The organism is Aeromonas sp. Y311-2, from assembly GCF_027706025.1.
Taxonomy (GTDB): domain Bacteria; phylum Pseudomonadota; class Gammaproteobacteria; order Enterobacterales; family Aeromonadaceae; genus Aeromonas; species Aeromonas veronii.
The window spans coordinates 1-53,825 of the sequence record NZ_JAPDCL010000029.1 but is presented as its reverse complement, the minus strand read 5'-3'; the positions used below and the strand labels follow the sequence as shown (position 1 = coordinate 53,825).

Here is a 53,825-nt window from a genome sequence, read left to right as displayed (position 1 = left end):
AGAAGTGAAACGCGGTAGCGCCGATGGTAGTGTGGCATTCGCCATGCGAGAGTAGGACACTGCCAGGCACCCAATTTAAAAACCCCGCTCATCGAGCGGGGTTTTTTATTGCCTGCAATTCAGCACGTCGCCGGATTATTAGACTTTCCCCTTCTTGTCATTCATTGATTACCCTTCTAAAGCCCCATAAAGACCTCTTTTTCTGTTCGATATTTGCTCACCAGTTCAATGTGTTGGATACAAAAAGTACAGAATGTGATGCCTCTACCTTTCTTGTGATGCCCGCTCTGGTTTAATTCTTCAGTCCACATGGATGGACCAAGGAATCACAATAATTTAAGGAATAGACCCATGTTCAAAAGAACAGTAACGATGATGCTGGCGGCGGGAACCCTGGTATTAGGCGGTTGCGCATCCAATGGTGGTGCAGAGCAGACAGCGGCAGACAACAGCGACTTCGGTGGCAAGTCCATCTACCTGCGCGGGGAGATGAACGACTGGATGGCGACTGATGAAAGCAAGGTTGTCAAGGTGGCCGACAAGCTCTATATGGCCAAAGGCACCCTCAAGAAAGAGTGGGCTCCCTACAAGTTCAAGTTTGCTGATTCAGGCTGGAGCTGCGGTACCAACTTTGGCTACAAGAGCCCGAGTGATGGTGTTGCCGTGTTGGGTGGTGAGGCGGTGCCGGTCAACCCCTGCTCCAAGTATGAGGACATGAAGTTCTCACCGGATGCTGATGGCGTCTACGAGTTCTATCTGAATATGGCGGGTGAAACACCGACCGTTTACGTCAAGAAGCCCTGATCTATCTCTGAGTGTTAAATCTCTTAGCAAATTAATCAGTTAAGTGCCCTGGCCCAGAAATCTGCTGGCCGGGGCATTTTTTTAGGTTAGAATCGGCGCCCTCATGGCATCAGGTGTACTATATGTTGTGCCATTAATTTTAGATGGCACCATTAGTTGTGTTTTCTGCTGTTGTCATGATGTTGATGCATTCACATAAGGTTGATTGAAAATGGCTAAATCGAACCCGGTGCTGGAGAGTGAGCTTGGCTCCCGCCTTATCCCCATGCAGGAAACGTCCCTCGAGATCTGGGATAGCAAGTATCGCCTCAAGAGCAAGAATGGCACTCCCATCGACAGCTATATCGATGAGACCTACCAGCGGGTAGCCCGTGCGTTGGCAGAGCAGGAGCTGGAACCGGAGGCCTGGTATGAGCCGTTCCTGTGGGCGCTGCGCAATGGGGCTATTCCGGCGGGCCGCATCACCTCCAACGCCGGGGCTTTTGAGCACAAGCCTGCCACTTCAACCATCAACTGCACTGTCTCCGGTACCATCGAAGATTCGATGGACGATATCCTCGGCAAGGTGCACGAGGCCGGTCTGACCCTGAAAGCCGGTTGCGGCATCGGATATGACTTCTCGACTCTGCGCCCGCGCGGTGCCTTTGTCTCCGGTGCCGGTGCCTACACTTCCGGCCCGCTCTCCTTCATGGATATCTATGACAAGATGTGTTTCACGGTCTCGTCAGCCGGTGGCCGTCGCGGTGCCCAGATGGGCACCATGGATATCCGCCATCCCGATGTGATCGAGTTTATTCAGGCCAAGCGTGAAGATGGCCGCCTGCGTCAGTTCAACCTCTCCCTGCTCATCACCGAAGATTTCGTCAAGGCGGTGAAAGAGGATGCCCCTTGGTCGCTGATCTTCCCCTACACCGCCAAAGAGGTGGAGCAGGATGGCATTGCGCTGGACGATCCCGCTCAGGTGCTATGGGCCGACTGGCCCAACAAGGAAGGGGTTGTATTCAACGAGCTGGGGCAGGTCGCCTGTAAGGTCTACAAGACCCTGCCGGCACGCAAGCTCTGGAACGTCATCATGACCTCCACCTATGACTATGCAGAGCCCGGCTTCATCCTGATCGACAAGGTCAACCAGATGAACAACAACTGGTTCAGTGAAGAGATCCGCGCGACCAACCCCTGTGGTGAGCAGCCGTTGCCGCCCTACGGTGCCTGTCTGCTCGGCTCGGTCAATCTGACCAAGTTTGTGCGCGACCCTTTTACTGAAAACGCGGCATTCGATTGGCAGGCGTTTCGCAAGGTGGTGGCCATCTTTACTCGCATGCTCGACAACGTGGTGGAGATCAACCAACTGCCACTGGCCAAACAGCGCGAGGAGATCACAGCCAAGCGCCGGCATGGCATGGGTTTCCTGGGTCTTGGTTCGACCCTCACCATGCTGCAGATCAAGTACGGCTCTGCGGCATCCGTAGCCTTTACCGAGCAGGTATCCCAGGAGCTGGCGATGACCGGCTGGCAGGAGTCCCTGCGTCTTGCCAAGGAGAAGGGCTCAGCCCCCATCATGGAGCAGGAGTTCGAAGTGACCGGCAAGATGCTGCGTCTGCGCCCGGAAATGGCGGCTGAGGGCATCAAGGTGGGCGACAAGGTGAAGGGCAAGGTGCTGCATGCGCGCTACAGCCGCTACATGCAGCAGGTTGCCGAAGTGGATCCTGCGCTGGTCGCTGAGCTGGCCGAAGTGGGTGGGCGTTTCACCCATCACAGTAGTATCGCGCCGACCGGCACCATCTCGCTGTCTCTGGCCAACAACGCCAGCAACGGCATCGAGCCGAGCTTTGCGCACCACTACAGCCGCAACGTCATCAAGCCGGGCAAGAAGAGCAAGGAGAGCGTGGATGTCTACTCCTTCGAGCTGCTGGCCTATCGCGAGCTGGTGAATCCATCCGCCATGCCCTATGCCGATGATGAGGCGAGTCGTCTGCCGGACTACTTCATTACTGCTGATGACATCACCCCGGCGCAACATGTGGACATTCAGGCGGCGGCCCAGCGCTGGATCGACTCCTCCATCTCCAAGACTGCCAACGTGCCGACTGATTTCCCGTTCGAGCAGTTCAAGGACATCTACATGTATGCCTCGGACTCCGGCCTCAAGGGCTGCACCACCTTCCGCTTCAATCCGGAGGCCTTCCAGGGCGTGCTGGTGAAGGAGAAGGATCTGGAGAACACCCTGTACGATTTCACCCTGGAGGATGGCTCCGTCATCTCCGTCAAGGGGAACGAAGAGATTGAATACGATGGTGAGCTGCACACTGCCGCCAACCTCTACGACGCCTTGAAAGAAGGCTATTACGGTAAATTCTGAGAACGACATTATGGTCAAAAAGATCGACAAGAAAATCGTCGCCTACAAGGTGCGTACCAAGGATGAGCCGCAAGAAGAGCTGGCCCCGCAGGATGACGTGGTGCACATGCACGAAACCGTGTTGCGTCCGGAGCGACTGATGGGCACCACCTACAAGCTGAAGACGCCGGAACATGTCTCCGAGCACTCGCTGTTCATCACCATTAACGACATCATTCTCAACGAGGGCACGGTGCACGAAACCCGCCGTCCGTTCGAGATCTTCATCAACTCAAAGAGCCTGGAACACTACCAGTGGATCGTGGCGCTGACCCGCATTATCTCCGCCGTATTCCGCAAGGGTGGGGATGTCACTTTCCTGGTGGAGGAGCTGCGCTCGGTGTTTGATCCCAAGGGCGGATACTGGAACAAGGGCAAGTACGTTCCATCGCTGATCGCCGAAATTGGCAACGTGATCGAGAGCCATCTCACCGAGATAGGCATGCTCAAGGCGCCGGGGTTGGACGAGCATCAGCAGGCGTTTCTGGCCGAGAAGCAGGCCGAGTTGAAGGCGGCTCAGGAGGCCGAGGAGCAACAGGCTGGCAGCGGTTTCCCGGCCAATGCCGCGCTCTGCTACAAGTGCCACACCAAGGCGCTGGTGCTGAAGGATGGCTGCATGACCTGCCTCAACTGTGGCGACTCCAAGTGCGGCTGACAAACATGCTCAAGTAGTTGAACGATAGAAAAAAGACCGGCCACAGTGCCGGTCTTTATATTGCTGTTTTTATGCGCAATCAAATCAGGCGGCCAAGTGATTTGTTGCGCGATAGTAAAATCGGGCGTAGCGTTGAGGGTAATAAAACTGTCACGGCCGTGTGGTTTCAATGACATCTGAGATTCACACACGTGGCCCTTCAGTGCCAAGGAGGATGCTTATGGACAATACGGACCGAAAGCTGTTTATCCTGGATACCAACGTTCTGCTTCACGAACCCCTCGCTATCTACTCCTTCAAAGAGCACGACGTGCTCATCCCCATGACGGTGCTGGAAGAGCTCGATAACATCAAGGATCGCAACAAGGATGTCAGCCGCGACGCGCGGGTGGCCATTCGTGCGCTGGAAGATGTGTTCCGCGATGCAACCCCGGATCAGATCACCCAAGGCGTTCCGCTGGCTGGCGAAGCGAGCGGCAATATCTGCATCTTCAGCGATCACCATCTGCCGCAGGATGCCGAGGTCTTTACCGACAAGGAGGCCGACAACCGTATCATCAACGCGGCCCTCTATCTGCAAAAGCACGAGTTGAAGCGTCAGGTGGTGCTGGTCACCAAAGACATCAACATGCGCCTCAAGGCCAAGGGGGCCGGGCTTGCTCACGTTGAAGATTACCGTAGCGACCAGCTGATCGACGATATCCGCCTGCTGGCTAAAGGCTTTCAGGTTGTGCCCGGCAGCTTTTGGGAGCGGGTTGGCGAGTGCGAGAGCGAGACCCATGGCCGCGACACCATCCATGTGATCGATGCCAATCTGCTGGAAGGGGTTCACGTAAACCAGTATCTGGTGGATGAGGAGAATTTCTTCGCCGCCCGGGTACTCAGCCACGATGGCAACAAGATCCGCATCAAGGATCTGGGCCGCGAGCGGCTGATGTCCCGCAAGGCGTGGGGTGTCCATCCCAAGAATGTCTATCAGGGGATGGCTTTGGATGCACTGCTCGATCCGCACATCGATCTGGTTATCCTGACCGGCCCGGCGGGTTGCGGCAAAACCTTGCTGGCCATGGCTGCTGCGCTGGAGTTGGTGATTGAGAAGGGCATTTACGAGAAAGTGATCGTCACCCGGAATACCCCGGAAATTGCCGAGAGCATCGGCTTCCTGCCCGGCACCGAGGAGGAGAAGATGATGCCCTGGCTGGCGGCGGTGACCGACACCCTGGAGGTACTGCACAAGCAGGACGAGAACATGAGCGGCTCGCTCAGCTACATCATGGAGAAGGCCAATATCCAGTTCAAATCGGTCAACTTCATGCGCGGGCGCAGCATCCAGAACACTTTCGTGCTGCTGGATGAGTGCCAGAACCTGACCGCCTCCCAGATCAAGACCATCATCACCCGCTGCGGCGAGGGCACCAAGATAGTCTGCTCCGGTAACCTGGCCCAGATCGACTCAAACTACCTGAGCCCGGTGACTTCGGGTCTTACCTACATCGTCGAGCGTTTCAAGGATTTCGACGGCAGTGCCAACATCTTCCTCAATGGCGTGGTGCGCAGCCGGTTGGCTTCGTTCGCCGAGGAAAACCTCTGATTAAACTGAATATTTCCAGATGCAAAGGGAGGCCAATCGGCCTCCCTTTTTGATTCCGGCGCAGTCTTGGGTCAAGGGCTATTGACCCAGATAGCGCAGCAGCCCCGGGTGGTTGCTGCGTTGCAGCATATCCGGCTTTCCCTGCAGGGCGATGCGGCCCTCGTCTACAAAGAGCACCTGATCGGCAATCAGCTGGGCATCTTCCGGATTGTGGGAGACCATCAGTACGGTAATGCCCTGCTCGCAGGCGAGGCGGGCCACTTCGGCCAGCATCTCCCGACGCAGGGCCGGATCGAGGGCAGAGAAGGGTTCATCCAGCAGCAGCAGCGGTTTGCCTCGCACCAGCGCACGGGCCAGCCCGACCCGCTGCTGCTGGCCGCCGGAGAGCTGCTCCGGCAGGCGGCTTAGCATCTCGCCGAGGCCAACCCGCGCGGCTGCATCGATCACTTGTGCTCGCTGGGTTGCACTCAGGCGCAGACCCGGGTGCAAGCCGATGGCGATATTGTCGAACACCGACAGATGCAGGAACAGGTTGTGATCCTGAAACAGGGTGGTGACTGGTCGCTCGGCCGGGCCCAGCGGTAACAGATCTTCGCCATCGAAGCTGAGGCTGCCTGACTCCACCGGCACGAAACCGGCGATCATCCCGAGCAGGGTCGACTTGCCTGCGCCGCTTGGGCCAATCAGTGCGGTGATCTCCCCCTTGGGCAGGGTCGCGCTGAAGTTGACGCGCCAGTCGGGGTAGCTGGTTACCAGCGTATCAATGTTCAGCATGTTTTCCTCCTCAAAGGGTCCGTTCCACCAGCCGGAACAGCCGCAGAAACGCTGGCACAGGGGCGCAAGGCGTTTAGTATCTCAATGTTGCTCGCCATTTTTTCCTCCAAGTCCCCGTTCCACCAGCCAGAACAGGGAGAAACAGAGTGTCAGCAGCAGCAGGGCGGTGGCGGCCGCTTCGGTCAGCCGGTAACTGCCGAGCTGCTGGTAGAGCAGCCAGGGCAGGGTGGTGAGCTCCTGACTGCCAAACATGGCGATGGCGCCAAGATCCCCCAGCGAGAGGATCATCGACAGTGCCATCGCCAGCGCCAACGGACGGCGCAGCAGCGGCCACTCCACCAGTCGCAGGCGATGCAGGCCGCGTACCCCCAGACTGTCCGCCAGCCGGTCGTATTGGCGCACCACCAGCTGCATGGGAGCAGAGAGGGTGCGCAGCACATAGGGTAGCGCCATCAGGGCGTTGACCAGCACCACCAGCCAGGGGCCGAGGGCGAACACGTCGGCAAAGGGCATAAACAGGATAAACAGGCCGGTAGAGAGCACCACGGCCGGGATCATCAGGATCACCGAGCCGCTGGCCTCCCACAGGGCGGCAGCCCGTCGCTGGCGGGTGCGCACCTTGAGGTGACGGCTGGTGAGTAGCAGGCCGCTGCCGAGCAGGGTCGCCAGGGTGCCTGCCGCCAGCGCAATCAGCAGCGACTGGCCGCTCGCCTGCCACAGTTTGCTGGAGGTGAGCGCCGTCAGCAGGCCGGGGTGAAGGCCAGCCACCACAATGGCCAGCAGTGGCGGCAGAAAGATGGCGAGCCCGATACCGAGCGAGAGCAGATCCACCACAGCCGTGCCCGGCTGATGGCGATCCGGTCGCAGGCAGGGGCGACGGGGTGTCACCCTGCTGGCCGGGGTACTCTGCAGCTTGTGCTGCAGGGCGAGCAGGGCGGCGGTCAGGATCAGCTGCACCAGCGCCAATCCGCCCGCGGTGGCGAGATCGAAGTCAAAGCGTAGCGCCTGATAGACGGCCACCTCCAGGGTGGTCGATTTCGGCCCACCCCCCAGCGCCAGCACGGTAGTGAAGCTGGTGAAGCAGAGCATAAAGATGAGGCTGGCCAGCCCCGGCAATATGCCGCGAATAAGCGGCCACTCCAGCAGCCGGAAGATGTGGGATGAGCGCATGTCGAGCTGGCTGGCAAGGCGCCAGCTCGATTCGGGGATGCTCTCTATGCTCTGCAGCATGAGGCGTGCCGCCAGCGGCATGTTGAAGAAGACGTGGGCCAGCAGGATACCGAACAGGCCGTAGAGATAATTTCCGGGATCCAGCCCCAGTGAGCGCAACAGTTGCGGTAGCCACCCTTGCTTACCGTGTACCGCTACTATGCCGAAGATGGCGATGATGACCGGCAGTACCAGCGAGAGACCAAACAGCTTGATCAGCAGGGTTCGGCCAATGAAACGGCGCCGCGCCAGCGCGCGGGCCACCGGAATGGCCAGCCCGAGACTGAGCAGGGTGGAGAGCAGTGCCTGCCCCAGACTGAACCCCAGCACATGACGCAGATAAGGATCTGCGAGCAGGGTGCGGGGGGCCAGTGAACCGGCCTGCCACAATAGGGCCGCAAGCGGCCCGAGGGATAACAGCAGGATCAACAGGGTGGCTGCACTGCCCGGCAACCACCAGAGGGGACGAGCCTGTGGTTTCAGATAACGGCTCACTGGGTGACGGCTTGCAGCCACTCGCGGATCCACCCTTTGCGATTGGCGGCCACCTCATCGCTGCTGAAGGCGAGCGGCTTGGCTACGGTGATCATCTGCTCGAAGCCCTTGGGCAGCGGCGTGTCGATAACCGGATACATCCAGTTGCCGGTCGGGATTTCCTGCTGGAAGGCGGGGCTCACCATAAATTGCAGGAACTGGTCAGCCAGTTTCCCCTGTTTGGCGCTCTTCAGCTTGGCGGCCACTTCTACCTGGCGGTAGTGACCCTCCTCGAAGGCGGCAGCCTGATACTGGGGCTTGCTCTCGGCAATCAGGTGATAGGCCGGAGAGGTGGTGTAGGAGAGCACCATGTCCGCTTCGCCATCGAGGAACATGCCATAGGCCTCTGACCACCCCTTGGTGACGGTGACCGTCTTTTTGGCAAGCTCGGCCCAGGCGGCAGGCGCCTTGTCGCCGTAGACAGACTTCATCCACAGCATCAGCCCCTGCCCCGGGGTGGAGGTGCGGGGATCCTGATAGATCACCTTGAGGTCGGGACGCTCCACCAGCTCTTTCAGGCTCTTGGGCGGCTGCTTGAGTTTGTCTTTGTCATAGACGAAGGCGAAGTAGCCGTAGTCGTAGGGGACGAAGGTGTCATCCTGCCAGCCACCCGGCACCTTGATGCTGTCGAGCTTGGCGGGATGGGGGGCGAACAGACCGCTTTGCTTGGCTTCGCTGATGAGGGCATCGTCGAGCCCCAGCACCAGATCGGCCTTGCTGTGGTTGCCCTCCAGCCGCAGCCGGTTGAGGATGGCGACCCCATCTTCGAGGGGAACCAGATTGAGGGTGCAGTCGCACTCTTTCTCGAAGGCCTGTTTGATCTTGGGCCCCGGACCCCATTCTGCAGTGAAGGAGCTGTAGGTGTAGACGGTGAGGGTGTCGGCGGCGAACACATTGGCCGACAGCAGGCCGGTGGTGACCAGCAGCAGGGTCTTCATGGGTGGCACTCCCTATTACTTGTTAATAACGAGGTGCCAGCGGGTGAGGGCGCAAAAAATGAGCGCCATGCCTCAAATTCCTCCGCCAGCATTATCTGGATCAGGTACACGGGTATAATCTCAGCGGTAAACCGCACCCCGTTTGAGAAACGAACCGCATTGTATTAACGTTCTTTTGGGTAGACCAGCACAATTGTGCAATACCCATGAGATGACGCCCACCCAACAGAGGATGTTCGCGTGCTTACCAATACCAAGGAAAGGCGTGCCTTTGCGCGCATGGTCATCAATGCTCCGGTCACCGTCTATCAGCAGCAGCTGGTGCTGGAGGGGATCTGCCGGGATCTCAGTGCCAACGGCATGGGGATTGCGGTCTCTGAACACCAGCTCGACATCAATCAGCCCATCCGGATCAGTCTTGCCACCAACAACAATCTGTTGCCTCCCTTTGAAGCCCATGCCCGTATTATCCGGGTGCTGGAGGAGGAGAGCGGGTTGCTGCTGGCGGTGGAGTTTTTGCCTCAGGGTTAATCCTTGTTCTCCCTATCGGCAGAGGGAGTTAGCCTTTCTCCTGAACCGGCTGCACACTCAACTGCTTGCTATCGACCAGCGTTTTGCTGGTCGATGCTATTTGGCCTGCAGGCAAGGTGGCGGGACCGGTAGGTTCGAGCAACAGGTAGTTCTGCCCCTGCCAGTTGAGGGTCACATCCCCCGGCTTGGCGGGCAGGTCAACGGCCAGCAGGGCATGGCCGGGGACGAACACCATGGCCTGTTTCAGCTCCGGAAAGAGCTGGGCCAGCATGGCAGCCATCAGGGTTACCTTGCTGTCGCAATCACCCCGGTTCTGCTCCAGCACCTGACGGGGCGGGAGAAAGCCCTTGCCCTGCCTGCCGTTCAGGCTGTCGAGCTGCTGATAGGGGATGCTCTGGATAAAGGTGAGCATATGGGCCACGGTCTTCTGGCGCGCTTCCGTTTCGGTGCTGCCTTGCTGCTTGAGTTGATCCGCCAGCGGAGCCAGCCCGCTGCGACTCTCCAGCGCGATGCGCACATGGTCCTGCTTCACCGCCAGCTGCCCGTCCGGGGTGTTGAAGTACTGGAAGTAGTGTTTGGTCAGCCACGCCTGCTCCTCTTTGCTCCGCTTGGACTGCAGAAAGGCCATCGCCTCGCGCGCCTTGTCCTGATTGCGGCTTTTCAGATGCAGCTCCAGCGAGGGACGGGCGAGGGTGAACTGCACCTCGGGGTAGTTCTGGCGCACTTCCCGCAGCAACACCTGCAGGACCTCCTCCTGCATTCTGGCCGGGCGATAGGCGATAAGGGGCGGCAACTTGCCCTGTTCGAGCCGGTAGGTGAGCTGTTGGGGTTTACCTTCGCTATCCTGCCAGCCGACGCTGATATGGCCGAGGCTGTTGTTGAAGCTGGTTTGGCTGGCCCCCGCAGGCAGGGCAAGCAGCAGGGCACAGAGCAGAGGAATTGCCGTCGGTCTCTTCATCATCCTTTCCTGTGGCACGGGCCAGTTCCGGTGGTCCAAAGTGGGAAGTGTCGCGGACAGTAAAACAGGGAGCCGAAGCTCCCTGTTGATTCTACTCGTTTTTTTGCAACTGGCGCGTTAAATCCAGCTCGGCTGCTTCGCCTCAAAAGCGCTGATGGCGGCCTCGTGCTGCAGGGTCAGACCGATGGCATCCAAGCCGTTGAGCAGGCAGTAACGGCGGAACTCGTCGATCTCGAAACCGAAGCTGAGCTCACCTGCGCGTACCTGATTCGCTTCCAGATCTACCTCGATCTGGATGCCCGGTTTGGCGGCCACCAGCTGGAACAGGGCATCGACCTCCTCCTCCTTCAGGCGCACCGGCACCATGCCATTGTTGATGGCGTTGCCGTAGAAAATGTCGGCAAAGCTCGGGGCTATGATGGTCTTGAAGCCGTAGTCCGCCAGCGCCCAGGGGGCGTGCTCGCGGCTCGAGCCACAGCCGAAGTTCTCGCGGGCCAGCAGGATGCTGGCTCCGGCGAATTGCGGCTGGTTGAGCACGAACTCGGGGTTTGGCTGCTGGCCGGCATCGTCCAGAAAGCGCCAGTCGTGGAACAGGTGCTTGCCAAAACCGATGCGGTTTACTTTTTGCAAAAACTGTTTGGGAATGATGGCGTCGGTGTCGATGTTGGCGCTGTCGAGGGGGACGACGATCCCTTTATGCTGTTTGAATCCTGTCATCGAAATGTCCTCTTACAGTGCGCGAATGTCGGCGAAGCGGCCGGTGACGGCGGCCGCGGCGGCCATGGCCGGGCTCACCAGATGGGTGCGGCCTGCGCGGCCCTGACGTCCTTCGAAGTTGCGGTTGCTGGTGGAGGCGCAGCGCTCCCCCGGTTGCAGCCGGTCGTTGTTCATCGCCAGACACATGGAGCAGCCCGGCAGGCGCCACTCAAAACCGGCCTCGATGAAGATCTTGTCCAGCCCCTCGGCTTCGGCCTGCGCCTTCACCTGCTCGGAACCCGGCACCACCAGCGCCTGCACGCCAGCGGCTACCTTGCGACCGCGAGCGATGGCGGCGGCGGCGCGCAGATCCTCGATGCGGCTGTTGGTGCACGACCCGATAAATACTTTGTCGATGGCAACGTCGGAGAGCTTCTGACCCGGTTGCAAGTCCATGTAGGCGAGCGCCTTGCGGGCTGACTGCTGCTCCATCAGATCGCTGAAGGATTCCGGCGCCGGAATGGGTTCATTAACGGCAATCACCTGCCCCGGGTTGGTACCCCAGGTGACCTGTGGGGCGATATCGGCGGCATCGAGCATCACTTCGGCATCGAAACGGGCACCTTCATCGCTCTTGAGGCTCTGCCAGTAGGCGATGGCCTGCTCCAGCACCTCGCCCTTGGGGGCGAATTCCTTGCCGCGAATGTAGTCGATGGTGGTCTGGTCGGGGGCGATCATGCCCGCCTTGGCGCCCAGCTCGATGGCCATGTTGCACACCGTCATCCGCCCTTCCATGGAGAGGCTCGCAATGGCATCGCCAGCGAATTCCACCACGTAGCCGGTACCACCGGCGTGGCCGACCTTGCCGATAATGGCCAGCACAACGTCCTTGGCGCTGATGCCCTCGGCCAGCTTGCCGTTGACCGAAATGCGCATGGTCTTGGCGCGGCCCTGTTTCAGGGTCTGGGTGGCCATCACATGCTCCACTTCGGAAGTGCCGATGCCGAACGCCAGCGAGCCGAAGGCACCATGGGTGGCGGTGTGAGAGTCACCGCAGACGATGGTGGTGCCGGGCAGGGTGATGCCGAGCTCGGGGCCCATCACATGGACGATCCCCTGATATTTGTGGTTGAGATCGTAGAGGCGAACCCCGAACTCCTTGCAGTTGTCCGCCAGCGTCTCCATCTGGATGCGGGCCATCTCGCCGGAGGCGGCGATGTCCTTGGTGGTGGTGGAGACGTTGTGATCCATGGTGGCCCAGGTCAGGTCCGGGCGGCGCAGCTGGCGATTCATGGCGCGCAGGCCGTCGAATGCCTGCGGGCTGGTCACTTCATGCACCAGATGGCGGTCGATGTAGATGAGGGGCGTTTCCCCTTCCACTTCCCGTACCACGTGGGCGTCGAATACTTTCTGATAGAGGGTCTTGGCCATTGCTTCTCTCTTCCTTGTTCTCTGTTATGCGGCTCAGATCCGGGCGGCGATCTGGCTACCCATCTCGGACGTGCTCTGCACCGGATGACGGGCGCTGGCCTGATGCAGGTCGGCGGTGAAGTAACCCTCGGCCAGGGTCTGGGCCACGGCCTGCTCGATGGCTTGAGCTGCGGCTTCCTGGCCCAGGCTGTAGCGCAGCATCAGGGCGGCGGAGAGGATCTGGGCAATGGGATTCGCAATACCCTTGCCGGCGATATCCGGGGCCGAACCACCGGCCGGTTCGAACAGGCCGAAACCTGATTCGTTGAGGCTGGCAGAGGGGAGCAGCCCCATGGAGCCGGTGATCATGGCGCACTCGTCGGAGAGGATGTCACCGAACAGGTTGGAGCAGAGCAGCACGTCGAACTGGGACGGGTCCTTGATGAGCTGCATGGTGGCGTTATCGATATACATATGGTTCAGTTCGACGTCGGGATAATCCTTGGCCACTTGCGTCACCACCTCGCGCCACAGAATGGAGGAGGCGAGCACGTTGGCCTTGTCGATGGAGGTGACCTTGCCACGGCGCACACGAGCCGACTCAAAGGCAATCTTGGCGATGCGCTCAATCTCGAAGCGATGGTATACCTCGGTATCGAACGCCTTCTCGTTCGCCCCTTCTCCCTCGCGCCCCTTGGGTTGGCCGAAGTAGATGCCACCGGTCAGCTCGCGCACGCAGGCGATGTCAAAACCGCGATCCGAGATGTCGGCACGCAGGGGCGAGAACTGCTCGAGGCCGGTGTAGATACGGGCCGGACGCAGGTTGCAGAACAGCTTGAAGTGGGCGCGCAGGGGCAGCAGGGCGCCACGTTCCGGTTGATCGTTGGGGGGCAGATGTTCCCATTTCGGGCCGCCCACCGAGCCAAACAGCACGGCATCGGCTGCTTCACAACCTTTGATGGTGCTTTGCGGCAGCGGGGTGCCGTGGTTGTCGATGGCGATGCCGCCCACGTCATGGCGATCATACTCGAAGGCGAGGCCGAACCTGGCCTGCACCTTCTCCAGCACCTTGACGGCTTCGGCCATCACTTCCGGGCCAATGCCGTCACCCGGCAATACTGCGATCCGATAACTGCTCATACACTATCCATCCTGATATTGTCTTTGAGATCCCTCTGCCGGTTTCCCCGACGCTGCGCGCGGTTACCGGTTCAGACGTTCCCCGTCCTGATGTTGTCATTCCATTCCGTCTGTTTGGTACCGAGTTCGGTTCAGACGGTTTCTGATTTGATGCTGTTATTGCGTTCCATCTGCTCGGCCACCTGATCGGCGCGCCAGATGCTGTTGATCACATGGAGCAGGGCGTGGGCCGAGGATTCGATGATGTCGGTGGCCAGCCCCATGCCGTGGAATTTGCGCCCCTTGTACTCGGCGACGATATCGACCTGACCGAGGGCATCTTCCCCTTCACCCTTGCTCTTGAGAGCATATTTATCGATGCGGATCTCATAGCCGGTGATGCGGTTGATGCACTGGTAGACCGCATCCACCGGGCCATTGCCGGTGGCTGCTTCGCAGATCAGATCCTGACCCACCTTCAATTTGACCGAGGCGGTGGCCAGTACCGAGCTGCCGCTCTGCACCCCGAGGTACTCCAGTTTGAAGTGCTCCGGCTCCTCGTGGATCTGGCTGAAGAAGGCCAGCGCTTCGAGGTCGTAGTCGAATACCTGCCCCTTCTTGTCGGCCAGGGTCAGGAACTTGCCGTAGAGGTGGTCGAGGTCGTAGCTGCTCTCGGCGTAGCCCATGGACTCCATCCGGTGCTTGATGACGTGGCGGCCGGAGCGGGAGGTCATGTTGAGGTTGTTCTGGGTCAGACCAATGCTCTCGGGAGTGATGATTTCGTAGGTATTTTTCGCCTTGAGCACTCCATCCTGATGGATGCCGGAGCTGTGGGAGAAGGCGTTGGCCCCGACGATCGCCTTGTTGGGCTGCACCGGCATGTTGCAGAGCTGGCTGACCAGCGTGCTGGTGCGATGAATTTCGTTGTGGCGGATATTGGTTTGCACCCCGAGCAGGTCGGCGCGGGTTTTGAGGATCATCGCCACCTCTTCCAGCGAGCAGTTGCCCGCCCGTTCGCCGATGCCGTTGATGGTGCACTCGATCTGGCGGGCCCCCATCTGCACCGCGCCGATGGAGTTGGCCACCGAGAGCCCCAGATCGTCGTGGCAGTGGACCGAGATGATCGCCTTGTCGATATTGGGGACCCGGTTGAACAGGGTGTGGATGATGCCGGAGAACTCGGTCGGCACCGTGTAGCCCACGGTATCCGGGATATTGATGGTGCGGGCGCCAGCCTTGATGGCGGCCTCCACCATGCGGCAGAGATTATCGATCGGCGTGCGGCCCGCATCCTCGCAGGAGAACTCCACATCATCGGTGTAGCGCAGGGCGTGCTTGATGGCGCCGACCCCCATCTCCAGCACATCCTCGAAGCTCTTTTTCAGCTTGCTCTCCACATGGATGGAGGAGGTGGAGATAAAGGTGTGGATGCGAAACGCCTCGGCGACCCGCAAGGCTTCACCGGCGGCATCGATATCTTTTGGCAGGGCGCGGGCGAGGGCGCAGACTCGGCTGTTCTTGATGTGGCGGGCGATGGTTTGCACCGATTGAAAATCGCCGGGAGAAGAGACCGGGAAGCCCACCTCCATGACGTCGACACCGAGCCGCTCCAGCGCCTGGGCTATCTGTAGCTTCTCCTTGACTGTCAAACTGGCCGCCAGGGCCTGCTCACCATCACGCAAGGTGGTGTCGAATATGATGACCCGATCTGACATGTGACTTCCCTCTTCCTAAGTTCGGTAACGTGCATCCTGCGGCGGCATAAAAAAACCCGTGCAGGGTGCACGGGTTTTTGTAAATTCCGGCTATGCCTTAGCCCGGCTACAAGGATCCCGCGCGAGTTAACGCGATTAGGGAGATTAGTAGTAGCGGGGTGGCGATACGCATGACGTTGTTATTCCTTCCAGTCGATAACGCTTTTACCAATATCGAGATTTTTATGCTGTGTCAACACGGAAGGTCAGGGGCAATCTGCTGACGTATTTAATCGGATTGTAAAGGATTGCAAATTTCCTTGTCCCATATTCGGCCCATGACCGATTATCTGGTCATTCCTGCTGTGCTCTATTCTCTGCACAACCAGATCGACTTATCAGCATTGGCTGAATTATCTGAGGTGTTAAATGGAAAAACGTAGACCTGGTCGTCCGGTCGGACGTTCTGACATTCGTGACAAGTTGCTTGCTGCCGCCCGTGAGCGTTTTCTCAATACTCCCTATAGCAAGGTAACTACACGCGAAATCGCGGAGCTTGCTGGTTCCAATCTGGCAATGATCCACTACTACTTCGGCAGTAAAGAGGGTCTTTACAAAGCGGTGTTGGGCGATGTCGCCGAGCCCCTCGACCATGCCTGGCAAGATGAACACAGCAATCACAGCCTCAACGAGCTGCTCAACACCTACTATCAGGTGATGGCGCCCAACAGCGAGCTGACCTCTGCCATCTCCAGCGCATTGTCGACCGAGAAGAGCCCGGGCCGGGATTTTGTGCTGAACCGCCTGCTGGAACGCCAGCTGCCGCAGTTCGATGCCCTGCTGGAAACCATGAAGTCCAACGGTGAGCTGAGTGACAATCTGGATCCCGACATGCTGAAGATCTCCTTCCTCAGCATGATGTGGCAGCCGTTCGTGATGAAAGATCTCTACGAGCAGGTGTTTGGCCTGAAAGTGGATGAGCACTTCATGGCCCGTCTGGCGGACCACAACTGCCGTCTGATGGAGACCGGCCTGCGCGGCAGCCACTGATTTTGCCGCCACATCGAGATTAAAAAGGGCCATTCGGCCCTTTTTTCATAAATCTGTTATCCCTTGTTCAACGTAACGTCATCCCGCTTTCTTACTCTGCAAGCAGAATTCAGGGAAGGAGGGGATATGAACAAGATCCAGCAATGGGACCTGCAGGTGTGCCGGGTCTGCCTGCTTCACGGCTACAACCGGCAGCAGGCGAGGGTGAGTCGTCTCATTTCCCGCACCGGCGATGGCCCGCTTTACGCTGTGCTGGCCGCCCTGCTCTGGTGGCAGGGGGAGGCAGAGCGGGAGCTGGTGCGACTGGCGCTGTTAGCCTTCGCCATCGAACTGCCCCTCTATCTGCTGCTGAAAAACAGCCTGAAACGGCAACGGCCGGTCGGCTTGCCGGTCTTCATCACTCCTTCCGATCGTTACAGCCTCCCCTCCGGCCACACCGCCGCCGCTTTTCTGATGGCCACCATACTGGCCACCGGCTTTCCGCTCTGGGCGCCCCTGCTGTTTGGCTGGGCGGCGCTGGTGGGGGCATCCCGGTTGCTGCTCGGGGTACACTACCTGAGCGATCTGGTTGCCGGTGCCCTGCTGGGTGGCGGTTGCGCCGTGCTGGCGCTCGGCTGGAGCCACTCATGAGGATACTGTTTGGGGTGCAAGGCACCGGCAACGGTCATATCAGTCGCAGTCGCACTCTGGCCCGGGCGCTGCGCACGGCAGGGGTCGAGGTGGATTATCTCTTTAGCGGCCGCCCCGCCGACCGCTACTTCGACATGGAGGAGTTCGGCGCCTACCGCGCCTTTCCCGGCCTCACTTTTGTCAGTCACGAGGGGCGAGTTTCTCCGTGGCGCACCCTGCAAGCCGCCTCGCCGCTCACCTTCTGGCGGGATCTGCGGGCTCTCGATTGTAGCGAATACGATCTGGTGGTGAGCGATTTTGAGCCGCTGACCGCCCACGCCGCCCGCCGCTATGGCAAGCCGAGCCTCACCGTCAGCCATCAGGCCAGTTTCAACTGGCCCATCCCGCGCTGGGGGGAGGATGGGGTCAGCCGCCAGCTGATGCGCCACTTTGCCCCTGTGGATCAGCCGCTCGGGCTGCACTGGTTTCATTTCGGTCACCCCCTGCTGCCACCGGTGATCGACCCCATCGCCGCCGCGCCGGATAATGGCGAGATCCTGGTCTATCTGCCATTCGAGCAGACCGAGGCGATCGCCGCCCTGTTGTCGCGCTTTGGCCAGCAGCGCTTCGTCTGCTTTCACCCCGCCATTCGCACCCCCAGCCAATGGCGCAACCTGCGCTTCGAACCACCATCGCGGCACGGGTTTATCGCCGTGTTGGCCGGTTGTCGCGGCGTGATATCCAACGCGGGTTTCGAGCTGGCTTCCGAGGCGCTCACCCTTGGCAAGAAGCTACTGGTCAAGCCCCTCGGCGGCCAGTTTGAGCAGCTGACCAATGGCAAGACGCTCGAGATGATGGGACTGGCGACCCTGATGGATGTGCTCGATGCCAATCTGGTGCGCAGCTGGCTCGACAGCGCCTCGCCGGGGGCGGTTTGCTACCCCGATGTAGCGGGGGAGCTGGCCCGCTGGCTGGCGGTGGGCGCTGACGAGAGCGTGGCCTCTCTGTCACGGCGGCTCTGGGCGCGCACTCTGTTTCCGGAGGAGGTGAGTGATCGCCTGAGCGAGCTGGATGGGGGAGACTGTTTATCCAGTTGCTGGTTATCGCAAGTGAGCGTTGTTGACTAGACTGAAAGGCGATCCCACCAAGGAGAGGATGGAGCAAATGCGCTTTACCAATGAAAACGGCGAAGTCATGAACCTGGCTGACAATCTCACCCTGCACGAGTTGCTCGATATGGGTGTCAGCATCTCGGTCAGTGAAGAGACCGATCCGGATCAGCAGATCTGGTTGGCGGAGCCGGATCAGGAGAACTGAGTCATCATTCGGCATCAAGCCCACCGCGGAGCGGTGGGCTTTTTTGTGGCTGTTTTTCCCCTCTGCGGAATGATCCGCTGGCCATTCCCCGACTTCCTTCCCTTTTGTCTCATGGTCGCTGCGGCAAGTCATTGAATGTTAATAGCCGGTTGAAATGTATGACTGTTCTGGTCAGATAAAGCCGTGGACAAGCGTTATGAAGCGGGTTAAGTTGGTTTTTCACCCTATTTTCGGGTGAATGACGGAAAAATCCTTTTTTTCTACTGTCGACGGGGCTGAATTGGACCGATCTGCATTCAGATAACAACAAGAAACGGATCGGGCCGTGCCGGGAAGCACGGCATCGTCGGCGGGATTCGCTAAACGGAGCAAAGCCTGGAGGGCTTTATCATGGAGATGTTATCAGGCGCCCAGATGGTGGTTAGAGCGCTGGAAGATCAGGGAGTTGAGCACGTCTTCGGCTACCCTGGTGGCTCAGTGCTCGACATCTATGACGCTCTCTTCGAAAACGGCAAGATGGAGCATGTCTTGGTGCGGCACGAGCAAGCCGCGGTTCACATGGCTGACGGTTACGCCCGTTCCACCGGCAAGGTGGGGACTGTGCTGGTAACGTCAGGCCCGGGAGCGACCAACTGCATTACCGGTATTGCCACCGCCTATATGGATTCCATTCCGCTGGTGATCCTCTCCGGCCAGGTGCCGACCAGCATGATCGGTGAGGATGCGTTCCAGGAGACCGACATGATCGGTATCTCCCGCCCGGTGGTGAAGCACAGCTTCCTGTGCAAGAAGGCGAGCGATATTCCCGAGGCCATCAAGAAGGCCTACTACATTGCCGCCAGCGGCCGCCCGGGGCCGGTGGTGGTGGATCTGCCCAAAGATGTGCAGAACCCGAAAGAGAAATTCCCCTACCAGTATCCCGAGACGGTCTCCCTGCGCTCCTACAACCCGACCAAGTCTGGCCATAAAGGGCAGATCAAGCGGGCAGCCAAGCTGCTGGTGGATGCCCAGCGCCCGGTGATGTACGTGGGCGGCGGCGCCATCAACGCCAATGCGGACCATCTGGTGACCAAGCTGGCGGAGCTGCTGAATCTGCCGGTGACCACCACCCTGATGGGGCTGGGGGCCTTCTCCGGTGTCCATCCGCAATTTATCGGCATGCTGGGGATGCACGGCACCTTCGAAGCCAACAAGACCATGCACAACGCGGATCTCATATTCGCCGTCGGTGCCCGCTTCGATGACCGCGTCACCAACAACGTGGCCAAGTTCTGCCCCAATGCGACCGTGGTTCATATCGATATCGACCCCACCTCCATCTCCAAGACGGTGCAGGCCCATGTGCCCATCGTCGGCTCGGTGGAAACCGTGCTGGAGCAGATGCTGGAAGTGATCCGCGAGTGTGGCTTCGATAACGACAAGGAGGCGCTGGCGGACTGGTGGAGCCAGATCAACCAGTGGCGCTCCCGTCACTGTCTGGCCTACGAAAAGTCGGCTACCCAGATCAAGCCGCAACAGGTGATCGAGACCCTCTACAAGGTGACCCAGGGTCAGGCGTTCGTTGCCTCCGACGTGGGGCAGCACCAGATGTTTGCAGCCCTCTACTACCCGTTTGCCAAACCGCGCCAGTGGATCAACTCCGGTGGCCTCGGCACCATGGGCTTCGGTATTCCGGCCGCCATGGGGGCCCAGTTTGCCAACCCGGATGCGGTGGTCTGCTGCGTCACCGGCGACGGCTCGGTGCAGATGAACATTCAGGAGCTCTCGACCTGCATGCAGTACGGGGTGCCCATCAAGATCATCTCCATCAACAACCGTGCGCTGGGCATGGTCAAGCAGTGGCAGAAGATGTTCTACGGCGGTCGTCACAGCCACTCCTACATGGAGTCCCTGCCAGACTTCGTCAAACTGGCGGAAGCCTACGGCCACGTCGGTATCGCGGTGAGCGATCCGGCCGAGCTGGAGAGCGCCATGGAGAAAGCCTTCGCTATGAAGGATCGGCTGGTGTTCATGGATATCTCGGTCGACCCGGATGAGCACGTCTATCCGATGCAGATCAAGTTTGGTGCCATGGATGAGATGTGGCTGAGCAAGACGGAGAGGACCTGACGATGGAGCATATTATTTCGGTCGTGCTCAAGGAGCTCAAGTTTGGTTCCATCAAAGACGAGATGTGGCTGAGCAAGACGGAGAGAACCTGATGAGACATATAATTTCCGTTCTGCTGGAGAACGAATCCGGCGCCCTGAGCCGGGTGGTGGGCCTCTTCTCCCAGCGCGGCTACAACATCGAGACCCTGACGGTGGCACCGACCGAGGATCCCACCCTGTCACGCATGACCATAGTCACCATGGGTGACGAGCGGGTGCTGGAGCAGATCCAGAAGCAGCTGCACAAGCTGGTGGATGTGCTCAAGGTGTGCGACCTGAGTGAAGGGGAGCACATCGAGCGGGAGATCGCGCTGGTCAAGGCGCGCGCCGCCGGTGGGGCCCGTGACGAGCTGAAACGGCTGGCAGATATCTTCCGCGGCCAGATCGTCGACGTTACCCCCGAGCAGTACACGGTACAGCTGGTGGGCACCAGCGAGAAGCTGGATGCTTTCATCAAGACCGCAGCCCAGACCAACGAGATCATCGAAGTGGTGCGCTCCGGCGTCTGCGGTATCTCGCGGGCGGACAAGGCGTTGCGGCCCTGATGGCTGGCGGGACAGTGGATGACTCGTCAGCTGCCGCAGAGTGAAAGTAAAGAGGGCTCTGCGGAGCCCTCTTTGTTTGGTTTTGCTTTACGAGGGTAGGTGTGATGTTCGGTATTCATGATCTTGCACTGTTTATGGTCTCGGGGCTGCTGCTCAATATCATGCCGGGGCCCGACTCCCTGCTGGTCATGCTGCGCAGCGGCTCGCAAGGGTGGCGTGCCGGTTCGGTCGCGGCCCTTGGCATCGGTACAGGTGTCATGGTGCATGTGTTGGCGGCGGCCCTCGGTCTGTCGGCCCTGCTCAGCGCGTCGGCCGAGCTGTTTGCCCTCATCAAGCTGGCTGGCGCCATCTACCTCATCTATCTGGGGTTTTCCTTGCTGCGCCAGCAGGCAACGGGTGCAATGGAGAGAGGGATCACCTTGCCTGCCCTATCCTATGGCCAGATTTACCGGCAGGGAGTGCTGACCAATGTGCTCAACCCCAAGGTGGCGCTCTTTTTTCTCGCCTTCGTGCCCCAGTTCATCGCGCCGGATGCCCCCGACAAGGCGCTCGCTTTTATCCTGCTCGGCTGCATCTTCAATCTGGGCGGCATCATCTGGTGTCACCTGCTGGTCTTTACCACCGTCTATGCCAGCCACAAGGTACGGTTGTCGCAGCGCCTCGGTCGCTGGCTCAACCGGGGCATTGGCACCCTATTTGTCGGACTCGGGATCAAGCTCGCCAGCGACTAGCTCGCCGCTTTCTGACCTGGGGCAGATTATCGTGTGCCGCGCTGTGGTATGGTCGGCGGTTAGCTGCGGGTCTCTCCCGCGCTCTCTTATAAACGCCAGCATTGCTGGCCGCAGCAGCGAGATCCCTTGCCCAGATGAACATCGCCCGGCTCAAGAACTTTACCGAGATAGTGAAGAATAACTTCAACATCTCGGCGACGGCGGAGAAGCTCTACACCTCCCAGCCAACCCTCAGCAAGCAGATGAAGATGCTGGAAGATGAGCTGGGGCTCGCCCTCTTTACCCGCAAGGGGAAGAATCTGGTCGGCTTGACCAGCGCAGGCGAGCAGGTGATGGAGCTGGCCAAGGGGGTAGTGGCGCAGGTGGAGCAGATCAACCAGCTGTCGCTCGGGGAGCAACTGGCTACCAGCGGGGTGCTGCGTATCGCCACCACCCACACCCAGGCCCGCTACAAGCTGCCAGCGGTGATCACCGAGTTCAGTCGTCGCTACCCTGACGTGGCGATCCAGCTTCATCAGGGGGCGCCTGCCCAACTGGCCCAGATGGTGCAAAGCGGCGATGTGGATATGGCGATCGCCACCGAGTCCATGTACCTATTCGACGAGCTGGCCGCCGTCCCCTGTTATCGTTGGGGGCGCAGTGTGGTGGTGCCGCACGGTCATCCGCTGCTTGACTGCCAGCCGCTGTCAATGGCGGATCTGGCTCGCTATCCCCTCATCACCTATGTGTTCGGTTTTACCGGCCGCTCGAAGATGGACAAGGCTTTCAGCCGCCACGGCCTCTCGCCGAAAACTGTGCTGACCGCCACCGATACCGACGTGATCAAGCACTACGTCCGGCTCGGGATGGGGGTCGGGGTGATTGCCAGCGTGGCCTTCGACGAGGGAGATAGGGAGGGTCTGGTGAGTCTCAACATCGACCACCTGATCGCCTCGAGCGCGACCCACATCTGCCTGCGCAAGCATGCCCATCTACGTGACTACATGTACGACTTTATCCACCTCTACGCCCCCCATATCAGCCGGGAGACGGTGCAACTTCATCTGATCAATCAGCCGCCGACTGCCAATATGGCGGAGTTGCCGTGGCTCTAGCCGCAGGTTGTTTGTCGTACACAGAGCAAAAATACAGAAACAAAAAAAGAGAGGCCTTGGCCTCTCTTCTGGTTTTATCGGTATGCGGGATTAAGCGCTGCGGGTCGCCAGATTGATAAAGATCTGGGCTCCGACCAGCAGGCAGTCGTCATCGAGGTAGTAGGGGTTGGCATGCAGATAGTTGCAGATCCCCTTGGCCTGACAGCCGCTGCCGAGGAAGAACATGGCACCCTTGCGGCCACGGCAGGCGTTGACCATGTAGCTGAAGTCTTCGCTGCCGGTCATCGGCTGACCCTGAGCGTTGATCCCCTCAGAGGGCAATACGTCGGCGGCCGCTTGCAGCAGGCGGGCGCAGGCATCGGCGTGGTTCTCGGCCGCCGGATACCCTGCATAGACCATCTTGGTCTTGAAGCCGCGCAGTTCGCTCTGGGCCACGATCTCCTTGAAGCTGTTCTTCAGGATCTGGTCGGTTTCGGCATCCATGGCACGGATGGTGCCGCGCGCCTGCACATGGTCGGCGATGGCGTTGGGGATGGTGCCGCCGTTGATCATGCCGCAGCCAAATACCGCCGGGCTGAACGGGCTGGTGCGCTTGGCGACGATGTAGTCCATATCCTCGATGATCCGCACCGCTTCGCGGATGGCATCCAGCCCCTTGTGGGGGGTCGAGCCGTGGGCGGAGATGCCATGCACATCCAGCGTCCAGGCGGAGCCCCAGGAGGACATGACCCCGTTGTTGAACTTGATGGTGCCGGTCTCCATGGCGCCGTCGTTATGGAGGGCATAGACCTCGTCCACCCCCTTCATGCAGCCCAGCTCCACCATCTTCTCGGCGCCCGGTACCCGCATGTCCTCTTCCGCCATCTGGAAGATAAAGCGGACGTTGTACTGCAGGCGATCGCGGTTGGCGGCCAGAAACTTGGCTGCGGTCAGAGCGATCGCCATATGGGAGTCGTGACCGCAGTTGTGAGCCATTCCCTCATGGGTTGACTTGAACGCAACGTCGCTCATGTCGTGCATCTCGAGGCCATCCATGTCGGCCCGGAAGGCGATGGTCGGCAGCACAGGATCAACCACCAGATCGCCGTGAAAACCGGTGAAGCCCGGGTAGTCGGTGAGGCGGTAGCCAAAGCTTGCCATCAGCTCGCGGCAGTAGGCCGAGGTCTTGAACTCGACGCCGGAGGCTTCCGGAATGGTGTGCAGATGGTGGCGTACTTCCTGACTGAAGTTGCGCAGGGCTAGCAGGGCCGGTTCAATGTGGATGTTGTTCATCAGATGATCCCTTGAATGGAGAAGCCGAGTTGGGCCACCAGCGAGGCGCCGAAGAAGCAGCAGGTGGAGACGATCATGAAGATCAGGATCACTTTCCAGGACATCTTCTTCAGCTCTTCCAGCTGACCGCCCACCGAGAGACCGGCGAAGGCCAGCAGCGGTACGCAGCAGGAGAGGAAGGAGATCTTGGCGACGGCGTCGATAAAGAGGCCGCGCACCGGGGTTTCCGGCAGGCAGATGAGAATGCCGATGATGGTGGCATAGGCAAACGCCGGCAGGGAGGAGGGCAGGTAGCGCTTGGCAATCAGCGAAGCGAACACCACCAGTGACATGGCGATGAAGCTGTCACCCATCAGCCAGAGTGGGGTGCCGGTGGTCAGGGTCTGGGTAAACATGGCCAGCAGGATCGCCAGAAAGACGAACCGCATATCCATTACGATGCTTTTCATGCTTTCTCTCCTTTAGCGGTCAGGGCATAGATTTTTTCAGCGAGCGGCAGACCCAGATAGGTGAGGGAGAGCGCGCCAAGAGCGGAGGAGAGCAGATTCGATGCGGCGGCGATACTCAGCACCTGCTGAGCCAGCGCTTCGTCGAGACCGTTGATCAGGGCGCCGGAGGCAGCGCTCAGCATGGAGCCTGAGCCCACACCGGAACCGGCAGCCAGTGCCAGCGGGTGCAGACCGGTGAGCGGGGCGATACTACCCAGCACGCTGAACCAGAGGGTGCCGATGACGGAGCCGCACAGGTAGATGGCCAGCACGCCGATGTACTCCTGGGAGCCGGTGCCGAACTTGCCCTGAATTACCGCGACGGAGGGCTCACGGCTGATGGAGGAGCAGGCTCCGATGGCGCGACGGCCAAAGCCGAACTTCACCGCCAGCGGAATGGCGATCAGGATCGGCAGCAGATTGCCAATCTCCTGCAGGAACAGCGGCACGCCAACGCTCAGGATCATCTTCAGGTTGGGGATGATCATCCCCGCATACTGGGTGCCCAGGATCAGCAGGCTGAAGCCCACCATCTTGCCGCAGAAGCCCTCTTCTTTTTCGGTGAAGAGCTGTTTCCAGCCGGGGATGCGATCCTTGATCGGCTTGGCGGAAATGCACATGCCGATGATGACGGCAAAGAGCATCGGCAGGATCGGAATGATGGCGATGCCGATCTTGATCTCCTGTTTACCTATCAGGTACTGGGCCACAAAGATCAGCATGGCGGTTGCCAATATGCTGACCGTGACCGTCTTGAGGGGGCTGGTTTGCTGCATAGTCTTTTCTCTTGTTATTCCCATGTGTGACCATCGTCAGGGTTGTCCAGACCGATGATGGGGGCATCATAGGGGGCTAAGAGGGGCAGGTATGTGACCTTCATCAAGCTGGCCATATGGCATTTTTTCATGGGGTATGCCCTTTAACCCTCTGGATACCAAGGGTTAAAGGCCGTTAACAGAACGTCAGCATTGGCAGGACAAGATAAGCAAACAGGAGGGAAATGGTGACACCGCCCCGCAGGGCGGTGACGCGGATCAGACGGGCGTTTTGAGCCGTGCACTGCGCAGCAGCAGGGGCAGTTGGTAGAGCACCAGGGCGCCGAGCACCAGTCCGGCTCCGGCCAGTTTGGCGCCGCCGAGGGGTTCGTTGTAGAAGAGGGTGCTCAGCAGCAGAGTCCAGACCGGTTCCAGCAGCATCATCAGGGCTGCGTGGGCGGTGGTCATCTTGCTCAATGCATGGGTGAGCAGCCAGTAGCGCAATGTGGTGGCGATCAAGACGCTCGCCGCAAACCAGCCCCAGATGCTGTGGCTGACTCCAGCCTCGGGCCACTGTTCGGTCAGCAGGGAGAGCAGAGTGCCGAGCAGGCCAGTCATCGCCAGCTGGATGCAGGTGAGCCAGGTGGGGGCAATGGATTGAGCGAAGTGGCGATGGACGGCAAGCTGGATGCCGAGAGTGGTGGCCGCCGCCAGAAACCAGAACAGCGAGAGAGACACGCCCCAGTGGGTACTGCTGGAGAGCAGCAGCAAACCGGCGATGGCGATGGGCAGGGTGAGCCAGTAGTGGCGGCCGGGCTTGGCCCGAAAGGCTCCCCAGGCGGCCAGCGGGGCCATCAGGGTGGCGACGCTCATGATAAAGGCGCCGCTGCCCAGTGCATCGCTCTGGCTGATGGCGGTGACCCACAGCAGCAGGCTGGCACCGAGCAATGTGCCGCAACTGGCAGCGCGCACCAGTTGGGCGCGAGTCGGCGGCGGTTCACGCAACCAAGCCAAGGGGAGCAACAGCAGCGCCGCCAGCAGGAAGCGGCTGCCGATAAAGGCGGCAGGGGGCAGTTCGCGGATCGCCTCTTTCGAGAAGAGCCAGCCAGCAGCGGCCAGTAGGGTGACCAGTACCATCAGCAGCAGGGGAGTGCGGTTCATCGGGGTCGTCATGGTGAAATGGAGGGGAGAGCATAAAGGAAAGGCGCCAGGTATTGCTACCTGGCGCCTTTCGCATCTGCCTTGAACCGCCGTCGCGGCTCGCGGCCAGCAATCAGTTCATGCCGTATTATCACACTATCTGTCTAATGCTGTTTGATGTCGCCCCCAAGTGTAGTCTATCTATCTGATTTTTATCTTTAAAATTACCTTTCTTGTCTAAAGCCATCTTAGGATATATAAGACAAGTGTGGGTTCAAATGTGGGTTCAAAATGGCAATCTCAGATTCAAAACTCAAAGCAATGCTGCGTGGTCACGATGATGATACACCCAGAAAGGTTGCAGACAGAGATGGGCTATCTGTTCTGTGGAGGAATAGCGGAAAAGTCAGCTTTGTGTACCGCTATCGAATTTTAGGCAAGGCAAAAAATCTGACTCTGGGATCCTATACCGGCCAAGAGGGGGGGCTGTCGCTTTCCGAGGCAAGGAAAAAGGCGGCGCAATGTCGAGCTTGGTTGGAAGAGGGCAATGATCCCGCCTTGATGACTAGGATCGGGAAAGATGAAAGGCTTAAGCCTGTCACGGTTAAAGATGCACTCGAGTATTGGCTCTGCCATCACGCCGATAAGAAAAGGTCGAACAGTGAGAAGCATCGCCAGCAATTTGCTAAGTGGGTCTATCCCCGTATCGGAGATCTTCCTTTGTCAGATTGTGATACTCGTCACTGGTTGAGCGTCTTTGACGAATACTCGAAGGTAGCACCTGTGGCTAGTGGGTATTGTTTCCAAAACTGTAAGCATGCTCTGAAGTTTTGCCGTGTCAGACAGTTTGCAGTGAGTAATGCATTGGATGACTTGACCGTCGCTGATGTTGGGCAAAAAGCAAGTAAGCGAGATAGGGTTCTGACGCTAGAAGAACTGCGAACACTATGGGATTGGGCTGAGAAGCTAGGTCCATATTGCTACTACGGAAATTTGGCCAAGATTCTATTGTCGTTCGGTGCAAGAACTCAAGAAGCTCGGCTATCAGCACCCGAAGAATGGAATCTAGCCGAAGGTACATGGACAGTACCTGCGTCTAACTCAAAAACAGGTAATAAAATCGTGAGACCAATACCTGATTTTATTCGGCCGACGATAGACGCCTTGCTGAAAGCCGCCGCCGCACAGTCATCCCCATACTTGCTAGGGGAACTCAAGCGACCAGAAGCGGTAAGTCAGTGGGGAAGGGGGATTTGGAAGCGGCTCGGGCATAGCGCCCCTTGGACATGGCACGATCTGCGAAGGAGCTTGGCGACCCGCCTAAACGAGGCTGGGATTGCCCCTCATGTCGTGGAACAAATTTTAGGCCATGCTCTACCTGGTGTAATGGCTCACTATGTTCATACGGTTCGGTTACCGGAACAAAAAATGGCGCTGGAGTTGTGGGGAGGGATTTTAAACCCATCAGAACAACCGCCAGACAATATTGTGCATCTACAAGTGGGGTAGGGGAGCACAGCACTTTCTTCAGTGATTTGTAGACTGTGCCTATGGAGGGTACACCGGGTTTACCCTCCATGTATTTTTACCCAGCCTGTACAGCTAGTGCCATCTTGTTGTCTGCTCCGTTATGCTACGCAGCCACCTGATGAGCACAAAGCTGATGCGGCGCCTTCCCTGGCCATTAGCCTTGCCTGTCAGGTGGTCTGCTGCCGGTGATCCTGATAGACCCTTTGCCACTTGGCATACTCGCCCTTATCGCCTCTGGCATGTCAGAAAGCACAGATTCGAGCAATACTTCGCTCAAGCCATGAAAGTATAACGCAAAAAGTTGCGAATTTTGTTTTTTTAGCTGGCGTGAGTAATCCACGGCTCAATTTTGTGGATTTATCTTAATCCTTAGGCTGTTGCGAAAATTTATATTTAGATCTATTCCTTACTGGCTTGCGTTGCGATCCCTTGCCAAAAGAACGTGCTTTTTTACCATTTGAACGGGTTGTGTCTACATGGGCTAAAATATCCTGCCTAAATAGAGCCTCTAACTCTTCATATAAAGCATGGCAACTATTGTCACCATCCATTAAATTAAACTCATACCTATCTCCAGGATAAGCAAAAACATCCCCTTTACCGTCCTTTATGATAGTGCTTTTCCAGAGTTGCCCCATCGTCTCTCTTATGTCAAGTTTATGCTCCCAGCCTCGACCTAAAAACAAAAAAACATGCATGTAGTATCCTCTGATAGAGCAATAGTCCAACTTCCAAATATATCCATCCACATGCCTAAATAATGGGTTTCTCGAGCAGTTTATAAAGAGCTTGCGCCGCCCATCGACTAACTCTTCTAGCTTGTATTTGAAGCCTTCGGTTTGGGAAGACATTTTCAATGGATCTTTATCCAAGTCTTTTTTTTCAGACGGTGTAGCTACATTACTAGACTCGATATGGATGTCATCATCTTCAGCATACATATTCTCTATCTCTGGTTTGAAACCCAAACTAAATCTGACCACATAATGAGCTTTTCCTTCCTCTTTTTCTTTTACGTAGCCAAAGATGGATTTAATATTTTGCTCAACATTAAACACTCTCACCCTTACACTTTCTTTATAGCTGTTCGAGTCAAAGACAACGTTAAGAAAGCTTACCAACCCACCAATAACATCATCTGAGTAATATTCATTGAAATCAATATCACCATCAATTGACAGTCTATGAAACTTTATAGCTTTAATAAAGTATGGCACTGCAGGATGCACATTGAAACGCCTCCCAAAGTCTTCATCTGAAATAAATGCATTAATATTTGACAAAATTAGCTTTCTAAGTATCTTTCTAATCTCTTTCTTCTGTGCCGCACTATACACAGGCAATAAATCCTTTTGACTTACCATTCTATCTTTTATTAATTCGAATGCCTTGCTAACACTCTGCTCATCTTCCAAATTACTTATTTCAAAAATCCGCCGACCAATCATAGGTAAATGGTAGTAACTGTATTTTCGAATAGTCCCAATATATCTAAGCAACATAAAAATTCGTTCAAAGAAATCAGCGTCACCCGAAACAATCCGACTTCTTTTCAGGTAATGGCGCCGATTCACCCCAAAAGATTTTATAAAATGAAGTCTATAGTCATCAATTTCAGATGTTTTGAGCATAAGACCTCTACTTATCGTAGCTGCAATATGGGCATAAGTTCTATTTCTTTGAGCTGCTTTCAGTAGGGAATCGCTATACTCATAAATTGAAAACTTTTTAATTATTTCTTCTGTTTCTCCCTTATCTACCTTCCTCCTTTCTTCTTTTGCTATCACATCAATTTCGTCAGTCATGAGTATTCTCCTTTTACGTCACTAGCTATGATGATGAATTACTTGTCTATCAAATAACCATAACTCCGGCTGAATATCACGATAAAAATGCAAAGAAGTAAAATGGCGGACTTCTAGATGTCCGATTCGCACACTTAGCTAAAAATCACGGTACATAACCATGATCACACTTAACATGGGAAGTGACTTTGCATGGCAAAGCGAAGCTCATCTGAATTTTCACTCATTCTCCATGGGCTATGTGCATGCTCCTACCTATGGCTACTACTCCGGCTATCGCTACCTATGTGCACCGAGAGGGTGACCATTCCAAACCATAGAAAGCTACCAATATGAAGGCACATACTTGTATTTGGCATCATGACCACTCAGCTCGCTGAACTACCATCTTTTTTTTCACTGGCCCGCTCTTCTGATGAAACAACCCACTACATCATCAGGAGTACACCATGAACAACACCATCAAAGTCCTGCGCATCAAAGACCTCATCAACAAGATTGGCATGTCTAGGTCTACTATCTATGACTGGCTTAATCCCAAGTCCCCTCGTTATGACGAGACATTCCCCAAACCCTTCAAGATAGGTCAGTCCTCTATTGGTTGGTTTGAACACGATGTTGATAGCTGGCTTATTCATCGCAGCCAGTCTTGAATACATTTTTTCCATCCCTAGTGAGCTCCATAACTTCCAGTGTTATAAATCATGCCTTGATAGGCTCATGGGTTAGGGAAATAGCCATGCCTTCTTATATATGTTTTTGGCGTTTTCGTAGGTAAGGCATGCGTATCACGTTTAGGTATATTTATTATTTGATATCACTACCATTCATTAAACATTACTTCTATTCAATACTATTCCTACGCTATGTACAGCCACCCATATACAACCAATAACCACTATCGAGTACCATTACACCACTCCCATGTGGTGGTCATGCTACCACCAGCATAGTTAGCCAATACCACTCCACCAATCGCCCCTATATACGCGTGTGTCTATCACACAGCGTAGGGTTACTCCTGCCTAAGCGAGGCCTTCATGTTTAATTCAGTCAGGCTATTAGATATCCTAACCTTAACAGACCGACTCCAAAATACAGCGCTTCCTATTGTCAGGGCTGTTTATTCAGCCCCAGGTAAGTCACGCATTACTTGCATTGGTCGTAGGCTATCAACCAAACTCTTTAATGCGTTGGATACCGTATGTGATTATTTTTATTGTCATGAGGAGGTATCGTCAGCGCATCCAACGGTAGCGCTATTCCTAACGCATATGCGAGAGGTTTATGGATTGCATCTCATCCATGAGCGATATCTCGATAGTGATGTCGGTGACGAATTAGCCAGGGATATTAATAACGCGCTGTATGCGTTTCTAAGAGAGTTCAAGAGTAAGGCGCACCGTAAGCGCCTCAATAACCTCAAACGCGCTAAGAACCGCAATCAGCTCAGTATAGCGACGTATGTTAATAGCCTATTCGACCAGCATGCCAAGCTATTAGTCATCCGATTGGATATCGGCTATCACGAAGACTACTACGACCAGCTCACGTTAGACCTCGTGACGGAAGATCGGAATTGTTACCTTCGTCGAGTACAGAACAAATATCCCGCTCTGTTAGGCTATATCTGGAAACTGGAGTTCGGTGTTGATAGACGTTTCCATACCCACATTACGTTCATTTTTAATGGGGCAGTTCACCAACGAGATATCTCGCTGGGTATAGCGCTGGGAGAGGTATGGGAAGATATGTCCGACAATAACGGGAGCTATTTCAATTGTCAGGTCAGGCGGGAGGAATATCGGGAATGGGGAACTGATGGTATTGGGATGGTCCACTACAGCGATACAACCAAGCGCATAAACCTGATTAATGCGCTGAGTTATCTGACCAAGCTGGATACGCAAATATTGGCGGTATTGCCAGCTGGTCGTCGGACCTTCGGGCGTATGGAGAGACCATCACGCCAACCTCGCCTTGGCAGACCTAGGTTATTGTTCTGTCGGTCTGATTGAAAAGGAACTCAGATAGATATTATCAAGGGAGAGTAAACAGATATCGCTGTGAAGCTGCTTGGGAGCGCCATTACGGCCTCCCAAGTTATTGACCCTGGCATCGGGTGTCAGTCAGTCATAGATGCGCACTGCGAGCTGTTAAGGGGCCAATCGTGCCACCAGCTTATCTACCACCTCCAGCACCAGCGCTCTGTCCTCTGTATCGAGCTTAGCCAACTGTTGGCTGAGCACAATGCCTTGTTCGGTGGGGCGGTTGCTGGTCTCACGCAGGAAGTCTGCAAGCTCACACTCAAACAGCTGGGCGAGCTCTGCCAACCGCACCACGGTAGGCACCACTTTTCCCCGCTCCATCCGAGAGACCGCTTCCATCCCGATATCCAGGTGCTCTGCGACTTGATCCTGGGTCAGTCCCGCTTGTTGGCGTTGCCGTCCAATCGCTTTACCGACGCTTTTGGCTAGATCGTCAAAGTTGATGTCTGTCATAAGTCCTCCAGTCAACCTGTATGGTTGGCCATGGACTTATTGACATTAAGGACCCTTTGGGATGAGGATCACCTCATTAGATCTAATTTAGTGAAGTAGTCACCCCAACATCGAAAGGAGTTCGACACGATCTCACCTCTGGCCACTTTGTTGACTGAGTCTGGTTATCGATCCAGCACTCCCACTGACATTACTCGAATGTCTCGCCTACCCGATAGATTCGCCTTATCGGCCCGGCTTTCTTTTGCCATTTACACATTACAGGAGACTCCTCATGCCATTAGTCCTGATCTGGGTTGGACTTGCTTTATTACTGGGATTTGTTGCGGCTGGTAACGGACGCTCATTCTGGGGCTGGTTCATTCTCGGACTTATAATTGACCCGATTTTAGCCGGATTACTTTACTGGTTGATTTGCAGAGATAGTTGATTATCGGATGCACATGTTAATGGTCAAAATTGAATCATGAAGGTTGGTAATATGGGACTTTGGAAAACGCTTACAACTATAAATGGCAATAGCTTGGGTGGCCTTATCATCAAGCTCATTTATAACGTACCTAAGATGAGCGACAGGACGATTATTGATATTGTTACGGGAAGGAAGTGGGCCCCTGAATTCATCAAAATGTTAGCCGCCAAAGAAGGGGCGCTGCGCTCTCTCAAAATGTGACGAGCCTCGCTTTCACCAAGGAAATTGTATAGCCCCCTCTGACTGCCGGGTGATGCTGCGCAATGACATCGGTGGTCAGCTTGGGGGGACCCATTTCCCACTCAAGCTCAATTACACCGAAAGCTGGCGGCTGGTCATGACCGAGCCGTGCCGATTGAGGGAGGTCATCCTCTTCACCAATCTGGGCAATGCCTCTTACACCATTGAATAACTCGTTTGGAGAGTGACATGACAGAAAAAATCAGACTGGCACTGTGGTGCACATGGTTATCGCTGTTTGCTTTACCGACCTGGGCGGCGCCCCAGTTCACTGTGCCAACGGTCACTAAACGGGTACCGGCCAACGTTGAGGGCACCCTCAATTTCGCCAGCATGCAGTTTTGGATAGAGACCTCGAAAGGGGAACGCATCATGTTGATGCCGCTGGATGAAGATGAGCCAAGGCTCATCCCCAGTGTCAGCCAGCCGGTTTCACTGAACGGCATGATGCTGACCTACTCGGATGGTAGCCGTTACTTCGAACCCTCCTTTGCACCCTCGTCAGCCGCATCAAGTACCGCGTCATTTACCATCGTGAAAAATGACGATTACAACATCGAGATCCGGTATGGGGGTGAGGTACTGCTGCGCACCGATGAATATGACGCCATCACGCTCACGCACCGATTGCCGCTGGCCAATGGGCAGGCGGTCTTGTTTGAGCTGCACAGTGGCGGTGTGGCATGCCCGGTACTCTATCAGTTCGCGGTCGCTCAGACGGGGGCGCTGACCATGCTTTCACAGCCCTTTGGTACCTGCAGCGACGAAGGCAAGCTGACCCCCGCCCCCAACGGTTTCACCCTCGACCTGCCCGGCAATCCTCGTCAGCGCTGGGTATGGGATGCCAACAGCTTAACGCTGCGCAAGCAGTCCTGACCACCAGCCTCCACACATTCACCACCATCAGGGCACCTTCGGGTGCCCTCTGTTTTATGCCGCATTTTATTTAAGGAACGGTTCATGCCATTACCACAACCGGGGGACCACCTCGTTTCACCCCGCACCGGTTACCAGCACCACGGTATCTATCTGGGAGACCATCAGGTTATCCACTACCAGGGGGTCAGTGCCGGAATACATTCCGGTCAGATAGCTATCACCACGCTTGCCGAGTTTAGCCAAGGGCGGGGTTATCGCATCCAGCACCATAGCGCACGAGCGTTCAACCGGGAGGAGAGTATCGACCGCGCTTACTCCCGTCTTGGAGAGGCGCACTACAGCACGCTCTTTAACAACTGCGAGCACTTCGTGCTCTGGTGTATCGAGGGCTTTCACTACAGCAAGCAGATTAACCAGCTGATTGCCACGGGGTGTATCGCACATCAGGCGCTTCACTCTGTGGCTCGGCAGCCTACCCTTGCGGCCCTGCCTTGCATGGCCACCAGCACGGCACTGAATCCATCAGCAACGACTGTGGTGACCGCTGCAGTCGGTGCGTTGCTGGGGAGTTCGGCCACCTCGCTGGCGGCGCCCTTGGCTGCCACCTACAGCCTCTACCGCGCCTGGCGCTGGTTCAGGGATTAACGCGTCTCACATTCGATACGAAAGGACACACCAAGATGACCATGCCATTTCACTTGGCAGGGATGGCCCTGCCGATTTCGCCCGAGCTGCCTGACTTACTGCGCAAAGTCGTGCGGGAACAACAGTTCGACCTCACCGACCTCTCGACCCTGACCTTCAACTTTCGCAGCCCCGGCTACAGTGCCGAGACGGGTGGCGTCCATCCGGTAGAGCTGCGGCTTATTCGGGGATTGCACGGCTGGGTCTTCGATTACATCACCGACTTCAGTTATCAGGGACTGGGCCAGGATGCCGAGCTCTGCAAGGAGCTCGACTTCAACCTCTCTTGCGACGAGCACTATCTGCAGGGCTGGAGACCACTGCCCTGCGTGGAAGCGCGGGAACTGTTCGCCCTGTGGCAGAGCAATTTCATTAGCTACGCCCAGTTGGGATATTTCACCGTCACGGTCAGCGGGGAGTAGGAGGTGTGTGATGACTAACGAACTGCCGCTCTCCCACACCTCGCGCCAGTGGCTGGGACTGGTCGCCGCCAAGGCCAAGATACAACCGCGCCACCGTGGCCAGCGCTGGTTACTACACATCACTCCTGATAGCCCCCATGCCCGCACCGTTACGCTGCACCTGCGCTGGTCTGGGGTGCAGTGGCAACTGCTCTCCCTCACCAATGCCGAGGATTGGCGCACGATGAGCCAGCCGATAGATGAAATTTGCGTGGACCCCACTCGTCACTGTTTTTGGCGCAGCCAGGCAGGACCGGTTTCTCTCACCGAGCAACCCCGTGTGTTGGCAAGTTTCCTGGCTGACCTGCAGCGTACCTGCACTAATCACGGTTATCGCGTGGAGAGTGACCCCTTACCGCAAGAGGAGACACACGATGTCCAAACAACCGATAGCCGTTGAGCTGGAAGCCATCAATCGAGAGGGGGAAACTCAGGTGGTGCGCGGCAGTAGCCTGGCGGTTCAGGGCTACAGCGTCTACCTGCGAGCGATGGAGGCCAGCGGTCTTGCCCTGGCGACCTGGGTAGCTGACTACGACACCATTGGTCCCGCCTATGAACTAGCGGAACGGCTGAGTATTGCACTCGCTATCCCGCTCAACGTACTGGTCCCCGGAGCGCTGATGCCGGTGAAGCGTGCCCCTACAGCCGGAGCAGGAGCAGACGCCGCCACCAAGGCCAACTGAACACCCCTCAAAGTGAACCAACAACCGCTCTACCTTTAACCCCGACATGCTTCATGCGTGTCGGGGTTTTGTTTATTTGGAGAATTCCACTATGCGTTACCACAAGCTGAAAGCCGGGGAATGCCCCGGCACCTATGTCGTCACCGAACCCGTGACCGAGCAAGACCTGTTGCGTATCGCCAATCAGATTGCTCGCAAGCGTCTTGCCAAAGGCTCCGCCATCACCAGTACCACAGAGGCCGCTGAGCGGCTGCAGACCCTGCTGCAGGACCGGGAGCACGAAGTGTTTGGTGCACTGTTCCTCGACTCCCAACATCGTGTACTGGCCTTTGAGGAGCTGTTTCGCGGCACCTTGGACAGCGCCAGTATCTACCCACGGGAAGTGGTCAAGCGGGCCATACTGCTCAACAGTGGGGCCATCATCGCGGTGCACAATCACCCCAGCGGTGACCCGGAACCCAGTCAATCTGACAGGGTCTTTACCCAGGCCCTCAAAGAAGCCTTGGCGCTGGTCGATGTGCGATTGCTTGACCATCTGGTGGTCGGTGCTGAGGGCTTAGTCTCGATGGCCGAAAGAGGTCAGCTATGAACCAGACCCCAGGCAAAACCCACCTCACCGCCCTCGATATCCTCATCGAGTTGCGCTGTTGGCTGGCAGACAACGTCGAGATGCAGACCGAGCCCGCCATCGTGGCTCACCTGCCTAACGGCTCCCTGCTCACCCAGGCCGATAGTATCGAGGCTATTGATGCGCTGCTGCATCAGCTGCGCCATTAGTCCGTTCCAAAAGAGAAATGAGCGATGCGATTACCTAACCCCTATTCCCTTGAGGAAACCCTGAGCAAGCTGCGCCATCGTCTGGCTACTGCCTGCAACGAGGAGGCGCTGGCATTACTGGAAAAAGCCGTCACCAAGGCGCGTGATGACGAGGGTTATGCCAGGCAGCTTGAAGAGGCCTTGCTGCGGGGATCCACCATCGAGATCCGCGAATGCCTCAGCTGCTTTGGCGACTACTTCGAGTGCTCCCGAGACGCACCGCCCTATTACCTGCATCACGATGCCGTCAACGGCATTGATTGTGCGCTCTACGCCATCCTGTTTGATGCGGCTTACCCAGACGCAGAGCAGGCGCACGAATAACGCCAGCATCCCCAAACCCGGATCATCCGCGCCAACACCATGATCCGGATATTCCGATCCCCCCAGCAAGGCCACCTCACTACAGGTGGCCTTGTTCATTTCAAGGAGTCACTCAATGTCTGCCTTCATGATTGACCGCAAGGATTACCTAGCCTTTGCCGTGCAGCTACATCGCTTTTGCAATGCCCCCATGCCACCGCACTACACCCTGGAGCTACTGCGCACCCTCTGGTGGCAGCCGCCAGCAGACACGACCAGCACCTGGACGTGGCGGGTTGACCGGCTGGTACGGTTGATGATGCTCGCCAATCGCCGTGCTGTTTGGCATCGCTATCAGCTTGGGCGTCAGCAGGGCCACAAGGAACCACATCAGCACCGCTCGAACAAGCTGGGGCCGCTTAAACCTGCCCATCGTTACCACCAGGCACCACTCACCGATGCCGAACTGGTAGCCCTCTACAAATTCACCTGCTGCGCCCTGTACCAGTCGAGCGAATGGAGCGGGAGTCCTGAGCAGGCCCCACGGCTGGTGAAGGTAATACAGCAGTTGCAGCAGGCGCTGGCGCAAGACGTGCTGACCCGGCTGTCACTGTGGGAGCAAGCACCCTGGGGAGAGATGTGATGGATCTCTACATCACCCTGACAGTGGCAAGCTCGCCACCGAGTTCAATGGCCCACCTAGCCCAACGTGTCGCCGATGACATGGCACACCTGCATCACCGTCTAGGGGATGGGGTGAGCGATGAACTGGGCATCAGTATCAGCTATCTGGTCGAACAGTTTGCGCTGCTGGCAGCTGCTTACCGTTCACCGGAGGAAAAGGAGAAACACCCATGATCGAATTCAACGACAGCTTTAGCCAGGCCTCCGTAGCGGAGGCCATGTGTGCTCACTCAGGGCTTGCCAAGCTCATCAGTCAGCAGTTGATGCTGCCGGGCTTTGCCTATGCCCACGATGTGGAGGGGCGACGTATTGGTGGCCCGCTGGTGGCCCCCAACCCTGTGTTGCACAAGACCACGCTCTTTGTCAGTCCACGGGATATGCGTGAGCACCTGCCACGAGAGATTAACTTCGCCCGCTTTCGCTGCGCCTGTAATGCAGCGGGTCAGCCGGTCGGTGAGTGGCAACGGGTAATTGTCGGGGCCTACGTCAACCACGGTAGTAATGACAAGCCGGATTGGAGTAGTCACACCTGAGCCACGGCCACCAGCACACACCCATGCTCCCATACAGCCCCTCACTCCGAGGGGCTGTTTGCATTTGAAGGAAGCCCAACCATGCACGACCTGCGTGATTACAAGACCCTGACCGCTCGGCAGATCACCACTGCCATCGGTCAGCTCAACCACAACACCGCGCCGAAGATAATGACCCACCTGGGATTGCGGGCCAGGCAGCCGCAACCACTCGGTAATGGCCGTAGTAGAGCCAAAGCCCTCAAACTGCTGCGCCGGGTCAAGAAAGCCCGCAAGGCGGGGCGTATCCCGTTCGAGCTCACCGTAACGGGTTGCCGCATCGACCGGGGCAGCCATCAGGCTGACCGTTACTACTACGACCGCACGCTACTGGCTCAAGGTTGGCAGCAATACGATACCGAGGATGACGCGTGGTATTTCGGCATCTGGATTAACACCGAGAAGCTGGAGACCTTTACCTACGCCGAAGGGGATACCAGCCATGTGATTGCGCCAAACGTCGAGGCGTTTCGTGCCGAGCTGGCGCGGCTCTACCAGTACTACCCACAAGCCCCGGCGTTTATCAGCATCGACCCGAAGGCGGGCGTTGTGACCCACCACTTTGAAGCCAAACCGGAGGTGTGACATGGCGAAAAACATCACCATCCGGGTGCCAGGCAAACATCCGCAAACCGGCGAGCTCACCACCTTCGAACTCAAGGGCCAGCGCATGGATATCGACATCGGTGGCCAAGCCGTGCCCTTCCTCATTCACGGGAGGGGCATCGGCACCTCACTCACCCATATCCCGAGTGGCTATCGCATAGCCCTGCTCGGCGGCTGGCTCACCGCGCGTTACGCCATACCTGAGAATAAGCCCAGCAGAACAGCCTGTGCCCAGATGGCCATAGACCGGCTCGTGGCTCAATACGGCTCGCTGCACCTGCTGGACCGACTCAACTGCAAGCCGGTTATCAATGAGACAGCTGACTGCGCTCGTTGACGCCCCTGAATCTCGCTCATCCACAAACAGCATAAAGGGCCAGCCCTCACAGGCTGGCCCTTGGCATGATTGGAGTCACCGAACATGACCCGTCTTATCACCGGGCTCGAGGTGCATCGCTATGCCCCCGAGCTTAACAAACTGCATCTGCGCAACCGGCAGACGTTACCCGTTCCCGGCATCACCACCATCAAAGAGGCCAAAGCCCGTCTGTTTGGCCGCTGGCAGCCGGGGCATCAGGTGACCATCACCGTGAGCCATCCCAACTACATCAATCTCTCCCGGCTTTACCGGGGACGACTAGCCAGCCTGACCGACCTCCCTGGACACCTGACCAGACTACGCCAGCGCCACAACGTGCCTGGCACCCGCATCGACATTCAACTGAGGTATCGCTAATGATGACCACAACCCATCCCACATGCTCTGCTACACAGCAACCTGAGGCCCCAGCTCTCACACCGCTCCCCAGCATTTGCTGGGGTCTGCCGCGTGATATCTCGCCACGCTTTGGTGCTCGTCTGATACAGAGTCGCTACCGGCTCGATATTCTATCCGATCGGGCCAGTCTGATAGGTGAATGGAGTGAGGCGCAGATAGCCAAGCTCGACCTGGCTTTCCCGGAGATCATCAAAGCTCTGGAAGCCAAGCTGCTGACCGGCGAACTGGATGCCCAACGTCAGCACTGCATCACTATCCAGCACAGCTGCTTTACCTGCGAAGCCGATACCCTTGGCAGTCACGGCTATGTCTACATCGCGATTTATCACGCAATAAGTGCGGACATCACGCACTGCGCCAAGGCGTGATCGCATTCCCACTGGTGGCCACATTAACACCGTGGTTATGATTCACTTCTGACTCACCCAACTAAGAGAACTGCTGATCACCTATTACCACATGCCTCTGACTAACTACGCCAAGAAAACTCTGACAGCTTGAACACAACCAACTAACCCAGCGTTTTCCCCTTCACTAAATACCTCTCCAACCCTGCCGCACCCCACGCGGTGGGGCGATGGCGTATGTAGCACCATCATGTTGCATCACAAACTGATCGCCGGGGAGCACCCCGGCACCTATCTCCTCACCGCTCTGGTTAACGAAGATGAGCTGTTGACGATCGCCAGCCAGACTGATCTCCAGACATAGGCAAAGAGTACGGTTATTATCGATGAATATTTGTTACAGTAGGAATTGTAAGTGCGATAGAGGTCATAACCCTTCTTCGCCTTCATTACGGATTAAACATATTAAAGTATAAGTCAATATCAAAGGGATATAAAATGGGCAACACTAATAAAATTGACATGCTAAACCAAAAATTTCCTATGGTCGGTTTATCTGCTGATTGGATATTCCAGACATGGTTAATAAATGGAAGTATAAACAATGGGACCGTTATCTTTGAAAATGAGGACAGAGAATGCTATGAAGTTATTGATTTCTATTATAAAAACGAAGACCGCCATGAAAGCATATTATATTCAGGGGGGTTAACAGATGTTATAAATTATTCCATCCACATCCTAAAAATTTCTTTCTAAAAACAACATGTTTTTTCATACAGATGGAATTTTCAAAGATATTATAAATGCGTAACCATTACAATAAATTCACAATAAATTCCAAGTTGCTATCAATCTTCCAAATTAATCGTGCGAAAACATGGCGAAAGCAACGATGTAAAGCCCCCAATATACATCAAGCTGGGCGAATACCTACCAGCTTAGCTCAGATAGATAATTTAACACTCGGTAGTAAGCAAGTCATAGCGATGTTGTACCAAGAAAGCCTTCATAAGGTCATGGCACCGACGCCATGTATCATAAGGAACCGATTGAACAGCCTTCTCCGGCATACATCCGATGCTACCAGCCCCCGCCATGAGCCTTACACAAGGCTTTTTATCGACAAGAGCCACGCTTTGGCTTCCCGTTCACGCATCTTCCTGGTATCTTTGTTAGCTGATCAAAAACACAGTATTAGACCATGAACACCGTTTTATCACCGATCCCAATTATCGATTTATTTGCTGGTCCAGGAGGACTAGGCGAAGGATTCTCTTCACTTAACGAAGGTTCTTCCTTCCAGATTATGGTCTCTGCAGAGAAGGATCCTGTTGCTCACCAGACTCTAAGACTCAGGGCTTACTATCGATTACTCAAAAGCAATTTTCCTGATGGACTATCAGATTACTATCAGTTTTGCAATGGGAAATCACCTAATCCTTTCACTGAGAGAACCTATGAGTATTGGGAGCGAGCAAATCATGAAGCGATGTGTATTGCTATCGGTAGTGATAAGGGGAATGCAGCCCTTGACTCTGCAATTACAACTGCATTAGGCAATAAGGATTTACCATGGGTTCTCATTGGCGGACCTCCATGTCAAGCATATTCTCTTGCTGGGCGCTCGAGAAATAAAGGTAACTCTAACTATATACCCGAAGATGATTCTAGGCACTTCCTATACTTGGAGTATTTAAGAATCATAAAAAATAATAAACCAGATATTTTTGTCATGGAGAACGTGAAGGGTATTCTTTCATCAAAAATAAATGGCGGTTTAATTTTTCATCAAATTCTAAGAGATCTTGCAAATCCTAGCATGGCATTGGATAAAAAAGATAATGGCTTACGATATAATATCGTATCTCTTGTCAATGATGAAATATTCATGGATGGTGATGATCCACAAAAAATAGATGCAACTAATTTCATTATTCGCTCCGAAGACTATGGAATACCTCAGGCTCGTCATAGAGTAATTCTACTCGGTATCAGAGACGATCGTTTCAGCCATAATTTACCTAAGCTAAACAAAGAGAGTCGGATTACAGTTAATAATGCTATTGGTAATCTGCCTCCATTACGCAGTAAATTAAGTCGAGAAGAGGACTCTGCTGCTGCATGGGAACAAAAAATCCGAGAAGGATTAAAACTGCTTGCAAACAATGCAATTAAAGAGTCCAAACTCACTTCAGAGCTGATAGATAATATTCGTAAAACAGCTGATTTTCTTCAGAACGTTGATACAGGCTCTCTCCAATATCCAAGAGAGAAAAATGAAGGTACCACTGGTATTAGTGAACTTGACAAATGGTTCAATGATGACCGACTTAAAGTTTGGCTGAACCACGAAACCAGAGGTCATAGAATTGATGATTTGATTCGATACGGATTTGCTGCATGTTTTGCTAAAATAGAAGGAAGATCGCCAAAGGGGCACAAAGAATTTTGTCTTGACTCCTTAGCTCCAGCGCACAAGAATTGGGAAAGTGGGCATTTTTCGGATCGGTTCCGAGTTCAACTTTCTAATGCACCTTCTACAACAATTACAAGTCATATATCTAAAGATGGGCATTACTTCATTCATCCTGATCCGACACAGTGTCGCAGCCTCACAGTAAGAGAAGCTGCTCGTTTGCAAACCTTTCCTGATAATTATTTTTTCCAAGGTGGACGAACTCAGCAATATCATCAAGTGGGTAATGCAGTGCCGCCCCTATTAGCAAACAAAATAGCTCGTTTGGTGTTAGACATTTTGCAAAAATCTTCTACTTATAGAAGCTGATATCTTAGATGTCTTATCTGTGTCAGAAGTATATAAGAAACCATAACACTATGGCTTGGTAAGCCCAAGCCATAGTGTAAGGATTAATACGATAAATTTAATTAACCTATGCGATGTTAAATATTAGGAGCAATTTAATTCTGGAATATCTACTCTTGGCTGAGAAAATGGACGAGAGAACATAATCTCCCTACATTCAGGCCGCTTCGCCCACTCTGAAATCATTCGCCCGTTTGCAGTCGCATGAAGCTGTGCATTCACCTCGTCTGACCATATTTCAATCTGCTCGAGAAGTTGCGGCGATACAGTCTGGGTGGACCAAATACGCTCCAGACTCAGACGCTCACCAAGCTTCAGGGACACAAGAGAGACTGTATATGCAATCACGTTCGCTTGGAATGCTGCAAAGCGTGGGCGTATTCTACGCTGCGCTTCCTTGAATAAAATGACTTGAGCAATGATGCTCTTATACTCAGCAACATCAGTCAGCCCCCTAGCCTCGCCAGCTGCATTAATAATATCCATGAACGCTTTGAAGTTCTTTTGGCCTCCTAGACTCACCAAGTCTGGTCGCTGCATCCAAGCACTTTGATATTTTGCAAGATCCGTTTTAGTAATCTTGCGAGTTGATGGTATACCTTCCTGTATACGCTTGATACCAGCTGGTGTTTTACCTTCACGTTCAAGCATCACTTTGTAGCTGCCTGTGGCCCGCTCGTAGAACCACCGACTAACGCCATCAGGGCAATATGTAGCCATAGCTAGTTTTTCGAGCTCTACGTGATAAGGCATATTTGCAGACAAATCAGACAGTTGAACTTTATTCTGACTATTGGCATAGCGTGATATATCTGAAATCAGACGTTCTTCCTGCTCTGAACCTACATTTTTCAACACGATGATTTTAGCGGGAACTCTGACCTGAGAGAGATTAATATCTGGAAATTTTTTCTTCGTGAAGAACATCGATGCTGTCGTCTGACCACCATTCACGATCTGCATGCCTTTAAGCCCGAAAATACCGAGGCTGCCATCCTCGGTACGTCCCAAGCTGGCCTCATCAGCAATAATGACAACCCCATTGTTGTAGGCCATAAACCGTTCAGGCTGCTTGCGTAAAGTCTCTGCAATCCCTTTATTGACCCCGCCAACTTGGCTCAGAAACGAACGGACATTGGCTTCAAGAATACGTGCACCATATTTTTCATACAAAAATCGTAGGGCTTCACCGGGAATAGCTGTCATTGCATAATCATATTCCCCCATCTGGTCCGGAACCCAGATACAGGGCAGAGGGCCGCCAGATATATCTTGGAAATTGACAATGAGTTCATCTCGTGGACGCCCCTCCTGCCAGTGATTAAACAAACGCTGGATATCCATAACTTCAAGCTTTACAACCTTACCGGATATTGTACGCGGTTGATATGTACGAACTTTTGCACGCCTGTCGGTCAAAACAAAGACTCGGATCTGCTCAAGGTCAGGATAAACCTGCTTAATTGTGAGCACTAGGGCATATGCCGGATGGGACTCGTCCATTTCCTTGGCTAGTTTGCCCTCCACACACATCGAAAGAAAGCGCAGGCATTGTTCGGCTGCTTTCTGTGCTTCGGCATTAGGAATGTCGACAATTTCATCTAGGCCTTCGTAGTCGCTCACATACAGATCTAGCTGTTCATTGTCTTCAGAAACAGCGAAACCACTCAACCTCACATTTCCTGAACCTAATCCACTTCCAACTCTGGCATCGTATGCACACACTTCAGGATCAAAAGTCATCCCGATATCGGCCATATGTCTTGTAACGATCTCAGTAAAAAGTAGCTCCGGGAATGCTGCTTCTCCGCCCTCAATCCCTCTTTCGACAGTTTCATCACGAACCTGTTGTTGCGTTTGACGCAAAAAATCAACCAATTCCATTCAATTCATCCCAATCATTTCAATTGCTGCGTCAGCTAGGCACTCTTTAGCATCAATCGCATCCAGCTCTATCTCATACTTTGCACGGACCACACCAACCGGAACATTCCCGCCAGTAAGCCTCGGAAAAGTTTCATCGATAAGCATGTAACGTGTACTCACTTCGACAAACTGTCTTGTATACAAATCGGCGTGCGCATCGAGGTACCCCGCATGCAGTAAGGCAAAACCGAAAACAACTGCTGTGGCCTCATCCATCTGCTCTTTTAACGATGCAATACGAACAGGTAGAGAAACCCCTGACGGATCAACTGAAAATCGGCAAGCACAAAGAAACAGAGGTTTGCGAACACTGTCATCTAACTGCTCAAGCGACAGAATAGAGGCGGAAAATCCGTCTTTTGCCAATGTGCTTTTGACTTCAATAGCCCCATGTCCAAGCTGAAAATCTTGCAAGCCATCCATCGGGCCAGTCCAGCCTTCCACAACACTTTCAGCCGAGCAGCCTGCAGCTAGCAATGTGGACATGCACTGTAATTCACCAACTAGACCCAACTCCGCTTCGGGGCCGAGCATGGTAGCTCCTTTCTTCATGAAGCTCATCCACGCACGCAAACGCTTCATGAATATATTCAATAGTTGGCGCCCATCTAGAATTGAGCTACCCAACAAAACTGCAACAAGATCTGTCACGACCGTTGCAAACAGATCAAGGTTTCCTCCTGGCTGGCGTACCAATGCCAACCACTCTTCATTATTATTCCCTAGCTTAATTTTTTTGACCGTGAATCCAGTGGCCGCAGGTAGTCCATGTAATGAACCAATATATCCATTGCCAAACCGGACTAACAAACCTTCCTCATTCCCAGGAAAACAACGACCAGCTCGCAAAGTACACACACCTTCCGGCACAAGCAAAATCGTTCTCCATACGTCCTCGTTCGACACACCTGATAACGCGCGCCATGTCCCGAGGATGTCTTCCTTACTCAGCAGATCCAAATTCTTGCTCCCAGAAAATATGTCCGACCTTGTAGTCGACCTTTATCCCACTGTTGTTGCTGGGAAAACTGATCCCGAATGCCACGACAGGCTCATGACCCTCAGGTAAACCTGCATCCACTGGATTCAGCAAATAAATCAGCAATAATCCCGTTTCTGGGGAGGCAGGAATTCTCTCTGCACCGAATCCACGTATCTTTCTCAGGGCTGGCCCATTTGGAGTCACAGGTTCCTTCTTGCCATCCGGTCTGGCGGGGTCGGCATGCCAGAGTCTTTTCGTTTCATCGAGCGCAGCAAGCCAAGCAACTTCGTCAAGATCCAGCGCCTCATCTCGCGGAGACAGCAGTCGACCAATTGCGTAGCGACCGGCGGCCTGCTGTCGATTAGCCCGTTGGGTTAGCGGTACAACAAGGTCTTCGATCTGCCAAGCGCCCTTGTCAATGCTTCCGCCAACTACAGCCACGTTCCAGTTCAGCAGATAACCATCAAGCGCCATTGAGTCGATGAACTCACACAGCATCTGGCTGTTCACCTTGTACGCGCTAGGGTGAGTTGTATAACCGGCAAGAAACGACGTCACCTCAGCATGGGATACATTTGACCAATACGCTCCGGTCCAGCGATCGCGTCCATCCCCACGTTTCCTCTCCGGTATGGTTGAAGGCTTTCCGATCACAGAAACAAAACTATGGAACGAATCGAAGTTTGCACGAACAATCGCAGACTCTTTGTGCATTGACACTGTTTCGACCACATGCCCACTAAAGGAAAGTCGCAATGTCTTGGCGGATCGCATTTTCAAGGGAGAAGTCACCATCAGTACAGGATGCGATACGACCTTGAGACCGTAATCACGTGGTGTCCCACCACTGGCAACCATCATGTCGAATTCTTCACGCAGCTCTTCTGAGGCATCGGCAATATGCTCAAACCACTCGACCAGATCCGCTGTCGTATAGAGACGGCAAAGATCAAGGTAACCAGGCCGATAACCAAACCACCTTCCCATTTGCATCAAAGTGTCATACATTTTTGATGCACGCAGGAAATAGCTTACACATAGCCCCTCCAAGGTGAGCCCCCGCGCGAGCTTATCACCACCAATAGCAATAACCTTGAGCCCCTTGCCAGAATCAGCGTAATCCAGTGCATCCTTGGCCGTACCATTGATCATCCGCACAGAAAGTTCCGAAACAATATCCGGTATTTGCTCAACAACTTGTTCCCACGAAAAATCGTACCGGCTGACCATATCAGGTATTTGTGCATGCAATTCGGTGGAAACAGGCAAGAAGTCCTTATGCCAGAGTTCGGCAAGGCGCCCCAAAAATCCTTCATGTCCTATTTGTCGCTCTACTCGTTGCAACTGCTGTCGAATATACTGATCTACTACAGCATGTACCGCCGCCTGAGTCTGATTAAATCTTGTTACGTGAATAAGCATTGAGCTATGGGAATCTCCCTGTCCCCGCAGTTTTCTCAATGCACACGTAAGTACAAATGAATCTATCGCCTTTACCAATGACTCGGGCATACCAAATTCATTGTCGATCTTGGGATTGTGTCCATTCTTGTGAGATATCGGCATCCAGCCGGCCTTGCCATCGTCAGAACAGTGGTCATCAACCTTGCGTACAAGAGGCAATGCATCCGCACGAGTTCCACCGTTGTTGATACCAAACAGGCGAGTTGGCCCGACGTAACTGGATGGTGCGCCGAGATTGACAATGAATGCGGCCGGAAAGAGATCTGGCCCTTCTTTCGGGGTGGCATTTCGCTCATGAATGAAAATGTTCGCAAACGGCGTAGCTGTATAGCCAACATAGGCCTTACGCTGGAAAGCGTGCAATATCTTACGAATAAGTCCATTAATGGCTTTAGGCTGATGCTCCTCGTCAGGCAGTCCATTCTCGCCAAAAATTTGTTCACCCGTATCAACAGAAGCATTGTCTGCCTCATCATCGATGACCAGCAAGGGAAGATGTGTCACGATCTTGCGACCGGACTCTGCCTCGACGGTGTTGGCTACATGATTGACGATCCACTTGTGCAGACGTTCAAGGACTTTCTTATTCTTCTTGACAACAAACAACCACGGTCGCTCTTCCGGAGAAATCCCGAGATTCTTCGCGGCGGCCATGCTGAAGTCACCTTTTTCGGAACGTGTTGTTGCGTAGTGCGGGCGAATCGCAGGATCCCGGTCAATCAGACCGACACCGATCGGCCGGGGTTCGTTACTGGAAGAGTGTGTCTCATATCCCAGAAACCCCTCATCAAGACGCATCTGAGTTTGAGAGCGCAAATTGTTGTGCATTCCAGCCAGAACAATGATGACCTTGTAACCAGCATCGGCCGCCTTGCAGATTAACCCGGTATAGTTGCCCGTTTTTCCTGATTGCACATGACCGACTACGAGACCTCGGCGATCCCAAGCACCTTCGCGGCAAGGGTCCTCCAGCATTGACAACACCTGATCGGATGTTTCATCCAGATTGGCAACCGCATTTGCTGATAGTCGTGTCTCCTGCATTTCACGATAACGCTGCCAGTAACGCCATTCCTTCTTACGTTGTGCGGTCAGCCAAGCAACGTGATCCGACTCATCACCGAGCATGCCCCCCGTCCCAACCCATTCGCTATGGCGGCGGATCAGCTCGTTAATAACGGACTCACGATCCAGATCTTCAGTCCAACGAGGATTCAGCGCGAGCACGAGGTTTATTTTTTCAGAGATCAAACTGTGAGGAATAGACTGAGCATCCTCTGCCAGCAGCAATTCCTGAACGATTTTGACCACACTGATCTTGTTTGCTTCACCTATTAAAGACACACGGCATTCCTTGTTTATAGCTGTTCAGGCAAGCTGGCAACTAGCTCTGGATATTGATTGAACGGCTCGCTTCTCGATAGCCGTTCGCGCGCCATGCTCGAGGACATACCTTTCACGCCTACCATATTTCGATAAAGCACCTCGAGCACCGATTTCACTTCTGCGGGTGGCTCCCCGGCAAAGCCGGTGCACGGAGCCTCTTTATTCTCGGCGGTGTCCAGCCAGATTCGCTGGACTGGAACTGTTTCTTCCAAGACGCGCAGCATGGCCTTTATCTGAGGCAGCAAAACACCGGCATCATCCAATACCGAACGGACCACCGGATGGTCCGTATCAATCCGGTAACGCATACCGCCAGCAAAGTGCTCTGCTTTCCAAGATTGTGCAACCTCACCCCCCCCAGGCATTTTCGGTGCGACTCCGCGATGCACGAATGCTTTGCGGGCTCTGGAACGTGTATCTTCGGCATATCCAATCAACCAGCTTCGCAATGCAACGGGGGGCCTAGCCGTAGACTTGCGAATATCGATTTTCCAGTCGGCATCAGCTGTGTTAGGAATATCAAGGCGAATACGCGCCAGACGGTGGGCCTCGTCTTTTGTCCACGATCGCCCTTGGCCAAGCCCCAGCCAGCTGCCTGCAACCAGAAGACGCTCATTGCGATAGACATAGAACCCTTGCTGCGCCGTCCAGCCGTCAGGTCCTTCTGCAGTCTCGAACTCGGACGGTGATAACTTATCCTTATGCGGTAACACATTGCATTGCAGCTTGACTGCTGCATTTCCTGGCGGTGATACGGAAGGTGATTGCCATGGTTTGCCAGGATGCCCCACAAGGAACGGGTCCCATGGTTTCACCGGCTGACCATTGATACGCAACAACAAACGTCGGGGATGCTCCAGATAACGATGAAAAACCATGCCAAGGTGCCGGTCTACCGCATCGATCAGATCCAGAAACTCTTGCTCTCCAACTCCTTTAGTCACAATGCGATCCATCGCCTCCCACAGAACGAGAGTCCCCCGCCCAGCGTTCTTGAGAGGAGCCAAATATCCTTCTGAACCTTCAGCTGGACCTTCAAGCAAGTACCAACCATCATTCTTTCCAGCGGCAAGCACATCTAGATCCCAGCGCAGGCATTGCAAACCATCCGGCCCACAAGCAGCCACGGTCAGGCAACGGCACTGTGAAAACGAGGCAGTCTTCAAGCCGAGGCCGAAACGCCCTAGGTCATCTGCACTGCGCTCATCGAGAGGGCTCCTCTCCCCAAGCCGCATTGCTTTGTCGATTTCAGCTGCGCTCATACCGCGGCCATCGTCCTGAATTTCAATCCGGCTCTGCTCATTGTTCCAAACAAAGCGCAAGTCAACTGTTGCGGCACCAGCTGCAATGCTGTTATCGATGATGTCTGCCAGCGCGGTCGCAGTGTTGTAACCTAACCCGCGCAAGGCTTCGATCATTGCGGCTGCACGAGGTGGGGCATGTCGCATATTCTGTACTTTCATATTCATCGGCCTTCATCAATATCATCATGCAGATCGTTTTCATCCCAAAACATAGCCAGCACCATACGTCGATTCGGATGGCGCAGTTTGCGCAGGGCCTTGGCTTCGATCTGGCGAATCCGTTCCCGTGTGACATCGAACATTATGCCGACCTGTTCCAGGGTGAAGTCATCCCCTAACCCTATGCCAAAGCGATATTTGATAATCTGATGTTCACGCTCTGACAACTCGGATAGAGCAGCTCTGATTGCATTCGCTAGTTCGTCATTTTCTACACAATGGAAACCATCAGACTCGTTCCCAGCGAGTAATTCCGGACTGTCAATTTCATCAAAGCCACTAAGGAAAATTACTTCACGATCGGCAACTTGTTTTACCTTGCAAACTTCATTGACGCTCATATCGAGCGACACAGCTAACTCGCTATCGCTTACACCACCAAGGGATTTTCCCTCCAGCTCACGAATACCGCGTTGCACTTTGTTGATTTTTTCCACTAAATGAACCGGCACCCGCACCAAACGAAGCTGATCAGCAATGCAGCGGGTAATGGCCTGACGAATCCACCAAGTAGCATAAGTAGAAAATTTAAAGCCAAGTTGAACTTCAAATTTCTCGGCAGCTTTCATCAGGCCGATATTGCCCTCTTGGATCAGGTCTTCTAGGTATATGCCGCTATTGCTATATTTGCTGGCAATGCTCATGACCAGTCGCAGATTGGCATTAACTAGGTCATGGCGGGCTTTCTCGAAAATCCGAATATGCTCTAACGCCAGCTCAGGCTGGAGCTCCGGATCAAACAGATGCAATTTCTTGATCAAACCGGCCAGTAACGATGCGGAAGGGCGAGGGATCATTTCATCGGTCTTACCAGAAATGTCTCCAGCACGTAAAATATTCACATAATCTTCAAAGCTTCCGGAAAAACGACCTTCTTCATCAGTTATCTCGATCTGCTCCAGATCTACGGCTTCATCCTCATCTAGCTCATCAACACTAACCTCTTGTTGCGGCTGCACATCCTCAAAACAGTCCACCCAAGCGCTATCGGGCAAGGCAGCCAGATACCGTGCAAGAGCCTTGATGGCGGAGTCCATACGGGTCCCAAGCAATATTTCCCCATCTTTGGAAATCAAGCCGACTGCACGTGCATCCTGCGAATACGTTCTCAGAGTGCTTGAATTGAATGTATGCACCTCTGACAATGATTCACTTAGGTACGCCTCCAACCTCTCGAATGCCTCATCCAGCAGAACCGCAAGCTCCTCATTCACCACACCTTCCGCTGTGAAACTCTCCTGATTGGCTTCTTCAACCTTGATACCATAATCTTCAAGTATCTGAAGAGTAGCGGGAAGTAATGCATCAGCAGCAGGGCCCGCATCAAGCTGGCAAGCCTCAGCGACCTTGTCAAAAGTGACCCACCCACGTTGAAAACCCTCGACAAAGAGTGCTCTCAGAAACTCCTGCTCCTCGGAGCCCCGGATGACTGCAGGTTTCACCTCTGGCAGCTCAAGCTCCACATCCTCCCAAGATTCGTCAGTATTCAAAGCACGGTGTCTGGATATACGACGATGGGTTTGCGTCACGGAAATCAGAAGGGACACATCTGATTTTGGCGTTACCACTTCCTCCTCTGCCTTCCAGCCAGAATCATCATCTTCATGTAAATGAGCTGAGTCATTTTCCTCCTCCAGCTCAGTAACAGGAACATCTGAAAAAGGAAGGTGCAAAAGAACAAAATCATGTGGCCCGGCTTGTGCAATATCATCAAACTGCGCACTTGTATCTGCATCAACCCATGCAGAATCTTCCGAAGGGGGGAAATCAATTAGACCATCAGATGCTTCATTCCAACTGGAATTAACTCTCTGTTGTTCTATACCAATCACATCTGGCTGGCTCAGTAATACATCCGGAACGATCGGCGTAACCCCCTTACCAGGATTATCTGATAAGGCAATCCACTGACTGGAATCACCTTCTATATCTTCATCCCCTGAATCTCCATAATCAGATGGACCTGTATCCGCTGAAGAAACACCAGAACTTCCGGCAGAAAATACATCTTGGTGAGTCTGAGATACGGCTTGGACGGCCATGAAATAACCCAAAGATGTGGACTCTGCAGCTCTTTCATCCCCTAGAACTACAGCTTTATCATCACCAACTATTTCATGCAGATGAATGTCTTCAGGCGTCACTACAACTTCAAATAACGAAGAACCAGCTGGTTCATCTTGAGCGCGATGCAGCATGCATCCGAGCACGTCATAACCCATCTCCGCAGCTATGCTAGATGCTGTTTTACCTTCATTGCTAACCAGTGCTGGATTGGCCCCCGCATCAAGCAACAGCTCGCACAACTCTTGGCTTCCTTTTTCCGCAGCGAGCATCAACGGTGTCCTCCCCCGATCATCTCTAGCATCAAGCATGGAGCGGTTACGTATCTGTAGTTCCACTGCAGCCTTGGCACCGGATTTGATTGCAAAACGCAACATCGCACTGATTCTGGGGGGTGATTGATTTTCAAGCATGATAAAGCTACTCGGCGGGAGTGAATCTAGTAGCCAGCACCGAACTAACTACTTCATGTTGGGCATCTGATTGCCTATGACCGACTGTCACTCTGAACTATGTGCTGGTCTGATATACAGTCTGTGGGATCGTGCATCGGTAAAAGCTAAGTCCAATTGCAACATGGTTACAGCCTATTTTATTTATCAAAGCCCATGATAACAGACTCAATGTAAACACATTCTGTTTACCTAGCCTTTTTCTCACGATTTGGTCTGTGATGAATGTGCCTAAAAGGCCTTTTGTGATCTGAAATGTCGGTCACAAATGCAATAATTTAATCAAAAATTCGATTAGAGGTCATTGATTTAGAACATTATTTCTAACACTACTGACAGAAAAGTTAATTTGTAGGTCAGTGCGATGCTTAGTGCCATGAACCACTAACAAACGAATGTCGACGTTGCTTCTCAAATCGATGTAGCTTGAATGGAACTAACAACGTGGCATCTGCATTACTGATTCTTTTGTTATCTATTGGCACTATGGTACGCCATCACTGGCATGCGGGACTTGCGCTGGTTCAAAGGTGGTGCGCTATAATGACTGTATATAAATACAGGTGCTGTTGCCATGAAGCTGTTAACCTCAGACCCATCACCCGCCGAGGTGACCATCCCGTTGTTCTTGCACCGCGCCTCTTGTGGCTTTCCCAGCCCTGCCAGCGACTATCTGGAAGGGAAGTTGGACCTCAACACCCACTGCGTGTCGCACCCTGCTGCAACCTTCTATCTGCGTGCCGAGGGGGAGAGCATGACCGGGGTCGGCATCTTTCCCGGTGACTTGCTGGTAGTCGATAAGAGCCTCACCCCGCGCCATGGTGATGTGGTGATTGCACTACTCGATGGCGGCTTCACGGTAAAGACCTTGCAGCTCAAGCCGAGGTTGCGGCTGTTGCCAGCCAATCCGGCGTTCGCGCCTATCGACCCTTGTATGAGCCTCTCTTTGGAGTTGTTCGGAGTGGTCACCCATGTGATTGGCAATCTGAGGCAGCGTGATGGCTATAGCGCTCGTTGATGTAAACAACTTCTACGCCAGCTGTGAGCGGCTGTTTCGCCCTGAGCTGCGTGGCCGCCCGATCGTGGTGCTCTCCAACAACGATGGATGCGTGGTGTCGCGCAGCCCCGAAGCCAAGGCGATGGGTATCAAGATGGCCGGGCCCTACTTCAAGATCCGCGAGCAGTTCGAGGCGCATGGCGGTGTGGCATTCAGCTCCAACTACGCGCTCTACGGCGATATGTCTGGCAGGGTGATGAGCACGTTGGAGACCATGGCCCCCGAGCTTGAGGTCTACTCCATCGATAAGAGTAAGTTGTATAGTGCGGACGCCTAAGCTATTGAGTTCTATCTATGGACATTGTTAAGCGTCCCAGGGGC

Annotated in this window: 54 protein-coding genes, 1 pseudogene and 1 riboswitch; of the genes and pseudogenes, 36 read left to right on the top strand and 19 right to left on the bottom strand. The window is 54.7% G+C overall.

The window, feature by feature from the left end; genetic code table 11:
- The first annotated feature begins 351 nt into the window (after positions 1-351).
- The 4 genes from OKC42_RS20325 to OKC42_RS20310 all read left to right on the top strand — a co-directional run bounded on the left by OKC42_RS20325 (position 352) and on the right by OKC42_RS20310 (position 5,448).
- On the top strand, positions 352-804 hold the full coding sequence (locus tag OKC42_RS20325; protein ID WP_069555892.1) for a pullulanase: 453 nt from the start codon (positions 352-354) through the stop codon (positions 802-804).
- A gap of 211 nt (positions 805-1,015) precedes the next feature.
- On the top strand, positions 1,016-3,163 hold the full coding sequence (locus OKC42_RS20320) for an adenosylcobalamin-dependent ribonucleoside-diphosphate reductase (protein ID WP_270820768.1): 2,148 nt from the start codon (positions 1,016-1,018) through the stop codon (positions 3,161-3,163).
- Between the two features lie 10 nt (positions 3,164-3,173).
- Entirely contained in the window at positions 3,174-3,857 is a 684-nt protein-coding gene (locus tag OKC42_RS20315; protein ID WP_041210370.1) for a TSCPD domain-containing protein, read from the top strand.
- Between the two features lie 220 nt (positions 3,858-4,077).
- Entirely contained in the window at positions 4,078-5,448 is a 1,371-nt protein-coding gene (locus tag OKC42_RS20310; protein ID WP_005358170.1) for a PhoH family protein, read from the top strand.
- A 78-nt stretch (positions 5,449-5,526) separates the two neighbouring features.
- Here the strand turns inward: OKC42_RS20310 and thiQ are convergent, their stop codons facing one another.
- The 3 genes from thiQ to thiB all read right to left on the bottom strand — a co-directional run bounded on the left by thiQ (position 5,527) and on the right by thiB (position 8,903).
- Positions 5,527-6,222 carry a thiamine ABC transporter ATP-binding protein gene (thiQ, locus tag OKC42_RS20305; protein WP_270820766.1) on the bottom strand — a complete coding sequence of 232 codons (696 nt, stop codon included), beginning with the start codon at positions 6,220-6,222 and terminating at the stop codon, positions 5,527-5,529.
- 81 nt (positions 6,223-6,303) lie between these two features.
- Positions 6,304-7,926, bottom strand: a complete 1,623-nt coding sequence (gene thiP, locus OKC42_RS20300; protein WP_270820770.1) for a thiamine/thiamine pyrophosphate ABC transporter permease — start codon at positions 7,924-7,926, stop codon at positions 6,304-6,306.
- The gene (gene thiB / locus OKC42_RS20295; RefSeq protein WP_270820765.1) at positions 7,923-8,903 is read right to left on the bottom strand and encodes a thiamine ABC transporter substrate binding subunit; all 981 of its coding nucleotides are present in this window, start codon (positions 8,901-8,903) and stop codon (positions 7,923-7,925) included. Before thiB ends, thiP begins: the two co-directional genes overlap by 4 nt.
- Before the next feature lie 60 nt (positions 8,904-8,963).
- Positions 8,964-9,054: riboswitch (TPP riboswitch) on the bottom strand.
- Positions 9,055-9,143: 89 nt separating this feature from the next.
- Here thiB and OKC42_RS20290 point away from each other — a divergent pair.
- Positions 9,144-9,434 carry a PilZ domain-containing protein gene (locus OKC42_RS20290; RefSeq protein WP_005339160.1) on the top strand — a complete coding sequence of 97 codons (291 nt, stop codon included), beginning with the start codon at positions 9,144-9,146 and terminating at the stop codon, positions 9,432-9,434.
- Between the two features lie 28 nt (positions 9,435-9,462).
- Here OKC42_RS20290 and OKC42_RS20285 read toward each other — a convergent pair whose 3' ends face one another.
- The 5 genes from OKC42_RS20285 to leuA form a co-directional block, all read right to left on the bottom strand.
- Positions 9,463-10,392: a transglutaminase domain-containing protein gene (locus OKC42_RS20285; RefSeq protein ID WP_270820769.1), complete on the bottom strand. Its 930-nt coding sequence runs from the start codon at positions 10,390-10,392 to the stop codon at positions 9,463-9,465.
- 117 nt (positions 10,393-10,509) lie between these two features.
- Complete coding sequence (gene leuD / locus OKC42_RS20280) at positions 10,510-11,109, bottom strand: 3-isopropylmalate dehydratase small subunit (RefSeq protein WP_270820764.1); 600 nt, start codon at positions 11,107-11,109, stop codon at positions 10,510-10,512.
- A 12-nt stretch (positions 11,110-11,121) separates the two neighbouring features.
- Positions 11,122-12,519: a 3-isopropylmalate dehydratase large subunit gene (gene leuC / locus OKC42_RS20275; RefSeq protein WP_224968733.1), complete on the bottom strand. Its 1,398-nt coding sequence runs from the start codon at positions 12,517-12,519 to the stop codon at positions 11,122-11,124.
- Between the two features lie 33 nt (positions 12,520-12,552).
- Positions 12,553-13,638, bottom strand: a complete 1,086-nt coding sequence (gene leuB, locus OKC42_RS20270; protein WP_204419602.1) for a 3-isopropylmalate dehydrogenase — start codon at positions 13,636-13,638, stop codon at positions 12,553-12,555.
- 131 nt (positions 13,639-13,769) lie between these two features.
- Entirely contained in the window at positions 13,770-15,332 is a 1,563-nt protein-coding gene (leuA, locus tag OKC42_RS20265) for a 2-isopropylmalate synthase (RefSeq protein ID WP_005341192.1), read from the bottom strand.
- Between the two features lie 408 nt (positions 15,333-15,740).
- Here leuA and OKC42_RS20260 point away from each other — a divergent pair, with 408 nt between their 5' ends.
- The 8 genes from OKC42_RS20260 to OKC42_RS20225 all read left to right on the top strand — a co-directional run bounded on the left by OKC42_RS20260 (position 15,741) and on the right by OKC42_RS20225 (position 22,807).
- Entirely contained in the window at positions 15,741-16,361 is a 621-nt protein-coding gene (locus tag OKC42_RS20260; protein WP_120414808.1) for a TetR/AcrR family transcriptional regulator, read from the top strand.
- A 126-nt stretch (positions 16,362-16,487) separates the two neighbouring features.
- A complete protein-coding gene (locus tag OKC42_RS20255; RefSeq protein WP_005339149.1) occupies positions 16,488-16,991 on the top strand; it encodes a phosphatase PAP2 family protein in 504 nt (167 codons plus the stop codon).
- Complete coding sequence (locus tag OKC42_RS20250; protein ID WP_270820761.1) at positions 16,988-18,097, top strand: MJ1255/VC2487 family glycosyltransferase; 1,110 nt, start codon at positions 16,988-16,990, stop codon at positions 18,095-18,097. The genes OKC42_RS20255 and OKC42_RS20250 overlap by 4 nt, the downstream gene beginning before the upstream one ends.
- Positions 18,090-18,287 (top strand): hypothetical protein, encoded by a 198-nt coding sequence (locus OKC42_RS20245; RefSeq protein ID WP_270820772.1) that lies wholly within the window; start codon positions 18,090-18,092, stop codon positions 18,285-18,287. Before OKC42_RS20250 ends, OKC42_RS20245 begins: the two co-directional genes overlap by 8 nt.
- Before the next feature lie 390 nt (positions 18,288-18,677).
- Positions 18,678-20,396, top strand: a complete 1,719-nt coding sequence (locus tag OKC42_RS20240; RefSeq protein WP_043823044.1) for an acetolactate synthase 3 large subunit — start codon at positions 18,678-18,680, stop codon at positions 20,394-20,396.
- A gap of 91 nt (positions 20,397-20,487) precedes the next feature.
- Positions 20,488-20,982 carry an acetolactate synthase small subunit gene (gene ilvN / locus OKC42_RS20235; protein WP_005311605.1) on the top strand — a complete coding sequence of 165 codons (495 nt, stop codon included), beginning with the start codon at positions 20,488-20,490 and terminating at the stop codon, positions 20,980-20,982.
- A 104-nt stretch (positions 20,983-21,086) separates the two neighbouring features.
- Positions 21,087-21,713, top strand: a complete 627-nt coding sequence (locus tag OKC42_RS20230) for a LysE family translocator (RefSeq protein WP_270820760.1) — start codon at positions 21,087-21,089, stop codon at positions 21,711-21,713.
- Positions 21,714-21,847: 134 nt separating this feature from the next.
- Positions 21,848-22,807 carry a LysR substrate-binding domain-containing protein gene (locus OKC42_RS20225; protein ID WP_150997392.1) on the top strand — a complete coding sequence of 320 codons (960 nt, stop codon included), beginning with the start codon at positions 21,848-21,850 and terminating at the stop codon, positions 22,805-22,807.
- A 90-nt stretch (positions 22,808-22,897) separates the two neighbouring features.
- On the opposite strand, the gene OKC42_RS20220 is transcribed toward OKC42_RS20225, so the two are convergent.
- The 4 genes from OKC42_RS20220 to OKC42_RS20205 all read right to left on the bottom strand — a co-directional run bounded on the left by OKC42_RS20220 (position 22,898) and on the right by OKC42_RS20205 (position 26,483).
- The gene (locus OKC42_RS20220) at positions 22,898-24,079 is read right to left on the bottom strand and encodes a M20 metallopeptidase family protein (RefSeq protein WP_270820758.1); all 1,182 of its coding nucleotides are present in this window, start codon (positions 24,077-24,079) and stop codon (positions 22,898-22,900) included.
- Positions 24,079-24,528 (bottom strand): hypothetical protein, encoded by a 450-nt coding sequence (locus tag OKC42_RS20215; RefSeq protein ID WP_033114935.1) that lies wholly within the window; start codon positions 24,526-24,528, stop codon positions 24,079-24,081. Before OKC42_RS20215 ends, OKC42_RS20220 begins: the two co-directional genes overlap by 1 nt.
- Positions 24,525-25,343, bottom strand: a complete 819-nt coding sequence (locus OKC42_RS20210; protein ID WP_042658540.1) for a DUF3100 domain-containing protein — start codon at positions 25,341-25,343, stop codon at positions 24,525-24,527. The genes OKC42_RS20215 and OKC42_RS20210 overlap by 4 nt, the downstream gene beginning before the upstream one ends.
- Before the next feature lie 258 nt (positions 25,344-25,601).
- The gene (locus OKC42_RS20205; protein ID WP_270820757.1) at positions 25,602-26,483 is read right to left on the bottom strand and encodes a DMT family transporter; all 882 of its coding nucleotides are present in this window, start codon (positions 26,481-26,483) and stop codon (positions 25,602-25,604) included.
- 270 nt (positions 26,484-26,753) lie between these two features.
- Here OKC42_RS20205 and OKC42_RS20200 point away from each other — a divergent pair, with 270 nt between their 5' ends.
- Complete coding sequence (locus OKC42_RS20200; protein ID WP_077098358.1) at positions 26,754-27,971, top strand: tyrosine-type recombinase/integrase; 1,218 nt, start codon at positions 26,754-26,756, stop codon at positions 27,969-27,971.
- A 383-nt stretch (positions 27,972-28,354) separates the two neighbouring features.
- Here OKC42_RS20200 and OKC42_RS20195 read toward each other — a convergent pair whose 3' ends face one another.
- Positions 28,355-29,797 carry a hypothetical protein gene (locus OKC42_RS20195; protein ID WP_270820756.1) on the bottom strand — a complete coding sequence of 481 codons (1,443 nt, stop codon included), beginning with the start codon at positions 29,795-29,797 and terminating at the stop codon, positions 28,355-28,357.
- A 449-nt stretch (positions 29,798-30,246) separates the two neighbouring features.
- Between OKC42_RS20195 and OKC42_RS20190 the strand changes: the two genes are divergently transcribed.
- Together OKC42_RS20190 and OKC42_RS20185 are read left to right on the top strand one after the other, a co-directional pair.
- On the top strand, positions 30,247-30,450 hold the full coding sequence (locus tag OKC42_RS20190; RefSeq protein WP_034165687.1) for a helix-turn-helix transcriptional regulator: 204 nt from the start codon (positions 30,247-30,249) through the stop codon (positions 30,448-30,450).
- Positions 30,451-30,837: 387 nt separating this feature from the next.
- Positions 30,838-31,815: a YagK/YfjJ domain-containing protein gene (locus OKC42_RS20185; RefSeq protein WP_234923787.1), complete on the top strand. Its 978-nt coding sequence runs from the start codon at positions 30,838-30,840 to the stop codon at positions 31,813-31,815.
- A gap of 138 nt (positions 31,816-31,953) precedes the next feature.
- Here the strand turns inward: OKC42_RS20185 and OKC42_RS20180 are convergent, their stop codons facing one another.
- Entirely contained in the window at positions 31,954-32,298 is a 345-nt protein-coding gene (locus OKC42_RS20180; RefSeq protein ID WP_043851830.1) for a helix-turn-helix domain-containing protein, read from the bottom strand.
- Positions 32,299-32,572: 274 nt separating this feature from the next.
- On the opposite strand from OKC42_RS20180, the gene OKC42_RS20175 reads away from it, so the two are divergent.
- The 18 genes from OKC42_RS20175 (at position 32,573) to OKC42_RS20090 (ending at position 42,611) form a co-directional block, all read left to right on the top strand.
- Positions 32,573-32,728 carry a hypothetical protein gene (locus tag OKC42_RS20175; RefSeq protein WP_113721835.1) on the top strand — a complete coding sequence of 52 codons (156 nt, stop codon included), beginning with the start codon at positions 32,573-32,575 and terminating at the stop codon, positions 32,726-32,728.
- A gap of 51 nt (positions 32,729-32,779) precedes the next feature.
- Positions 32,780-32,971 (top strand): hypothetical protein, encoded by a 192-nt coding sequence (locus tag OKC42_RS20170; protein ID WP_043851829.1) that lies wholly within the window; start codon positions 32,780-32,782, stop codon positions 32,969-32,971.
- 228 nt (positions 32,972-33,199) lie between these two features.
- Positions 33,200-33,886, top strand: a complete 687-nt coding sequence (locus OKC42_RS20165; protein ID WP_234923786.1) for a hypothetical protein — start codon at positions 33,200-33,202, stop codon at positions 33,884-33,886.
- A gap of 84 nt (positions 33,887-33,970) precedes the next feature.
- Positions 33,971-34,534: a lecithin retinol acyltransferase family protein gene (locus OKC42_RS20160; protein ID WP_201983868.1), complete on the top strand. Its 564-nt coding sequence runs from the start codon at positions 33,971-33,973 to the stop codon at positions 34,532-34,534.
- A gap of 35 nt (positions 34,535-34,569) precedes the next feature.
- The gene (locus OKC42_RS20155; protein ID WP_270820755.1) at positions 34,570-34,995 is read left to right on the top strand and encodes a DUF2787 family protein; all 426 of its coding nucleotides are present in this window, start codon (positions 34,570-34,572) and stop codon (positions 34,993-34,995) included.
- Between the two features lie 10 nt (positions 34,996-35,005).
- Positions 35,006-35,434: a hypothetical protein gene (locus tag OKC42_RS20150; RefSeq protein ID WP_049636782.1), complete on the top strand. Its 429-nt coding sequence runs from the start codon at positions 35,006-35,008 to the stop codon at positions 35,432-35,434.
- The gene (locus OKC42_RS20145; RefSeq protein ID WP_201983870.1) at positions 35,409-35,717 is read left to right on the top strand and encodes a hypothetical protein; all 309 of its coding nucleotides are present in this window, start codon (positions 35,409-35,411) and stop codon (positions 35,715-35,717) included. Before OKC42_RS20150 ends, OKC42_RS20145 begins: the two co-directional genes overlap by 26 nt.
- A 91-nt stretch (positions 35,718-35,808) precedes the next feature.
- Complete coding sequence (radC, locus tag OKC42_RS20140; protein WP_042045083.1) at positions 35,809-36,306, top strand: RadC family protein; 498 nt, start codon at positions 35,809-35,811, stop codon at positions 36,304-36,306.
- On the top strand, positions 36,303-36,494 hold the full coding sequence (locus OKC42_RS20135; protein ID WP_077098430.1) for a hypothetical protein: 192 nt from the start codon (positions 36,303-36,305) through the stop codon (positions 36,492-36,494). Before radC ends, OKC42_RS20135 begins: the two co-directional genes overlap by 4 nt.
- 24 nt (positions 36,495-36,518) lie before the next feature.
- Positions 36,519-36,857, top strand: coding sequence for a hypothetical protein (locus tag OKC42_RS20130; protein ID WP_174218935.1), 339 nt, complete (start codon positions 36,519-36,521; stop codon positions 36,855-36,857).
- A gap of 115 nt (positions 36,858-36,972) precedes the next feature.
- The gene (locus tag OKC42_RS20125; protein ID WP_077098445.1) at positions 36,973-37,479 is read left to right on the top strand and encodes a hypothetical protein; all 507 of its coding nucleotides are present in this window, start codon (positions 36,973-36,975) and stop codon (positions 37,477-37,479) included.
- Positions 37,479-37,694, top strand: a complete 216-nt coding sequence (locus OKC42_RS20120; RefSeq protein ID WP_029303599.1) for a hypothetical protein — start codon at positions 37,479-37,481, stop codon at positions 37,692-37,694. The genes OKC42_RS20125 and OKC42_RS20120 overlap by 1 nt, the downstream gene beginning before the upstream one ends.
- The gene (locus OKC42_RS20115; RefSeq protein ID WP_043170869.1) at positions 37,691-38,053 is read left to right on the top strand and encodes a hypothetical protein; all 363 of its coding nucleotides are present in this window, start codon (positions 37,691-37,693) and stop codon (positions 38,051-38,053) included. The genes OKC42_RS20120 and OKC42_RS20115 overlap by 4 nt, the downstream gene beginning before the upstream one ends.
- Positions 38,054-38,134: 81 nt before the next feature.
- Positions 38,135-38,677, top strand: a complete 543-nt coding sequence (locus OKC42_RS20110; RefSeq protein ID WP_052815461.1) for a hypothetical protein — start codon at positions 38,135-38,137, stop codon at positions 38,675-38,677.
- Between the two features lies 1 nt (position 38,678).
- The gene (locus OKC42_RS20105; protein WP_052815462.1) at positions 38,679-39,035 is read left to right on the top strand and encodes a hypothetical protein; all 357 of its coding nucleotides are present in this window, start codon (positions 38,679-38,681) and stop codon (positions 39,033-39,035) included.
- Between the two features lie 84 nt (positions 39,036-39,119).
- Positions 39,120-39,434, top strand: coding sequence for a hypothetical protein (locus tag OKC42_RS20100; protein WP_042054105.1), 315 nt, complete (start codon positions 39,120-39,122; stop codon positions 39,432-39,434).
- A complete protein-coding gene (locus OKC42_RS20095; protein WP_311731931.1) occupies positions 39,434-39,844 on the top strand; it encodes a type IV toxin-antitoxin system YeeU family antitoxin in 411 nt (136 codons plus the stop codon). Before OKC42_RS20100 ends, OKC42_RS20095 begins: the two co-directional genes overlap by 1 nt.
- Before the next feature lie 1,183 nt (positions 39,845-41,027).
- Entirely contained in the window at positions 41,028-42,611 is a 1,584-nt protein-coding gene (locus tag OKC42_RS20090) for a DNA cytosine methyltransferase (protein WP_074042606.1), read from the top strand.
- A gap of 123 nt (positions 42,612-42,734) precedes the next feature.
- Here the strand turns inward: OKC42_RS20090 and mzaE are convergent, their stop codons facing one another.
- The 5 genes from mzaE to OKC42_RS20065 are packed head-to-tail and all read right to left on the bottom strand — an operon-like array spanning position 42,735 to position 52,408.
- On the bottom strand, positions 42,735-44,534 hold the full coding sequence (mzaE, locus tag OKC42_RS20085; RefSeq protein WP_042054101.1) for an MZA anti-phage system associated AIPR family protein MzaE: 1,800 nt from the start codon (positions 44,532-44,534) through the stop codon (positions 42,735-42,737).
- On the bottom strand, positions 44,535-45,536 hold the full coding sequence (gene mzaD, locus OKC42_RS20080) for an MZA anti-phage system associated PD-(D/E)XK motif protein MzaD (protein WP_042054099.1): 1,002 nt from the start codon (positions 45,534-45,536) through the stop codon (positions 44,535-44,537).
- Positions 45,520-48,366, bottom strand: coding sequence for an MZA anti-phage system associated Z1 domain-containing protein MzaC (gene mzaC / locus OKC42_RS20075; protein WP_202904335.1), 2,847 nt, complete (start codon positions 48,364-48,366; stop codon positions 45,520-45,522). Before mzaC ends, mzaD begins: the two co-directional genes overlap by 17 nt.
- Before the next feature lie 14 nt (positions 48,367-48,380).
- Positions 48,381-49,877, bottom strand: coding sequence for an MZA anti-phage system associated ATPase MzaB (mzaB, locus tag OKC42_RS20070; protein WP_052815108.1), 1,497 nt, complete (start codon positions 49,875-49,877; stop codon positions 48,381-48,383).
- Positions 49,874-52,408 (bottom strand): sigma-70 family RNA polymerase sigma factor, encoded by a 2,535-nt coding sequence (locus OKC42_RS20065; RefSeq protein ID WP_080989897.1) that lies wholly within the window; start codon positions 52,406-52,408, stop codon positions 49,874-49,876. Before OKC42_RS20065 ends, mzaB begins: the two co-directional genes overlap by 4 nt.
- 613 nt (positions 52,409-53,021) lie before the next feature.
- Here OKC42_RS20065 and OKC42_RS20060 point away from each other — a divergent pair.
- Positions 53,022-53,465 (top strand): LexA family protein, encoded by a 444-nt coding sequence (locus OKC42_RS20060; protein ID WP_042054095.1) that lies wholly within the window; start codon positions 53,022-53,024, stop codon positions 53,463-53,465.
- A pseudogene (locus OKC42_RS20055) lies at positions 53,446-53,763 on the top strand (Y-family DNA polymerase); the annotation flags it as partial. The gene OKC42_RS20060 and the pseudogene OKC42_RS20055, both read left to right, overlap by 20 nt.
- Between the last annotated feature and the right edge of the window lie 62 nt (positions 53,764-53,825).

Coding starts and splice junctions, on each gene's coding strand:
- OKC42_RS20060 (WP_042054095.1), top strand. CDS start 53,022: ATGAAGCTGTTAACCTCAGACCCATCACCCGCCGAGGTGACCATCCCG.
- OKC42_RS20285 (WP_270820769.1), bottom strand. CDS start 10,392: ATGAAGAGACCGACGGCAATTCCTCTGCTCTGTGCCCTGCTGCTTGCC.
- OKC42_RS20135 (WP_077098430.1), top strand. CDS start 36,303: ATGAACCAGACCCCAGGCAAAACCCACCTCACCGCCCTCGATATCCTC.
- OKC42_RS20220 (WP_270820758.1), bottom strand. CDS start 24,079: ATGAACAACATCCACATTGAACCGGCCCTGCTAGCCCTGCGCAACTTC.
- OKC42_RS20250 (WP_270820761.1), top strand. CDS start 16,988: ATGAGGATACTGTTTGGGGTGCAAGGCACCGGCAACGGTCATATCAGT.
- OKC42_RS20155 (WP_270820755.1), top strand. CDS start 34,570: ATGACCATGCCATTTCACTTGGCAGGGATGGCCCTGCCGATTTCGCCC.
- OKC42_RS20230 (WP_270820760.1), top strand. CDS start 21,087: ATGTTCGGTATTCATGATCTTGCACTGTTTATGGTCTCGGGGCTGCTG.
- OKC42_RS20310 (WP_005358170.1), top strand. CDS start 4,078: ATGGACAATACGGACCGAAAGCTGTTTATCCTGGATACCAACGTTCTG.
- ilvN (WP_005311605.1), top strand. CDS start 20,488: ATGAGACATATAATTTCCGTTCTGCTGGAGAACGAATCCGGCGCCCTG.
- leuB (WP_204419602.1), bottom strand. CDS start 13,638: ATGAGCAGTTATCGGATCGCAGTATTGCCGGGTGACGGCATTGGCCCG.
- OKC42_RS20200 (WP_077098358.1), top strand. CDS start 26,754: ATGGCAATCTCAGATTCAAAACTCAAAGCAATGCTGCGTGGTCACGAT.
- thiB (WP_270820765.1), bottom strand. CDS start 8,903: ATGAAGACCCTGCTGCTGGTCACCACCGGCCTGCTGTCGGCCAATGTG.
- OKC42_RS20315 (WP_041210370.1), top strand. CDS start 3,174: ATGGTCAAAAAGATCGACAAGAAAATCGTCGCCTACAAGGTGCGTACC.
- OKC42_RS20195 (WP_270820756.1), bottom strand. CDS start 29,797: ATGACTGACGAAATTGATGTGATAGCAAAAGAAGAAAGGAGGAAGGTA.
- leuC (WP_224968733.1), bottom strand. CDS start 12,519: ATGGCCAAGACCCTCTATCAGAAAGTATTCGACGCCCACGTGGTACGG.
- OKC42_RS20190 (WP_034165687.1), top strand. CDS start 30,247: ATGAACAACACCATCAAAGTCCTGCGCATCAAAGACCTCATCAACAAG.
- OKC42_RS20205 (WP_270820757.1), bottom strand. CDS start 26,483: ATGAACCGCACTCCCCTGCTGCTGATGGTACTGGTCACCCTACTGGCC.
- radC (WP_042045083.1), top strand. CDS start 35,809: ATGCGTTACCACAAGCTGAAAGCCGGGGAATGCCCCGGCACCTATGTC.
- mzaB (WP_052815108.1), bottom strand. CDS start 49,877: ATGAATATGAAAGTACAGAATATGCGACATGCCCCACCTCGTGCAGCC.
- OKC42_RS20320 (WP_270820768.1), top strand. CDS start 1,016: ATGGCTAAATCGAACCCGGTGCTGGAGAGTGAGCTTGGCTCCCGCCTT.
- OKC42_RS20160 (WP_201983868.1), top strand. CDS start 33,971: ATGCCATTACCACAACCGGGGGACCACCTCGTTTCACCCCGCACCGGT.
- leuD (WP_270820764.1), bottom strand. CDS start 11,109: ATGACAGGATTCAAACAGCATAAAGGGATCGTCGTCCCCCTCGACAGC.
- OKC42_RS20260 (WP_120414808.1), top strand. CDS start 15,741: ATGGAAAAACGTAGACCTGGTCGTCCGGTCGGACGTTCTGACATTCGT.
- OKC42_RS20165 (WP_234923786.1), top strand. CDS start 33,200: ATGACAGAAAAAATCAGACTGGCACTGTGGTGCACATGGTTATCGCTG.
- OKC42_RS20240 (WP_043823044.1), top strand. CDS start 18,678: ATGGAGATGTTATCAGGCGCCCAGATGGTGGTTAGAGCGCTGGAAGAT.
- OKC42_RS20090 (WP_074042606.1), top strand. CDS start 41,028: ATGAACACCGTTTTATCACCGATCCCAATTATCGATTTATTTGCTGGT.
- OKC42_RS20255 (WP_005339149.1), top strand. CDS start 16,488: ATGAACAAGATCCAGCAATGGGACCTGCAGGTGTGCCGGGTCTGCCTG.
- OKC42_RS20130 (WP_174218935.1), top strand. CDS start 36,519: ATGCGATTACCTAACCCCTATTCCCTTGAGGAAACCCTGAGCAAGCTG.
- OKC42_RS20225 (WP_150997392.1), top strand. CDS start 21,848: ATGAACATCGCCCGGCTCAAGAACTTTACCGAGATAGTGAAGAATAAC.
- OKC42_RS20210 (WP_042658540.1), bottom strand. CDS start 25,343: ATGCAGCAAACCAGCCCCCTCAAGACGGTCACGGTCAGCATATTGGCA.
- OKC42_RS20170 (WP_043851829.1), top strand. CDS start 32,780: ATGGGACTTTGGAAAACGCTTACAACTATAAATGGCAATAGCTTGGGT.
- OKC42_RS20145 (WP_201983870.1), top strand. CDS start 35,409: ATGTCCAAACAACCGATAGCCGTTGAGCTGGAAGCCATCAATCGAGAG.
- OKC42_RS20325 (WP_069555892.1), top strand. CDS start 352: ATGTTCAAAAGAACAGTAACGATGATGCTGGCGGCGGGAACCCTGGTA.
- mzaE (WP_042054101.1), bottom strand. CDS start 44,534: ATGGAATTGGTTGATTTTTTGCGTCAAACGCAACAACAGGTTCGTGAT.
- OKC42_RS20110 (WP_052815461.1), top strand. CDS start 38,135: ATGCACGACCTGCGTGATTACAAGACCCTGACCGCTCGGCAGATCACC.
- OKC42_RS20095 (WP_311731931.1), top strand. CDS start 39,434: ATGATGACCACAACCCATCCCACATGCTCTGCTACACAGCAACCTGAG.
- OKC42_RS20115 (WP_043170869.1), top strand. CDS start 37,691: ATGATCGAATTCAACGACAGCTTTAGCCAGGCCTCCGTAGCGGAGGCC.
- OKC42_RS20185 (WP_234923787.1), top strand. CDS start 30,838: ATGTTTAATTCAGTCAGGCTATTAGATATCCTAACCTTAACAGACCGA.
- OKC42_RS20065 (WP_080989897.1), bottom strand. CDS start 52,408: ATGCTTGAAAATCAATCACCCCCCAGAATCAGTGCGATGTTGCGTTTT.
- OKC42_RS20215 (WP_033114935.1), bottom strand. CDS start 24,528: ATGAAAAGCATCGTAATGGATATGCGGTTCGTCTTTCTGGCGATCCTG.
- OKC42_RS20105 (WP_052815462.1), top strand. CDS start 38,679: ATGGCGAAAAACATCACCATCCGGGTGCCAGGCAAACATCCGCAAACC.
- OKC42_RS20100 (WP_042054105.1), top strand. CDS start 39,120: ATGACCCGTCTTATCACCGGGCTCGAGGTGCATCGCTATGCCCCCGAG.
- OKC42_RS20120 (WP_029303599.1), top strand. CDS start 37,479: ATGGATCTCTACATCACCCTGACAGTGGCAAGCTCGCCACCGAGTTCA.
- OKC42_RS20180 (WP_043851830.1), bottom strand. CDS start 32,298: ATGACAGACATCAACTTTGACGATCTAGCCAAAAGCGTCGGTAAAGCG.
- thiQ (WP_270820766.1), bottom strand. CDS start 6,222: ATGCTGAACATTGATACGCTGGTAACCAGCTACCCCGACTGGCGCGTC.
- OKC42_RS20175 (WP_113721835.1), top strand. CDS start 32,573: ATGCCATTAGTCCTGATCTGGGTTGGACTTGCTTTATTACTGGGATTT.
- OKC42_RS20150 (WP_049636782.1), top strand. CDS start 35,006: ATGACTAACGAACTGCCGCTCTCCCACACCTCGCGCCAGTGGCTGGGA.
- OKC42_RS20125 (WP_077098445.1), top strand. CDS start 36,973: ATGTCTGCCTTCATGATTGACCGCAAGGATTACCTAGCCTTTGCCGTG.
- leuA (WP_005341192.1), bottom strand. CDS start 15,332: ATGTCAGATCGGGTCATCATATTCGACACCACCTTGCGTGATGGTGAG.